At 67.5% G+C, this 53,259-nt stretch carries 66 protein-coding genes, 2 tRNA genes and 1 pseudogene (1 of these 69 only partly in view); 57 read left to right on the top strand and 12 right to left on the bottom strand.

Going from position 1 to position 53,259, the window contains the following annotated elements; translation table 11 throughout:
• The 41 genes and pseudogenes from IC63_RS04795 to IC63_RS04595 form a co-directional block, all read left to right on the top strand.
• A protein-coding gene (locus IC63_RS04795) for a hypothetical protein (protein ID WP_036717393.1) crosses the window boundary here: on the top strand, positions 1–259 show its 3' portion. It extends 617 nt beyond the left edge of the window; the window shows 259 of its 876 coding nt (coding positions 618–876); its start codon lies beyond the left edge, outside the window; the stop codon is at positions 257–259.
• Between the two features lie 55 nt (positions 260–314).
• A complete protein-coding gene (locus IC63_RS04790) occupies positions 315–743 on the top strand; it encodes an RrF2 family transcriptional regulator (RefSeq protein ID WP_036717390.1) in 429 nt (142 codons plus the stop codon).
• A gap of 111 nt (positions 744–854) precedes the next feature.
• Positions 855–1,631, top strand: coding sequence for a sulfite exporter TauE/SafE family protein (locus IC63_RS04785; protein ID WP_232222510.1), 777 nt, complete (start codon positions 855–857; stop codon positions 1,629–1,631).
• A gap of 80 nt (positions 1,632–1,711) precedes the next feature.
• The gene (gene secE / locus IC63_RS04780) at positions 1,712–1,903 is read left to right on the top strand and encodes a preprotein translocase subunit SecE (protein ID WP_036717389.1); all 192 of its coding nucleotides are present in this window, start codon (positions 1,712–1,714) and stop codon (positions 1,901–1,903) included.
• A gap of 214 nt (positions 1,904–2,117) precedes the next feature.
• Entirely contained in the window at positions 2,118–2,657 is a 540-nt protein-coding gene (nusG, locus tag IC63_RS04775) for a transcription termination/antitermination protein NusG (protein WP_036717386.1), read from the top strand.
• A gap of 74 nt (positions 2,658–2,731) precedes the next feature.
• Positions 2,732–3,184: a 50S ribosomal protein L11 gene (gene rplK, locus IC63_RS04770; RefSeq protein WP_036717384.1), complete on the top strand. Its 453-nt coding sequence runs from the start codon at positions 2,732–2,734 to the stop codon at positions 3,182–3,184.
• A gap of 5 nt (positions 3,185–3,189) precedes the next feature.
• Entirely contained in the window at positions 3,190–3,888 is a 699-nt protein-coding gene (rplA, locus tag IC63_RS04765; protein ID WP_036717383.1) for a 50S ribosomal protein L1, read from the top strand.
• A 292-nt stretch (positions 3,889–4,180) separates the two neighbouring features.
• A complete protein-coding gene (gene rplJ / locus IC63_RS04760; protein WP_036717382.1) occupies positions 4,181–4,696 on the top strand; it encodes a 50S ribosomal protein L10 in 516 nt (171 codons plus the stop codon).
• Positions 4,697–4,762: 66 nt separating this feature from the next.
• Positions 4,763–5,140 (top strand): 50S ribosomal protein L7/L12, encoded by a 378-nt coding sequence (gene rplL / locus IC63_RS04755; protein WP_036717380.1) that lies wholly within the window; start codon positions 4,763–4,765, stop codon positions 5,138–5,140.
• 270 nt (positions 5,141–5,410) lie between these two features.
• Complete coding sequence (rpoB, locus tag IC63_RS04750; RefSeq protein ID WP_036717378.1) at positions 5,411–9,565, top strand: DNA-directed RNA polymerase subunit beta; 4,155 nt, start codon at positions 5,411–5,413, stop codon at positions 9,563–9,565.
• Between the two features lie 74 nt (positions 9,566–9,639).
• Positions 9,640–13,893 (top strand): DNA-directed RNA polymerase subunit beta', encoded by a 4,254-nt coding sequence (rpoC, locus tag IC63_RS04745; protein ID WP_036717445.1) that lies wholly within the window; start codon positions 9,640–9,642, stop codon positions 13,891–13,893.
• Positions 13,894–14,037: 144 nt separating this feature from the next.
• Positions 14,038–14,979, top strand: a complete 942-nt coding sequence (locus IC63_RS04740) for a DMT family transporter (RefSeq protein ID WP_084115501.1) — start codon at positions 14,038–14,040, stop codon at positions 14,977–14,979.
• Positions 14,979–15,827 (top strand): putative rhamnosyl transferase, encoded by an 849-nt coding sequence (locus IC63_RS04735; protein ID WP_036717377.1) that lies wholly within the window; start codon positions 14,979–14,981, stop codon positions 15,825–15,827. The genes IC63_RS04740 and IC63_RS04735 overlap by 1 nt, the downstream gene beginning before the upstream one ends.
• Before the next feature lie 271 nt (positions 15,828–16,098).
• Entirely contained in the window at positions 16,099–16,470 is a 372-nt protein-coding gene (gene rpsL / locus IC63_RS04730; RefSeq protein ID WP_036707536.1) for a 30S ribosomal protein S12, read from the top strand.
• A gap of 11 nt (positions 16,471–16,481) precedes the next feature.
• The gene (rpsG, locus tag IC63_RS04725) at positions 16,482–16,952 is read left to right on the top strand and encodes a 30S ribosomal protein S7 (RefSeq protein WP_036717375.1); all 471 of its coding nucleotides are present in this window, start codon (positions 16,482–16,484) and stop codon (positions 16,950–16,952) included.
• Between the two features lie 9 nt (positions 16,953–16,961).
• Entirely contained in the window at positions 16,962–19,085 is a 2,124-nt protein-coding gene (fusA, locus tag IC63_RS04720) for an elongation factor G (protein ID WP_036717374.1), read from the top strand.
• A gap of 82 nt (positions 19,086–19,167) precedes the next feature.
• Positions 19,168–20,343 carry an elongation factor Tu gene (tuf, locus tag IC63_RS04715; protein WP_036717373.1) on the top strand — a complete coding sequence of 392 codons (1,176 nt, stop codon included), beginning with the start codon at positions 19,168–19,170 and terminating at the stop codon, positions 20,341–20,343.
• A gap of 140 nt (positions 20,344–20,483) precedes the next feature.
• On the top strand, positions 20,484–20,729 hold the full coding sequence (locus tag IC63_RS04710; protein ID WP_036717371.1) for an AbrB/MazE/SpoVT family DNA-binding domain-containing protein: 246 nt from the start codon (positions 20,484–20,486) through the stop codon (positions 20,727–20,729).
• Positions 20,716–21,051 (top strand): endoribonuclease MazF, encoded by a 336-nt coding sequence (gene mazF, locus IC63_RS04705; protein ID WP_036717368.1) that lies wholly within the window; start codon positions 20,716–20,718, stop codon positions 21,049–21,051. The genes IC63_RS04710 and mazF overlap by 14 nt, the downstream gene beginning before the upstream one ends.
• Before the next feature lie 181 nt (positions 21,052–21,232).
• Positions 21,233–21,541 carry a 30S ribosomal protein S10 gene (gene rpsJ, locus IC63_RS04700; protein WP_036717366.1) on the top strand — a complete coding sequence of 103 codons (309 nt, stop codon included), beginning with the start codon at positions 21,233–21,235 and terminating at the stop codon, positions 21,539–21,541.
• A gap of 10 nt (positions 21,542–21,551) precedes the next feature.
• Positions 21,552–22,439, top strand: coding sequence for a 50S ribosomal protein L3 (gene rplC / locus IC63_RS04695; protein ID WP_036717364.1), 888 nt, complete (start codon positions 21,552–21,554; stop codon positions 22,437–22,439).
• On the top strand, positions 22,436–23,065 hold the full coding sequence (gene rplD / locus IC63_RS04690; protein ID WP_036717362.1) for a 50S ribosomal protein L4: 630 nt from the start codon (positions 22,436–22,438) through the stop codon (positions 23,063–23,065). Before rplC ends, rplD begins: the two co-directional genes overlap by 4 nt.
• Position 23,066: 1 nt before the next feature.
• Positions 23,067–23,366, top strand: a complete 300-nt coding sequence (locus tag IC63_RS04685) for a 50S ribosomal protein L23 (RefSeq protein WP_036717360.1) — start codon at positions 23,067–23,069, stop codon at positions 23,364–23,366.
• A 91-nt stretch (positions 23,367–23,457) separates the two neighbouring features.
• Positions 23,458–24,297 (top strand): 50S ribosomal protein L2, encoded by an 840-nt coding sequence (rplB, locus tag IC63_RS04680; RefSeq protein WP_036717358.1) that lies wholly within the window; start codon positions 23,458–23,460, stop codon positions 24,295–24,297.
• A gap of 3 nt (positions 24,298–24,300) precedes the next feature.
• On the top strand, positions 24,301–24,579 hold the full coding sequence (gene rpsS / locus IC63_RS04675) for a 30S ribosomal protein S19 (protein WP_036717356.1): 279 nt from the start codon (positions 24,301–24,303) through the stop codon (positions 24,577–24,579).
• Between the two features lie 5 nt (positions 24,580–24,584).
• A pseudogene (gene rplV, locus IC63_RS04670) lies at positions 24,585–24,962 on the top strand (50S ribosomal protein L22); the annotation flags it as partial.
• 104 nt (positions 24,963–25,066) lie between these two features.
• Complete coding sequence (gene rpsC / locus IC63_RS04665) at positions 25,067–25,792, top strand: 30S ribosomal protein S3 (protein WP_036717349.1); 726 nt, start codon at positions 25,067–25,069, stop codon at positions 25,790–25,792.
• A gap of 13 nt (positions 25,793–25,805) precedes the next feature.
• Complete coding sequence (rplP, locus tag IC63_RS04660) at positions 25,806–26,219, top strand: 50S ribosomal protein L16 (RefSeq protein WP_036717346.1); 414 nt, start codon at positions 25,806–25,808, stop codon at positions 26,217–26,219.
• 134 nt (positions 26,220–26,353) lie between these two features.
• The gene (locus tag IC63_RS18440; RefSeq protein WP_198026252.1) at positions 26,354–26,572 is read left to right on the top strand and encodes a hypothetical protein; all 219 of its coding nucleotides are present in this window, start codon (positions 26,354–26,356) and stop codon (positions 26,570–26,572) included.
• Positions 26,573–26,768: 196 nt separating this feature from the next.
• Positions 26,769–26,975, top strand: coding sequence for a 50S ribosomal protein L29 (rpmC, locus tag IC63_RS04650; protein ID WP_036717342.1), 207 nt, complete (start codon positions 26,769–26,771; stop codon positions 26,973–26,975).
• 12 nt (positions 26,976–26,987) lie between these two features.
• Positions 26,988–27,233, top strand: a complete 246-nt coding sequence (gene rpsQ / locus IC63_RS04645) for a 30S ribosomal protein S17 (RefSeq protein WP_036717340.1) — start codon at positions 26,988–26,990, stop codon at positions 27,231–27,233.
• 87 nt (positions 27,234–27,320) lie between these two features.
• The gene (gene rplN, locus IC63_RS04640) at positions 27,321–27,689 is read left to right on the top strand and encodes a 50S ribosomal protein L14 (protein ID WP_036717337.1); all 369 of its coding nucleotides are present in this window, start codon (positions 27,321–27,323) and stop codon (positions 27,687–27,689) included.
• The gene (rplX, locus tag IC63_RS04635; RefSeq protein ID WP_036717334.1) at positions 27,689–27,994 is read left to right on the top strand and encodes a 50S ribosomal protein L24; all 306 of its coding nucleotides are present in this window, start codon (positions 27,689–27,691) and stop codon (positions 27,992–27,994) included. Before rplN ends, rplX begins: the two co-directional genes overlap by 1 nt.
• A complete protein-coding gene (gene rplE, locus IC63_RS04630; protein WP_036717331.1) occupies positions 27,994–28,554 on the top strand; it encodes a 50S ribosomal protein L5 in 561 nt (186 codons plus the stop codon). The genes rplX and rplE overlap by 1 nt, the downstream gene beginning before the upstream one ends.
• 19 nt (positions 28,555–28,573) lie before the next feature.
• Positions 28,574–28,879: a 30S ribosomal protein S14 gene (gene rpsN / locus IC63_RS04625; protein ID WP_036717328.1), complete on the top strand. Its 306-nt coding sequence runs from the start codon at positions 28,574–28,576 to the stop codon at positions 28,877–28,879.
• A 10-nt stretch (positions 28,880–28,889) separates the two neighbouring features.
• Entirely contained in the window at positions 28,890–29,288 is a 399-nt protein-coding gene (gene rpsH / locus IC63_RS04620) for a 30S ribosomal protein S8 (protein WP_036717326.1), read from the top strand.
• A gap of 10 nt (positions 29,289–29,298) precedes the next feature.
• Entirely contained in the window at positions 29,299–29,832 is a 534-nt protein-coding gene (gene rplF / locus IC63_RS04615) for a 50S ribosomal protein L6 (RefSeq protein WP_036717441.1), read from the top strand.
• An 11-nt stretch (positions 29,833–29,843) separates the two neighbouring features.
• Positions 29,844–30,203 (top strand): 50S ribosomal protein L18, encoded by a 360-nt coding sequence (rplR, locus tag IC63_RS04610; RefSeq protein ID WP_036717324.1) that lies wholly within the window; start codon positions 29,844–29,846, stop codon positions 30,201–30,203.
• A gap of 111 nt (positions 30,204–30,314) precedes the next feature.
• Positions 30,315–30,926, top strand: a complete 612-nt coding sequence (rpsE, locus tag IC63_RS04605) for a 30S ribosomal protein S5 (RefSeq protein ID WP_036703714.1) — start codon at positions 30,315–30,317, stop codon at positions 30,924–30,926.
• Between the two features lie 4 nt (positions 30,927–30,930).
• Positions 30,931–31,116 carry a 50S ribosomal protein L30 gene (gene rpmD / locus IC63_RS04600; protein ID WP_036703711.1) on the top strand — a complete coding sequence of 62 codons (186 nt, stop codon included), beginning with the start codon at positions 30,931–30,933 and terminating at the stop codon, positions 31,114–31,116.
• 222 nt (positions 31,117–31,338) lie between these two features.
• Positions 31,339–31,626 carry an I78 family peptidase inhibitor gene (locus IC63_RS04595; protein ID WP_036717321.1) on the top strand — a complete coding sequence of 96 codons (288 nt, stop codon included), beginning with the start codon at positions 31,339–31,341 and terminating at the stop codon, positions 31,624–31,626.
• Between the two features lie 71 nt (positions 31,627–31,697).
• Here the strand turns inward: IC63_RS04595 and IC63_RS04590 are convergent, their stop codons facing one another.
• The gene (locus IC63_RS04590) at positions 31,698–32,357 is read right to left on the bottom strand and encodes a peroxiredoxin (RefSeq protein ID WP_036717319.1); all 660 of its coding nucleotides are present in this window, start codon (positions 32,355–32,357) and stop codon (positions 31,698–31,700) included.
• A 206-nt stretch (positions 32,358–32,563) separates the two neighbouring features.
• On the opposite strand from IC63_RS04590, the gene IC63_RS04585 reads away from it, so the two are divergent.
• Positions 32,564–34,015 (top strand): aldehyde dehydrogenase family protein, encoded by a 1,452-nt coding sequence (locus tag IC63_RS04585; RefSeq protein WP_036717317.1) that lies wholly within the window; start codon positions 32,564–32,566, stop codon positions 34,013–34,015.
• Positions 34,016–34,073: 58 nt separating this feature from the next.
• On the opposite strand, the gene IC63_RS17900 is transcribed toward IC63_RS04585, so the two are convergent.
• A complete protein-coding gene (locus tag IC63_RS17900) occupies positions 34,074–34,235 on the bottom strand; it encodes a hypothetical protein (protein WP_156965354.1) in 162 nt (53 codons plus the stop codon).
• Positions 34,232–35,893 carry a long-chain fatty acid--CoA ligase gene (locus IC63_RS04580; RefSeq protein WP_232222514.1) on the bottom strand — a complete coding sequence of 554 codons (1,662 nt, stop codon included), beginning with the start codon at positions 35,891–35,893 and terminating at the stop codon, positions 34,232–34,234. The genes IC63_RS17900 and IC63_RS04580 overlap by 4 nt, the downstream gene beginning before the upstream one ends.
• Before the next feature lie 196 nt (positions 35,894–36,089).
• Between IC63_RS04580 and IC63_RS04575 the strand changes: the two genes are divergently transcribed.
• The 7 genes from IC63_RS04575 to IC63_RS04545 all read left to right on the top strand — a co-directional run bounded on the left by IC63_RS04575 (position 36,090) and on the right by IC63_RS04545 (position 41,939).
• Entirely contained in the window at positions 36,090–37,121 is a 1,032-nt protein-coding gene (locus IC63_RS04575; RefSeq protein WP_198026251.1) for a substrate-binding domain-containing protein, read from the top strand.
• A 60-nt stretch (positions 37,122–37,181) separates the two neighbouring features.
• A complete protein-coding gene (locus tag IC63_RS04570) occupies positions 37,182–38,210 on the top strand; it encodes an ABC transporter permease (RefSeq protein WP_036717314.1) in 1,029 nt (342 codons plus the stop codon).
• The gene (locus IC63_RS04565; RefSeq protein ID WP_036717312.1) at positions 38,207–38,980 is read left to right on the top strand and encodes an ATP-binding cassette domain-containing protein; all 774 of its coding nucleotides are present in this window, start codon (positions 38,207–38,209) and stop codon (positions 38,978–38,980) included. The genes IC63_RS04570 and IC63_RS04565 overlap by 4 nt, the downstream gene beginning before the upstream one ends.
• On the top strand, positions 38,977–39,597 hold the full coding sequence (locus IC63_RS04560; protein WP_232222509.1) for a nucleoside/nucleotide kinase family protein: 621 nt from the start codon (positions 38,977–38,979) through the stop codon (positions 39,595–39,597). The genes IC63_RS04565 and IC63_RS04560 overlap by 4 nt, the downstream gene beginning before the upstream one ends.
• Positions 39,598–39,676: 79 nt before the next feature.
• Positions 39,677–40,528 (top strand): ureidoglycolate lyase, encoded by an 852-nt coding sequence (locus IC63_RS04555; protein WP_036717310.1) that lies wholly within the window; start codon positions 39,677–39,679, stop codon positions 40,526–40,528.
• 11 nt (positions 40,529–40,539) lie between these two features.
• Positions 40,540–41,190 (top strand): 3-oxo-tetronate 4-phosphate decarboxylase, encoded by a 651-nt coding sequence (gene otnC, locus IC63_RS04550; RefSeq protein WP_156965356.1) that lies wholly within the window; start codon positions 40,540–40,542, stop codon positions 41,188–41,190.
• Positions 41,187–41,939, top strand: a complete 753-nt coding sequence (locus IC63_RS04545) for a hydroxypyruvate isomerase family protein (protein ID WP_036717307.1) — start codon at positions 41,187–41,189, stop codon at positions 41,937–41,939. The genes otnC and IC63_RS04545 overlap by 4 nt, the downstream gene beginning before the upstream one ends.
• Before the next feature lie 33 nt (positions 41,940–41,972).
• On the opposite strand, the gene IC63_RS04540 is transcribed toward IC63_RS04545, so the two are convergent.
• From IC63_RS04540 to IC63_RS04530, 3 genes are all read right to left on the bottom strand, one after another.
• Positions 41,973–42,048 (bottom strand) — tRNA-Ala (locus IC63_RS04540).
• 114 nt (positions 42,049–42,162) lie between these two features.
• Positions 42,163–42,239, bottom strand: a tRNA-Arg gene (locus tag IC63_RS04535).
• Between the two features lie 90 nt (positions 42,240–42,329).
• Positions 42,330–43,718, bottom strand: a complete 1,389-nt coding sequence (locus tag IC63_RS04530) for a sensor histidine kinase (RefSeq protein WP_036717305.1) — start codon at positions 43,716–43,718, stop codon at positions 42,330–42,332.
• A 244-nt stretch (positions 43,719–43,962) separates the two neighbouring features.
• Between IC63_RS04530 and rpmH the strand changes: the two genes are divergently transcribed.
• The 7 genes from rpmH to ttcA are packed head-to-tail and all read left to right on the top strand — an operon-like array spanning position 43,963 to position 46,572.
• The gene (gene rpmH, locus IC63_RS04525; RefSeq protein ID WP_036703770.1) at positions 43,963–44,097 is read left to right on the top strand and encodes a 50S ribosomal protein L34; all 135 of its coding nucleotides are present in this window, start codon (positions 43,963–43,965) and stop codon (positions 44,095–44,097) included.
• 25 nt (positions 44,098–44,122) lie between these two features.
• Positions 44,123–44,605: a ribonuclease P protein component gene (rnpA, locus tag IC63_RS04520; protein WP_156965355.1), complete on the top strand. Its 483-nt coding sequence runs from the start codon at positions 44,123–44,125 to the stop codon at positions 44,603–44,605.
• Positions 44,602–44,853: a membrane protein insertion efficiency factor YidD gene (yidD, locus tag IC63_RS17320; protein ID WP_084115487.1), complete on the top strand. Its 252-nt coding sequence runs from the start codon at positions 44,602–44,604 to the stop codon at positions 44,851–44,853. The genes rnpA and yidD overlap by 4 nt, the downstream gene beginning before the upstream one ends.
• A complete protein-coding gene (locus IC63_RS19050; RefSeq protein ID WP_269634676.1) occupies positions 44,850–44,978 on the top strand; it encodes a hypothetical protein in 129 nt (42 codons plus the stop codon). Before yidD ends, IC63_RS19050 begins: the two co-directional genes overlap by 4 nt.
• Positions 44,975–45,424, top strand: a complete 450-nt coding sequence (locus IC63_RS04515; protein ID WP_036717302.1) for a hypothetical protein — start codon at positions 44,975–44,977, stop codon at positions 45,422–45,424. The genes IC63_RS19050 and IC63_RS04515 overlap by 4 nt, the downstream gene beginning before the upstream one ends.
• Positions 45,425–45,622, top strand: a complete 198-nt coding sequence (locus IC63_RS04510; protein WP_036717300.1) for a hypothetical protein — start codon at positions 45,425–45,427, stop codon at positions 45,620–45,622.
• Positions 45,622–46,572 carry a tRNA 2-thiocytidine(32) synthetase TtcA gene (gene ttcA / locus IC63_RS04505; protein WP_232222513.1) on the top strand — a complete coding sequence of 317 codons (951 nt, stop codon included), beginning with the start codon at positions 45,622–45,624 and terminating at the stop codon, positions 46,570–46,572. The genes IC63_RS04510 and ttcA overlap by 1 nt, the downstream gene beginning before the upstream one ends.
• Positions 46,573–46,579: 7 nt before the next feature.
• Here the strand turns inward: ttcA and IC63_RS04500 are convergent, their stop codons facing one another.
• The 4 genes from IC63_RS04500 to IC63_RS04485 form a co-directional block, all read right to left on the bottom strand.
• Positions 46,580–47,827, bottom strand: coding sequence for an EAL domain-containing protein (locus IC63_RS04500; protein WP_156965353.1), 1,248 nt, complete (start codon positions 47,825–47,827; stop codon positions 46,580–46,582).
• Positions 47,828–47,903: 76 nt separating this feature from the next.
• On the bottom strand, positions 47,904–48,767 hold the full coding sequence (locus tag IC63_RS04495) for a carbon-nitrogen hydrolase family protein (RefSeq protein WP_036717298.1): 864 nt from the start codon (positions 48,765–48,767) through the stop codon (positions 47,904–47,906).
• An 89-nt stretch (positions 48,768–48,856) separates the two neighbouring features.
• Complete coding sequence (locus tag IC63_RS04490; RefSeq protein WP_036717296.1) at positions 48,857–49,438, bottom strand: GNAT family N-acetyltransferase; 582 nt, start codon at positions 49,436–49,438, stop codon at positions 48,857–48,859.
• Positions 49,435–49,848 (bottom strand): ketosteroid isomerase-related protein, encoded by a 414-nt coding sequence (locus tag IC63_RS04485; RefSeq protein ID WP_036717295.1) that lies wholly within the window; start codon positions 49,846–49,848, stop codon positions 49,435–49,437. The genes IC63_RS04490 and IC63_RS04485 overlap by 4 nt, the downstream gene beginning before the upstream one ends.
• Positions 49,849–49,982: 134 nt before the next feature.
• Between IC63_RS04485 and IC63_RS04480 the strand changes: the two genes are divergently transcribed.
• A complete protein-coding gene (locus tag IC63_RS04480; RefSeq protein WP_036717293.1) occupies positions 49,983–51,365 on the top strand; it encodes a phosphohexomutase domain-containing protein in 1,383 nt (460 codons plus the stop codon).
• Here the strand turns inward: IC63_RS04480 and IC63_RS04475 are convergent.
• Together IC63_RS04475 and IC63_RS18435 are read right to left on the bottom strand one after the other, a co-directional pair.
• Positions 51,362–52,036, bottom strand: a complete 675-nt coding sequence (locus tag IC63_RS04475; protein ID WP_036717291.1) for an ABC transporter ATP-binding protein — start codon at positions 52,034–52,036, stop codon at positions 51,362–51,364. The genes IC63_RS04480 and IC63_RS04475 overlap by 4 nt on opposite strands.
• 16 nt (positions 52,037–52,052) lie before the next feature.
• A partial coding sequence (locus tag IC63_RS18435; protein WP_052041880.1) for a capsule biosynthesis protein occupies positions 52,053–53,259 on the bottom strand: 1,207 nt, incomplete at its 5' end.

Genomic DNA, 53,259 nt, shown 5'->3' with positions numbered 1-53,259 from the left:
GTATGCGGACAATCCGCCGCCGGCGGTGGTGGGGCTGTCGCAGGCGGCCTATGACGAGATCCTGCGCCGCCTTGCGGCCGACGCGAACGGCGATCCGGTGACCATCGCGCGTGAAGCCAAGACGCGTTTCCCCCGCGGCGGCGATGCGCGGCCGCTGTCGGTGGCCGATGCGGCGACACGGGACCGCTGCCTCGAGAGCTATCGTCAGGACATCGACCGGCTGTCGCGGATCGACGGGGTGACCCTGCTGCGGCCCTGAGGCGCCGTGGGCCGCGACGCTTGCACGGGGGGCGCGCGCGGCTTACAGCCGGACCATGCTGTCCCAGAAGTCCCGCCACGCGCTGCACGCGATGCTGTATCTCGCCCGCCAGGACGGCAGCGTGACCGCCGCCGAGATCGCCGAGGCGGAACGGATTCCGCGCAAGTTCCTGGAACAGATCCTCGCCCAGCTGAAGGCCCGCGACCTGGTGATCGGCAAGCGCGGCCCGACCGGGGGCTATGTGCTGGCCCGCGGCCCGGCCGAGATCAGCTTTGCCGAGGTGCTGCGCGCCATCGACGGACCGCTGGCGCTGGCGCCCTGTGCCAGCCAGACCGCCTTCCGCCCCTGTCCCGACTGCCGTTCGATCGAGACCTGCGAGATCCGCCCGGTGCTGATCGCCGTGCGCGACGCCACCGCCGCCCGGCTCGAGGGCACATCGCTGGCGCAGGCCGTGGCGCAGCAATCCCCGGACTTGCCGGCGTAATTCCCTCTTGCGAGACGGCGAGGCCGCCGCCTGTCGCCGGCACGCATAATTATCCTATTACATAGTAGGAAATCGTGTTTAAATCCGCCCCGAATCACATCGGGAGCACTCATGATGGGTGACAGCTTCTTCTTGTTCGCTGCGGTCGGGTTTCTGGCGCAGCTCGTCGACGGGGCGCTGGGCATGGCCTACGGGGTCGTGTCGTCGTCGGTCCTGCTGAGCTTCGGCGTGGCGCCGGCGGTGGCCTCGGCCAGCGTCCACGCGGCAGAGGTCTTTACGACCGGGGCCAGCGCGTCCAGCCACATCGCGCATCGCAACGTCAACTGGCGGCTGTTCTGGGCGCTGATGCCCGCGGGCGTCGCCGGCGGGGTGCTGGGAACCTATATCCTCACGACGGTGGACGCATCGTTCATGCGGCCGGTGATGGCCGTCTATCTGGGCATCATGGGGCTGTACATCCTGTTCCGCGCCTGGCGGCAGCCGGGGCGGTACCACGAACATTCGCGGGGCTTCGCGGGCGGGCTGGGCCTCGTCGGGGGCTTCATGGACGCGGCCGGCGGGGGCGGCTGGGGGCCAACCGTCTCGACCGGGCTGATCGGGTCGGGCGGCGCCCCGCGCGAGGTGATCGGGACCGTGAACGCGGCCGAGTTCTTCCTGACCTCGGCGGTGTCGGCGGCGTTCCTCGCCGCCATCCTCAGCGGCCATTGGGGTGCGATCGACGAGCTGTCCGCCCACGGCGCGGCGGTGCTGGGGCTCATCGTTGGCGGGCTGCTGGCGGCGCCGCTTGCCGGTTACCTCGTCAAGCTGATCCCGCACCAAGTACTGATGGTGATGGTCGGCATCCTGATCTGCGCGCTGGCGATCTATCAGACCGCGCGGCTGATCTGACCGGGGCCATTCCCCGGCCGGCCTTGCCTTCGGCGGACTGGCGGCTTATCTCGCGCCAGCAATTCCGCCAAGGAGCCGACATGGCCAACCCCGCCCAGTTCATCAGCCAGGTCCGTGCCGAGGCCGCCAAGATCGTCTGGCCGACCCGGCGCGAGGTGGTGACCACCACGATCATGGTGTTCATCATGGCGGCGCTGTTCAGCGTGTTCTTCTTCCTGGTCGATCTGCTGATCCGCGGCGGGCTGTCGGTGGTGCTGCAGGCGGTCGGCTGACCCGAACGGGACGGACGCGGGGGCCGACGCAGGCGGGGGCGACCCCGCTTGCAATCGCGGCGGGTTGCAATCAGGGCGGGGGGCGGATATGTCCGCCCGACTTGCCCGGCTGTCGGCGTGCATCGATTCGGTATGCGCGCCGTTTCAGTTTTCGGGCTGCGCGCCCGGCACATGCGGGTGCGAAACCAAGGAATAGCAGGGGACGATTCAGGCGATGGCAAAGCGTTGGTATTCGGTCAGCGTCCTGTCCAATTTCGAAAAGAAGGTGGCCGAGGCGATCCGCCAGGCCGCCGCCGAAAAGGGCATGGAGGACGAGATCGACGACGTGGTCGTCCCGACCGAGGAAGTGATCGAGATCCGCCGCGGCAAGAAGGTGACGTCGGAACGTCGCTTCATGCCCGGCTATGTGCTGGTGCACATGGACCTGTCGGACAAGACCCACCACCTGGTGAACTCGATCAACCGGGTCACCGGGTTCCTGGGCGCGCAGGGCAAGCCGATGCCGATGCGCGACGACGAGGTGAACCAGATGCTGTCCCGGTCGGGCCAGGGCGGGGTCGAGGTGGCGCCACGCAACCTGATCCGCTTCGAGGTCGGCGAGAAGGTGAACGTGACCGACGGCCCGTTCGAGGGCTTCTCGGGCATGGTCGAGGAAGTCGACGACGCCGCCAGCCGGATCAAGGTCACGGTGTCGATCTTTGGCCGGCCGACGCCGGTCGAACTGGAATTCACGCAGGTCGCCAAGTCCGCGTGATGTCGCGGCGGGAGGCGTGAGCCGCACCGCTATATCGGCCCCCGAGGGGGGCGTGATGAAAAGGAGAAGGCCAGATGGCCAAGAAAGTCGTCGGCAGCCTCAAGCTGCAGATCAAGGCGGGTCAGGCGAACCCGTCCCCGCCCGTCGGCCCCGCACTGGGCCAGCGCGGCATCAACATCATGGAATTCTGCAAGGCGTTCAACGCCCGCACGCAGGAGATGGAGCCGGGCGCCCCGACGCCGGTCGTCATCACCTACTACGCGGACAAGTCGTTCACCTTCGAGACCAAGACGCCGCCCGCGTCGTTCCTGCTCAAGAAGGCTGCCGGGCTGAAGCCGGTCGGCAAGCGCAACCGCGCCAAGGGCTCGGAAAAGCCCGGCCGGGCGACCGCCGGCACCGTGACCGTCAAGCAGGTCCGCGAGATCGCCGAGGCCAAGATGAAGGACCTGTCGGCCAACGACATCGAGGCGGCGATGCAGATCGTGCTCGGGTCGGCCCGGTCCATCGGCATCGAAGTGAAGGGCTGATTGTCATGGCAAAGATCGCAAAGAAGAAGGCCGCCGCCCGCGCCGCGTTCGAGGGCAAGTCGTATCTGCCGGTCGAGGAGGCCGTCGCGCTGGTCAAGGCCAACGCTACCGCCAAATTCGACGAGACGGTCGAGATCGCGATGAACCTGGGCGTCGACCCGCGGCACGCCGACCAGATGGTCCGCGGCGTGGTCCAGCTGCCCAACGGCACCGGCAAGGACGTCCGCGTCGCCGTCTTCGCCCGCGGCCCCAAGGCCGAGGAAGCCAAGGCCGCCGGCGCCGAAGTCGTCGGTGCGGAAGACCTGGTCGAATCGATCCAGGGCGGCAACCTGGACTTTGACCGGGTGATCGCCACCCCGGACATGATGCCGTTGGTCGGCCGGCTGGGGAAGATCCTCGGGCCGCGCAACCTGATGCCGAACCCCAAGGTCGGCACCGTGACAATGGACGTCAAGACCGCCGTCGAGGCCGCCAAGGGCGGTGAGGTCCAGTTCAAGGCCGAAAAGGCGGGCGTCGTGCACGCCGGCGTCGGCAAGGCCTCGTTCGACGACGCCAAGCTGGCCGAGAACATCCGCGCCTTCGTGGACGCGGTGAACAAGGCCAAGCCGACCGGCGCCAAGGGCACGTATCTGAAAAAGGTCTCGATCAGCTCGACCATGGGTCCGGGCGTGTCGCTGGACCTGACCTCGGCCAGCCAGGCCTGATATCCTTGGCGGTCCCGGCCCCATCGGGGGGACCCGGGACCGCCCCTTGCCATCCGGCCTGCCGCTTTGTATCAGGCCGGCTTCACCCCGGGTCCCGTGATTCGGGGTGTCTGTCCGAGACGGAGGGCGGGCGTTCGCGCCGCTAAGTCCTTCCCGAGATGGAAGTTCGAGTTTTTCCGTGAGGTTCCACCTTTCGGGCGATCTCGGGTCCATCATGCGGACCCGCCCGTGCCGTCGCCCAAGGCGGCATGGACAAGAGAGCCGGGGGGAAACCCCCAACGTGGAGTGAACCGTGGATAGAGCCCAAAAAGAACAGGTGGTCGAGGAACTCGGCCAGATCTTTGAAAGCTCTGGCGTCGTGGTGGTTGCCCGCTACGAAGGGATGACGGTTGCCGAAATGCAGGCCCTGCGCGCGCAGATGCGCGATGCAGGCGGTGCTGTCCGCGTTGCCAAGAACAGGCTCGCCAAGATCGCCCTTGACGGTAAACCGGCGGCTTCGATCGCCGATTACCTGACGGGCATGACCGTTCTCGCCTTCTCCGACGACCCCGTGGCTGCGGCCAAGGTTGCGGATGCGTATGCCAAGACCAACGACAAGTTCGTGATCCTTGGCGGCGCGATGGGCGAGAACGCTCTGGACCCGGCCGGTGTGAAGGCCGTGGCACAGATGCCGTCGCGCGAGGAGCTCATCGCTTCGATCGTGGCGTGCCTGGGTGCCCCGGCGTCGAACATCGCGGGCGCGATCGGCGCTCCTGCCAGCAACATCGCGGGCATCCTGTCGACGCTCGAAGAGCGCGAGGCTGCGTAAGGCAATCCCGTCCCGTCGTGGGGTGTCATGCCCAGACGTTGGAACATCAGTTGAAAGAACGGAAAAATGGCTGATCTGAAGAAACTCGCCGAAGAAATCGTCGGTCTGACCCTGCTGGAAGCGCAGGAGCTGAAGACGATCCTGAAAGACGAATACGGCATCGAGCCGGCCGCCGGTGGCGCCGTCATGATGGCCGGCCCGGTCGGTGGCGCTGCCGCCCCCGTCGAGGAAGAAAAGACCGAATTCGACGTCGTCCTGACCGACGCCGGCGCCAACAAGATCAACGTGATCAAGGAAGTGCGCGGCATCACCGGCCTGGGCCTGAAAGAGGCCAAGGACCTGGTCGAAGCCGGCGGCAAGGTGAAAGAGGGTGCCTCGAAAGCCGACGCCGAAGAAATGAAGAAGAAGCTCGAAGCGGCTGGCGCCAAGGTCGAGCTGAAGTAATCCGTTCGCGGATTGCGTAGGACTGCAGGGCAGGGTCCGGGGATTTCCCGGTCCCTGCCGACGCCGTGTTGAAGCAGGCCCGTCTTGAAGGACGCTCGATTCGTGCCCATATCTGGGCGTCGAGGTTCCCTTTGGGCGAGTTTGCGGTTCGGGAGCCGGGCGGTGGGACGCCGGGCACGAATGGAACCGCGCCCACATAAGGTCGCAAGCACGCCGCGGATCGGGCCCCGACGATCCCCCGCGTGCGATGACGAAAGGCATTTGAACCCCATGACGCAGGCTTACGTCGGTCAGAAGCGCATCCGGCGCTATTACGGCAATATTCGCGAAGTTCTGGAGATGCCGAACCTCATCGAGGTTCAGAAGGCGTCCTACGACCTGTTCCTCAATTCCGGGGAAGGCGCCGGCCACAACGACGGCGAGGGCATCCAGGGGGTGTTCCAGTCGGTTTTCCCGATCAAGGATTTCAACGAGACCGCGACGCTCGAATTCGTGAAATACGAGCTGGAAAAGCCGAAATACGACGTCGACGAGTGCCAGCAGCGCGACATGACCTATGCCGCGCCGCTGAAGGTGACGCTGCGCCTGATCGTGTTCGATGTCGACGAGAACTCGGGCACCCGGGCGGTCAAGGACATCAAGGAACAGGACGTCTACATGGGCGACATGCCCCTGATGACGCAGAACGGCACGTTCATCGTGAACGGGACCGAGCGGGTAGTGGTCAGCCAGATGCACCGCAGCCCCGGCGTGTTCTTCGACCACGACCGCGGCAAGACGCACAGCTCGGGCAAGCTGCTGTTTGCCTGCCGGATCATCCCCTATCGCGGCTCGTGGCTGGACTTCGAATTCGACGCCAAGGACCTAGTGTTCGCGCGCATCGACCGCCGCCGCAAGCTGCCGGTGACGACGCTGCTGTATGCGCTGGGCATGGACCAGGACGCCATCATGTCGGCGTTCTATGAAACCGTCACCTACAAGCTGAAGACCGGCAAGAAGGGCGTGCAGGAAGGCTGGGTCACCCGTTTCTTCCCGGAACGCGTGCGCGGCACCCGCCCCAGCTATGACCTGGTCGACGCCGATTCCGGCGAGGTCATCACCAAGGCCGGCGACAAGGTCACCCCGCGCCTGGTCAAGAAGCTGATCGATTCGGGCGAGGTCACCAAGCTGCTGGTCCCGTTCGAACGGATCGTCGGCCGCTACATCGCCCGCGACATCATCAACGAAGAGACCGGCCTGATCTATGCCGAGGCCGGCGACGAGATCACCGCGGAATACAGCAAGGACGGCACCGAGCTGACCGGCGGCTTGCTGAAGGTCCTGCTGGACAACGACATCACCGACGTGCCGGTGCTGGACATCGACCATGTCAACGTCGGTCCCTACATCCGCAACACGATGGCGGCCGACAAGAACATGGGCCGCGAAGGCGCGCTGATGGACATCTACCGGGTGATGCGCCCGGGCGAGCCGCCTACTGTCGAGGCCGCCTCGACGCTGTTCAACTCGCTGTTCTTCGACAGCGAGCGCTATGACCTGTCCGCCGTCGGCCGGGTCAAGATGAACATGCGGCTGGACCTGGACGCCCCGGACACCCAGCGCACCCTGCGTCACGAAGACATCATCGCCTGCGTCCGCGGGCTGGTGGAACTGCGCGACGGCAAGGGCGAGATCGACGACATCGACCACCTCGGCAACCGCCGGGTGCGCTCGGTCGGCGAGCTGATGGAGAACCAGTACCGCATCGGCCTGCTGCGCATGGAGCGGGCGATCCGCGAGCGGATGAGCGGGGTCGAGATCGACACCGTGATGCCGCAGGACCTGATCAACGCCAAGCCGGCCGCGGCCGCGGTGCGCGAGTTCTTCGGCTCGTCGCAGCTGTCGCAGTTCATGGACCAGACCAATCCGCTGTCCGAGGTGACCCACAAGCGCCGCCTGTCCGCGCTCGGGCCGGGCGGTCTGACCCGCGAACGCGCGGGCTTCGAGGTGCGCGACGTGCACCCGACCCATTATGGCCGGATGTGCCCGATCGAGACGCCGGAAGGCCAGAACATCGGTCTGATCAACTCGCTGGCGACCTTCGCCCGCGTGAACAAGTACGGCTTCATCGAGACCCCGTATCGCAAGGTCGAGAACGGCAAGGTCACCGATGACGTGGTCTACATGTCCGCGACCGAGGAGATGCGTCACACCGTGGCGCAGGCCAACGCCGAGCTGGACGAGGAAGGCCGCTTCACGCAGGAGCTGATCTCGACCCGCCAGGCCGGGGACTTCACGCTGAACCCGGTTGATTCCATCGACCTGATCGACGTGTCGCCCAAGCAGCTGGTCTCGGTCGCCGCGGCACTGATCCCGTTCCTGGAGAACGACGACGCCAACCGCGCCCTGATGGGGTCGAACATGCAGCGTCAGGCCGTGCCGCTGCTGCGCGCCGAGGCGCCCTTCGTCGGCACCGGCATGGAAGCGACCGTCGCCCGCGACTCGGGTGCCGCCATCATGGCGCGCCGGGGCGGGGTGATCGACCAGGTCGACGCCAGCCGGATCGTGGTCCGGGCGACCGAGGACCTGGGCGCGGGTGACGCGGGCGTGGACATCTATCGCCTGCGCAAGTTCAAGCGCTCGAACCAGTCCTCGACCATCAACCAGCGGCCGCTGATCAAGGTGGGCGACAAGGTGGCCAAGGGCCAGGTGATCGCCGACGGTCCGTCGACCGACCAGGGCGAACTGGCCATTGGCCGCAACGTGGTCGTCGCGTTCATGCCGTGGAACGGCTACAACTACGAGGACTCGATCCTCATCAGCGAGCGGATCCACCGCGACGACGTGTTCACGTCGATCCACATCGACGAATACGAGGTGGCGGCGCGCGACACCAAGCTGGGGCCGGAAGAGATCACCCGCGACATCCCGAACGTGGGTGAAGAAGCCCTGCGGAATCTGGATGAAGCCGGTATCGTCTATATCGGCGCCGAGGTCGGCCCGGGCGACATCCTGGTGGGCAAGATCACCCCCAAGGGCGAAAGCCCGATGACGCCCGAGGAAAAGCTGCTGCGCGCCATCTTCGGCGAAAAGGCGTCGGACGTGCGCGACACCTCGCTGCGGCTGCCGCCGGGGGCGTATGGCACCATCGTCGAGGTCCGGGTCTTCAACCGCCACGGCGTCGACAAGGACGAACGCGCCCTGCAGATCGAGCGCGAGGAGGTCGAGCGCCTGGCGCGCGACCGTGACGACGAGATGGCGATCCTGGAGCGCAACATCTATGCGCGCCTCAAGTCGCTGATCTCGGGTCAGACCGCGGTCAAGGGGCCCAAGGGCGTCAAGGCCAACAGCAAGATCGACGACGATCTGCTGGGCACGCTGAGCCGCGGCCAGTGGTTCCAGCTGGCGGTTGCCGACGAGGACACCGCCCGCGAGGTCGAGGCGCTGCAGGACCAGTTCAACGTCCAGAAGAAGGCGCTGGAAGCCCGCTTCGAGGACAAGGTCGAAAAGGTCCGCCAGGGCGACGACCTGCCCCCCGGCGTGATGAAGATGGTCAAGGTGTTCGTCGCCGTGAAGCGCAAGCTGCAGGCCGGCGACAAGATGGCGGGCCGCCACGGCAACAAGGGCGTCGTGTCCAAGGTCGTCCCGATGGAGGACATGCCCTTCCTCGCCGACGGCACCCCTGTCGATCTGGTGCTGAACCCGCTGGGCGTGCCGTCGCGGATGAACGTGGGCCAGATCCTGGAAACCCACATGGGCTGGGCCGCGCGCGGCCTGGGCATCAAGATCGACGAGGCGCTGGAGGAGTTCCGCCGCAAGGGCGACCTGACCACGGTCAGGGAGGCGCTGCGGATCGGCTATGGCGACGAGACCTACGAGGCCGAGTTCGGCGACATGCGCGACGAGGACGTGGTCGAACATGCCGAGGCCGTGCGCCACGGCGTGCCGATCGCGACCCCGGTGTTCGACGGCGCCAAGGAGGCCGACGTCAACGACGCGCTGACCCGCGCGGGCTTTGACACCTCGGGGCAGTCGATCGTCTTCGACGGCCGCACCGGCGAGCAGTTCGCCCGCCCGGTCACCGTCGGGGTCAAGTATGTCCTGAAGCTGCATCACCTCGTTGACGACAAGATGCACGCGCGCTCGACCGGGCCTTACAGCCTCGTCACCCAGCAGCCGCTGGGCGGCAAGGCGCAGTTCGGCGGTCAGCGCCTGGGCGAGATGGAGGTCTGGGCGCTGGAAGCCTATGGCGCCGCCTACACCCTGCAGGAGATGCTGACGGTCAAGTCGGACGACGTCGCCGGCCGGACAAAGGTCTACGAGTCGATCGTCAAGGGCGAGGACAACTTCGAGGCCGGCGTGCCGGAATCGTTCAACGTGCTGGTCAAGGAGGTCCGGGGTCTGGGCCTCAACATGGAACTGCTGGACGCGGAGGAGGGCGAGTAACGGCCGCCGCCGTGGGGTGCGCGCCCGTCCCGCACCCGCCGCCCCCCTCAACGCTCCGCCATTAGGAAATGCAGATGAACCAGGAACTCTCCACGAACCCGTTCGCGCCCGTCGCCGCGCCGCGTCAGTTCGACGAAATCAAGATCTCGCTGGCCAGCCCCGAGGAAATCCTCGCCTGGTCGTTCGGCGAGGTGAAGAAGCCCGAGACGATCAACTACCGCACCTTCAAGCCCGAGCGCGACGGCCTGTTCTGCGCCCGCATCTTCGGGCCGATCAAGGACTACGAGTGCCTGTGCGGCAAGTACAAGCGGATGAAATATCGCGGCCTCGTCTGCGAGAAATGCGGCGTTGAGGTGACGCTGCAGAAGGTCCGGCGCGAGCGCATGGGCCATATCGAGCTGGCCGCCCCGGTCGCGCACATCTGGTTCCTGAAATCGCTGCCCAGCCGCATCGGACTGATGCTGGACATGACGCTGCGCGATCTGGAACGCATCCTGTATTTTGAAAACTACGTCGTCATCGAGCCGGGTCTGACGGACCTGTCCTATGGTCAGCTGCTGACCGAGGAAGAGTTCATGGACGCGCAGGACCAGTACGGGGTGGACGCCTTCACCGCCAATATCGGCGCCGAAGCGATCCGCGAGATGCTGGCCGCCATCGACCTGCAAGCCACCGCCGACCAGCTGCGCGAAGAGCTGAAGGAGGCGACCGGCGAGCTGAAGCCGAAGAAGATCATCAAGCGGCTGAAGATCGTCGAATCGTTCCTCGAGTCGGGCAACCGGCCCGAGTGGATGGTGCTGACCGTGATCCCGGTCATCCCGCCGGAACTGCGCCCGCTGGTGCCGCTGGATGGCGGCCGGTTCGCGACCTCGGACCTCAACGACCTGTATCGCCGGGTCATCAACCGCAACAACCGCCTCAAGCGGCTGATCGAGCTGCGCGCGCCCGACATCATCGTACGCAACGAAAAGCGGATGCTGCAGGAATCGGTCGACGCGCTGTTCGACAACGGCCGCCGCGGCCGGGTCATCACCGGCAACAACAAGCGGCCGCTGAAATCGCTGTCGGACATGCTGAAGGGCAAGCAGGGCCGGTTCCGGCAGAACCTGCTGGGCAAGCGCGTGGACTTTTCGGGCCGCTCGGTCATCGTCACCGGGCCGGAGCTCAAGCTGCACCAGTGCGGGCTGCCGAAGAAGATGGCGCTCGAGCTGTTCAAGCCGTTCATCTATTCGCGGCTAGAGGCCAAGGGCTATTCGTCCACCGTCAAGCAGGCCAAGAAGCTGGTCGAGAAAGAGCGTCCCGAGGTCTGGGATATCCTCGACGAGGTGATCCGCGAGCACCCGGTGCTGCTGAACCGCGCGCCGACGCTGCACCGCTTGGGCATCCAGGCGTTCGAGCCGATCCTGATCGAAGGCAAGGCGATCCAGCTGCACCCGCTCGTCTGTTCGGCCTTCAACGCCGACTTCGACGGCGACCAGATGGCCGTGCACGTGCCGCTGAGCCTCGAGGCTCAGCTGGAAGCGCGCGTCCTGATGATGTCCACGAACAACGTGCTGTCGCCCGCCAACGGCGCGCCGATCATCGTGCCGTCGCAGGACATGGTGCTGGGGCTCTACTACACCACCATGCAGCGCGACGGCATGCAGGGCGAAGGCATGGTCTTCGGGTCGGTCGAAGAGGTCGAACACGCGCTGGCCGCCGGCGCGGTGCATCTGCACGCCAGGATCACCGCCCGCATCCCCCAGATCGACGAGGACGGCAACGAGGTCATCAAGCGGTTCGAGACGACGCCCGGCCGGGTCCGTCTGGGCGCGCTGCTGCCCAAGAACGCCAAGGCCCCGTTCGAGTTGGTCAACCGCCTGCTGCGCAAGAAGGACGTCCAGAATGTCATCGACACCGTCTACCGCTACTGCGGGCAGAAGGAATCGGTGATCTTCTGCGACCAGATCATGTCGATGGGCTTCCGCGAGGCGTTCCGCGCCGGCATCTCGTTCGGCAAGGACGACATGGTGGTCCCGGACAACAAATGGACCATCGTCGAGGAGGTCCAAGATCAGGTGAAGGAGTTCGAGCAGCAGTATCTCGACGGCCTGATCACCCAGGGCGAGAAATACAACAAGGTCGTGGACGCCTGGTCCAAGTGCAACGACCGCGTGACCGAATCGATGATGGCCACGATCTCGTCCAGCAAGAAGGACAAGAACGGGGCCGAGGCGGAACCGAACAGCGTCTACATGATGGCGCATTCGGGGGCGCGGGGCTCGGTCAGCCAGATGAAGCAGCTGGGCGGGATGCGCGGCCTGATGGCCAAGCCGTCGGGCGAGATCATCGAGACGCCGATCATCTCGAACTTCAAGGAAGGCCTGACCGTTCTTGAATACTTCAACTCGACCCACGGCGCCCGGAAGGGTCTGTCGGACACCGCCCTGAAGACGGCGAACTCGGGCTATCTGACGCGCCGTCTGGTCGACGTGGCCCAGGACTGCATCATCCGCGAACATGACTGCGGCACCGACCGGGCGATCACCGCGCAAGCGGCGATCAACGACGGCGAGGTCATCGCCCCGCTGTCCGAGCGCGTGCTGGGCCGTGTCGCGGCCGAGGACGTGGTCGTGCCGGGCACCGACGACGTGGTGGTGCGCCAGAACGAGCTGATTGACGAACGCAAGGCCGACGCCATCGAGGCGGCGGGCATCCTGTCGGTCCGCATCCGCTCGGCCCTGACCTGCGAGGCCGAGGACGGCGTCTGCGCGCTGTGCTATGGTCGCGACCTGGCCCGCGGCACGCTGGTCAACATCGGCGAGGCGGTGGGGATCATCGCCGCGCAGTCGATCGGCGAGCCGGGGACCCAGCTGACGATGCGGACCTTCCACATCGGCGGCATCGCCCAGGGCGGCCAGCAGTCGTTCATCGCCGCCAACCAGGACGGCACCGTCAAGTTCGAGAACGAGGCGGTCCTGGAAAACGCCGCGGGCGAGCTGATCGTCATGAGCCGCTCGATGCAACTGCATGTGATGAACGACCAGGGCACCGCGCTGGCCAGCCACAAGCTGTTCTACGGGTCCAAGCTGATGGTCCGTGACGGCGACAAGGTGACCCGTGGCCAGAAGCTGTTCGAATGGGACCCCTACACCCTGCCGATCATCGCCGAGCAGGGCGGCGCGGCGCGGTTCGTCGACCTTCTCTCGGGCCTGTCGGTCCGCGACGAGACCGACGAGGCGACCGGCATGACCCAGAAGATCGTCACCGACTGGCGGTCGGCGCCGAAAGGCAACGACCTCAAGCCCGAGATCATCATCATGGACGCCAACGGCGAGCCGGTCCGCAACGATGCCGGCAACCCGATCAGCTATCCCATGTCGGTGGACGCGATCCTGTCGATCGAGGACGGGCAGGAGGTCAAGGCCGGCGACGTCATCGCGCGGATCCCGCGCGAGGGGGCCCGCACCAAGGACATCACCGGGGGTCTGCCCCGCGTGGCGGAACTGTTCGAGGCGCGCCGTCCCAAGGACCACGCGATCATCGCCGAGATCGACGGCACGGTGAAGTTCGGCAAGGACTACAAGAACAAGCGCCGTATCATCGTGCAGCCCAGCGAGGAGGGGCTGGAGCCGGTTGAGTACATGGTGCCGAAAGGCAAGCACATCCCGGTGCAGGAAGGCGACTTCGTGCAGAAGGGTGACTACATCATGGACGGCAACCCCGCCCCGCACGACATCCTGCGGATCATGGGGATCGAGGCGCTGGCCGACTATCTGATCGACGAGGTGCAGGACGTCTATCGGCTGCAGGGCGTGAAGATCAACGACAAGCACATCGAGGTGATCGTCCGCCAGATGCTGCAGAAGATCGAGATCCTCGATTCGGGCGACACGACGCTGCTTAAGGGCGAGCACGTGGACCGCGACGAGTTCGACGAGGAGAACGCCAAGATCGAGGCCCGCGGCGGGCGTCCGGCGACCGGGGAACCGGTGCTGCTGGGCATCACCAAGGCTTCGCTGCAGACCCGCAGCTTCATCTCGGCCGCGTCGTTCCAGGAAACGACCCGCGTGCTGACCGAGGCCGCGGTGCAGGGCAAGCGCGACAAGCTGGTCGGGCTCAAGGAAAACGTCATCGTCGGCCGGCTGATCCCGGCCGGCACTGGCGGGGCCACCGCGCGGATCAAGCGCATCGCCGAGGACCGCGACAACGAGGTGATCGAGATGCGCCGCGCCGAGGCCGAGGCCGCGGCGGCGCTGGCCGCCCCGGAGCCCGAGGCCGAGACGATGGCTGCCCCGGTGAACGCGGACGTGGCCGAGGCGGACATCCTCACCTCGCCCGAGGAGTGATCCTGATACCCTGACGACCAAAGGGCCCGGCAGCGATGCCGGGCCCTTTTTCATGGCCGGCGGGGGCCGCCGCGCGCCGCGCGGGCTTTCAAAGCCGGCGCGTCCGGGCTAGGGCGGCAGCAGCCCCCTTTGCCCCGAAATGCCATGCGCACGCCCCTTCTGTCCGTCAACCGCCGCGCCAAGCCGCGATCCGAGCCTCCGGCCCGGACCCGAGAGGGCGACAACCTGCGCGGTGCGGCGCTGATGGTGCTGTCCATGGCGGCGTTCGTCTGCAACGACGCGGCGATCAAGTTCGTGACCCAGACCCTGCCGCTGCCGCAGGCCGTGCTGCTGCGTGGGCTGGCGGTCACGGCGATGCTGTGGGTGCTGGCGCAGCGCGACGGCGGCGTGGACTGGTGGCCTCGCGATCCGCGCGACCGCCGGCTGCTGGCCTGGCGCGGGGTGGCCGAGGTCGCCTCGACCTTCCTCTATCTCATCGCGCTGCAGCACCTGGCGCTGGGGGACCTGTCGGCGATCATGCAGTCGCTGCCCCTGCTGGTGATGCTGGCCGCCGCGGTGGTGTTCCGCGAACGGCTGGGCTGGCGGCGGCTGACCGCCGTGGGGGTCGGCATGATCGGTGTACTGCTGATCCTGCGTCCCGGCAGCAGCGCCTTTTCGGTCTGGTCGCTGGTCGCCCTCGCCTCGGTCCTGCTGATCGTGGTGCGCGAGATTACCACGCGGGGCGTCTCGGTCGGGATGCGGTCCAGCACCATCGCCTTTTCGGCGGCGCTGTTCGTGACCGTGGCCGCCCCCTTCCTGCCCGCCGAGGGCGCCTGGCGCTGGCCGACCCGGGCCGAGTGGACCGGCCTTGCCATCGCGACGGGCTTCCTCGCCATCGGCTATCAGACGGCCGTCGCGGTGATGCGGGTGGGCGAGGTCGGGTTTGTCTCGCCCTTCCGCTATACCTCGCTGCTGTTCGCGATCGTGGTCGGGATGCTGGTGTTCGGCGAATGGCCCGACGCGTGGACCTGGGCCGGATCGGCGCTGGTCGTGGCGGCGGGGCTGTATTCGATCTGGCGCGAGACCCAGCTGCGGCAGGGGGCGTGATGCGCGCGCAGCTGCTAGGCCTCTGCCGGTTTTCCTATCTGGGCGGGCGCGGCTTTCAGGTCGAACACCAAAGCCTCGCCGAGCGCCGGGCGTTCCTTTATGACCCGGCGCGGCTGAAACGCCGCTGGGACTGGTTCCAGGCCGTGACGCTGCCCGGCCTGACGGCGCAGACCGACCCGGACTTTACGATGGTGGTGATGACCGGCCCGGACCTGCCGTCCCCCTGGCTGGACCGGCTGCACGCCCTGTCGGCCGCGCACCCCCAGATCCGCGTCGAACTGGTGCCGCCGATGGAGCACCACCGCGCCGCCTGCGCGGCCGCGATCCGGCCCCATATCGATCCCGGCGCGGCCTGGGTCGGGCAGTTCAAGCATGATGACGACGACGGGCTGGCCGTCGATTTCGTCCAGCGCGCCCGGCGCGACCTGCGGCTGGCGATGCCGATGCTGCGCCGCGACGGCCGCTCCTATTGCGACTACATGAAGGGCATCATCCTGAGGGCGACCGAAACCGGGGTCGAGGCCCTGCCGCGGCATGTCTATGTGACCGGCGTGGCGCTGGTCGTCTGGCAGCCGCCCGAGGCGCCGGAAACCTGCATCGACTTCGAACACTGGCGCATCGGCAGCCACATGAACGGGATCGCCGTGAACGACCGCCCGATGTTCGTCCGCGCGGTCCATCACGACAACGACTCCGGCGCGCTGGGGCCGAATTACCCGTGGACCGATCCGCCGGCAGACCTCGCCCCGATCCTCAAACGGCGCTTCGGCATCGACCTCGCGGCACTGGACGCCGCCGCGCGGACGGCGGCGCTGCCGGGGGCGGACCGGCCCAAGTGGGGGCGTTGAGCGCGACGCCGGGCCGGCCCCCTGCTGCCGTTGACTCGGGGGACGATTCTCCGTATAGGCCGCGGACCTGACGCGAAAGCGCCGGGGACCAGAACCTCTTTGATGGTCACGATCCGGGCCGAACCAGCCCCGATCCTCTGGAAATCCACCCGTCCATCCTCTGCCAAGGGGGTCGGATGGGTTTGGCGTTTCGCGATGGGCGCGAACCGCTGTCGAGAAGTGGCGCGCCATGCCCGGGCGCGAGTATCGCAAACGCAGGACGGGGAACCGAATGCCGACGATCCAGCAGCTGATCCGCAATCCGCGGCAGCCGAAGGTGCAGCGCTCCAAGTCGCAGCACCTGCAAGGAAACCCTCAGAAGCGCGGCGTCTGCACGCGCGTCTATACCACCACCCCGAAGAAGCCGAACTCGGCCATGCGGAAGGTCGCCAAGGTGCGCCTGACCAACGGTTTCGAGGTCATCAGCTATATTCCGGGTGAAAAGCACAACCTCCAGGAACACAGCGTCGTGCTGATCCGTGGCGGCCGGGTGAAGGACCTTCCGGGTGTGCGTTACCACATCCTGCGCGGCGTCCTGGACACCCAGGGTGTCAAAGACCGTCGTCAGCGTCGTTCGAAATACGGCGCCAAGCGTCCGAAGTGAGGGTTTGAGAGATGTCCCGTCGTCACGCCGCTGAAAAGCGCGAAGTCCTGCCCGACGCCAAGTATGGCGATCGCGTGCTGACCAAATTCATGAACAACCTGATGGTGGACGGCAAGAAATCCGTCGCCGAAAAGATCGTCTACAACGCGCTCGACCGCGTGCAGACCCGCCTCAAGCGCGAGCCGATCGAGGTCTTCCACGAAGCCCTCGACAACGTGAAGCCCTCGGTCGAGGTCCGCTCGCGCCGGGTCGGCGGCGCCACCTACCAGGTGCCGGTCGAAGTCCGCCCGATCCGTCGCGAGGCGCTGGGCATCCGCTGGCTGATCGACGCCGCCAAGAAGCGCAACGAGCACACCATGGAAGAGCGGCTCGCGGGCGAGCTGGCCGACGCGGTCAACAACCGCGGCACCGCGGTGAAGAAGCGCGAAGACACCCACAAGATGGCCGACGCCAACAAGGCGTTCAGCCACTATCGCTGGTAAGGAGCCATCATGGCACGCGAATACCCGCTGGAGCGGTACCGCAACTTCGGCATCATGGCCCACATCGATGCCGGCAAGACCACCACCACCGAACGGATCCTGTTCTACACCGGCAAGTCCCACAAGATCGGCGAAGTCCATGACGGCGCCGCGACGATGGACTGGATGGAACAGGAGGCAGAGCGCGGCATCACCATCACCTCGGCCGCGACCACGACCTTCTGGCAGCGCCACGTCGACCCGACCTTCGACGAGGATGTCGCGGCGCGTCACCGCTTCAACATCATCGACACCCCGGGCCACGTCGACTTCACCATCGAGGTCGAGCGGTCGCTGGCGGTGCTGGACGGCGCGATCTGCCTGCTGGACGCCAACGCCGGCGTCGAGCCGCAGACCGAGACCGTCTGGCGCCAGGCCGACCGCTACAAGGTCCCGCGGATCGTGTTCGTCAACAAGATGGACAAGATCGGCGCCGACTATTTCAAGTGCGTCGAGATGATCAAGTCCCGCACCGGCGGCACCCCCTGCCCGATCGTTCTGCCGATCGGCGCCGAGGACAAGCTGGAAGGCATCATCGACCTCGTGACCATGGAAGAATGGGTCTGGAAGGGCGAGGATCTGGGCGCCTCCTGGGTGCGCCAGCCGATCCGTGACGAGCTGAAGGATCTGGCCGACGAATGGCGCGGCAAGATGATCGAACTGGCCGTCGAGATGGACGACGACGCGATGGAGCAGTATCTCGAGGGCAACGAGCCCGACGAGGCGACCCTGCGGCAGCTGCTGCGCAAGGGCACGCTGTCGATGTCGTTCTTCCCGGTCCTGGCGGGTTCGGCCTTCAAGAACAAGGGTGTGCAGCCGCTGCTGAACGCGGTCATCGACTATCTGCCGGCGCCGACCGACGTGCCGACGCTGATGGGCTTCTCGCCCGACGACGAGACCGAAGAGCGCAACATCGCCCGCGAGGCCGATGATGCGGCGCCGTTCTCGGCGCTGGCGTTCAAGATCATGAACGACCCCTTCGTCGGCTCGCTTACCTTCACGCGGATCTATTCTGGCCAGCTCAAGAAGGGCGACCAGATGCTGAACTCGACCAAGGGCAAGCGCGAGCGCGTCGGCCGGATGATGGTGATGCACGCCATCAACCGCGAGGAGATCGAGGAAGCCTTTGCCGGCGACATCATCGCGCTGGCCGGTCTCAAGGAAACCACCACGGGTGACACGCTGTGCGACCCGGCCAAGCCGGTGGTCCTGGAAACCATGACCTTCCCCGAGCCGGTCATCGAGATCGCCGTCGAGCCCAAGTCCAAGGCCGACCAGGAAAAGATGGGCCTCGCCCTGCAGCGCCTGGCAGCCGAAGATCCGTCCTTCCGCGTCGAAACCGACATCGAGTCGGGCCAGACGATCATGAAGGGCATGGGCGAACTTCACCTCGACATTCTGGTCGACCGCATGAAGCGCGAGTTCAAGGTCGAGGCCAATATCGGCGCGCCGCAGGTGGCGTACCGCGAGACCATCTCGAACCCGGCCGAGATCGACTATACCCACAAGAAGCAGACCGGCGGCACGGGCCAGTTCGCCCGCGTCAAGCTGCAGATCGACCCGACCGAGCCGGGCGAGGGCTACTCGTTCGAATCCAAGATCGTCGGCGGCGCGGTGCCCAAGGAATACATCCCGGGCGTCGAAAAGGGCATCAAGTCGGTCATGGACTCGGGCCCGCTGGCGGGCTTCCCGGTGATCGACTTCAAGGTGGCGCTGATCGACGGTGCCTTCCATGATGTGGACTCCTCGGTGCTGGCGTTCGAGATCGCGTCCCGTGCGGCGATGCGCGAAGGTCTGAAGAAGGCCGGCGCCAAGCTGCTGGAACCGATCATGAAGGTCGAGGTCGTGACGCCGGAAGAATACACCGGCTCGATCATCGGCGACCTGACCTCGCGGCGCGGGATGGTGCGCGGCCAGGACAGCCGCGGCAACGCCAACGTCATCGACGCGATGGTGCCGCTGGCCAACATGTTCGGCTACATCAACAACCTGCGTTCGATGTCCTCGGGCCGCGCGGTGTTCACGATGCAGTTCGACCATTACGACGCCGTGCCGCAGAACATCTCGGACGAGATCCAGAAGAAATACGCCTGAGGCGGTGCGGGGCCAGCCCCGCACCCTGCCCTCCCCGTAGGGTGCGTGATCTCACGCACCGTCACTGAAAAGGAGCTTTGCAATGGCAAAGGCAAAATTCGAACGGACGAAACCGCACGTCAACATCGGGACGATCGGTCACGTTGACCACGGCAAGACGACGCTGACGGCTGCGATCACCAAGTATTTCGGTGAATTCAAGGCCTACGACCAGATCGACGGCGCGCCCGAGGAAAAGGCCCGCGGGATCACCATCTCGACGGCGCACGTGGAATACGAATCGGACAAGCGCCACTATGCGCATGTCGACTGCCCCGGCCACGCCGACTACGTGAAGAACATGATCACCGGCGCGGCGCAGATGGACGGCGCGATCCTCGTGGTGAACGCCGCCGACGGCCCGATGCCGCAGACCCGCGAACACATCCTGCTGGGCCGCCAGGTCGGCATCCCCTACATGGTCGTCTACCTGAACAAGGTCGACCAGGTGGATGACGAGGAGCTGCTGGAACTGGTCGAGATGGAAGTGCGCGAGCTTCTGTCGTCCTACGACTATCCCGGCGACGACATCCCGATCATCAAGGGCTCGGCCCTGGCTGCCATGGAGGGCCGCGATCCCGAGATCGGCGAGAACTCGATCCGCGCCCTGATCGCCGCGGTCGACGAGTACATCCCGACGCCCGAGCGGGCCATCGACCAGCCGTTCCTGATGCCGATCGAGGACGTGTTCTCGATCTCGGGCCGTGGCACGGTTGTGACGGGCCGGATCGAGCGTGGCGCGGTGAACGTGGGCGACGAGCTTGAGATCGTGGGCATCCGCGACACCAAGAAGACGACCTGCACGGGCGTCGAGATGTTCCGCAAGCTGCTGGACCGCGGCGAGGCGGGCGACAACATCGGCGCGCTGCTGCGCGGCGTGGACCGTGACGGTGTCGAGCGTGGCCAGGTGCTGTGCAAGCCCGGCTCGGTGAAGCCGCACACCAAGTTCGAGGCCGAGGCCTATATCCTGACCAAGGAAGAGGGCGGCCGCCACACGCCGTTCTTCGCGAACTACCGCCCGCAGTTCTACTTCCGGACCACGGACGTGACCGGGACCGTCAAGCTGCCGGAAGGCACCGAGATGGTGATGCCGGGCGACAACCTGAAGTTCGAGGTCGAGCTGATCGCGCCGATCGCGATGGAAGAGAAGCTGCGCTTCGCCATTCGCGAAGGCGGCCGCACCGTCGGCGCCGGCGTGGTGTCGAAGATCCTGGCTTGAGGTGAGCGGGCGGGGGGCGACCCTCGCCAGCGCATTAGGCTGAAGGCCCGTCCCGGAAGGGGCGGGCTTTTTTCTTGGTGCCAAAGGGATTGCAATCGTGCGGCGTTGGGTGTATCTACATTGTAGAAACGGAGCCGCGCATGCAGATCATGGTCAAGAAATGGGGGAACAGCGCCGCGGTGCGGATTCCCGCCGCCCTGATGGATGCCGCCGGGCTGATGGTCGATCAGCCTGTGCAACTGCGCGAAGAAGCAGGCCGACTGATTATCGAGCCGGTGGTCCGGTCAGCCGAATATGACCTGTCCGAACTGCTCGGCCAGATCACCGAACATAATCGCCACGACGCCGTGGACCTGGGCGAGGCGGTCGGTCTTGAAACCTTCTGACCCGGTCCTCGACGCCGGGGATATCGTCTGGCTTCAGTTCTCGCCGCAAGCGGGGCATGAGCAGGCCGGCCATCGGCCTGCCGTCGTCCTTACCCCGGCCAGTTATAACCGCCACGGCCTGATGCTGTGCTGTCCGCTGACGACGCGTGCCAAGGGCTATCCCTTCGAGGTCGCGCTGGGGGATGATCGCGGCAGCGTCGCCCTGGCCGATCAGGTCAAGTCCGTCGATTGGAAGGCCCGTGCGGCTGAGCGGAAGGGCAGGGTGACGGGCACGGCTCTGGCCGAAATCAGGGCAAAGGCTCGCGCCCTGATCGGTGGTTGACACCCCGCCGCCCGCCCGCCATAAGCCCCCATCGCCGTCGCTGATACCGAATCGACAGCGCCCGCCAAGGCCGCCCGCCAAGGGGGCGGCCTTGCGGTTTTTATACTGCCAGGTCCGATGCTGGCCCCGCGTGGTGCGTGGTCAGCCTCTCGACTGAAATCCCCGAAAGAGGGATGCTTTGATGCAAAGCCAGACCATCCGTATCCGGCTCAAGGCGTTCGACTATCGCGTGCTGGACGCCAGCACCGCCGAGATCGTCAACACCGCCAAGCGCACCGGCGCTCAGGTCCGCGGCCCGATCCCGCTGCCGAACAAGATCGAGAAATTCACCGTTCTGCGCGGCCCGCACATCGACAAGAAATCCCGCGACCAGTGGGAGATCCGGACCCACAAGCGCCTGCTGGACATCGTCGATCCGACCCCGCAGACCGTGGACGCCCTGATGAAGCTCGACCTCGCCGCCGGCGTGGACGTCGAGATCAAGGTCTGAGGGGGCGACCATGCTGCGTACTGGTGTTATCGCCAAGAAACTGGGCATGACCCGTCTGTTCCTCGAGGACGGACGGCAGGTGCCGGTGACCGTGCTGCAACTCGACAACCTCCAGGTCGTCGCGCAGCGCACCAATGAGACCGACGGCTACGTCGCCGTCCAACTGGGCGCGGGCGAGGCCAAGGCCAAGCGCGTGTCGGCGCCGATGCGTGGCCATTTCGCCAAGGCGAACGTGGCCCCGAAGAAGAAGATCGTCGAGTTCCGCGTCGCCGAGGAAAACCTCATCCCGGTCGGCGAAGAAATCATCGCCGCCCATTACTTTGCCGGTCAGTTCGTGGACATCGCGGGCACCTCGATCGGTAAGGGCTTCGCGGGTGCGATGAAGCGGCACAACTTCGGCGGTCTGCGCGCCTCGCACGGCGTGTCGATCAGCCACCGCTCGCACGGCTCGACCGGCCAGTGCCAGGACCCCGGCAAGGTGTTCAAGGGCAAGAAGATGGCCGGCCACATGGGTGCGGTGCGCGTCACCACCCAGAACCTGCAGATCGTCAAGACCGACGCCGACCGTGGCCTGATCATGGTCAAGGGTTCGGTGCCGGGCTCGAAGGGCGGCTGGGTCACGATCAAGGACGCGGTGAAGAAGCCGATGTCCGACGCGACCATTTATCCGGCCGCGCTGCGCTCGGCCGAGCGTGAAGCCAAGCGCCTGGCCGAGGAAGCCGCCGCCGCGGCCGCCGCCGAGGAAGAAGCCGCGCGTCTCGCCGCGGCCGAAGCCGAAGCCGCCGCGCAGGAAGCCGCGCTGGCCGAGGCTGCCGCGTCGATCGAGGCCGACAAGGCCGCGGCCGATCCGAACGCCGACGCCGCCCCCGAAGCCCCCGAAGGAGACGAGAGCAAATGAAACTCGACGTGATCTCGCTCGCCTCCGGCAAGGCCGGGGACATCGAGCTGGCCGACGACATCTTCGGCCTCGAGCCGCGGGCGGACATCCTGCACCGCGTGGTCCGCTGGCAGCGCGCCAAGGCGCAACAGGGCACCCACGCGACGCTGGGCAAGTCCGACGTCAGCTATTCGACCAAGAAGATCTATCGTCAGAAGGGCACCGGCGGCGCACGCCACGGGTCCCGCAAGGCGCCGATCTTCCGCAAGGGCGGCGTCTACAAGGGCCCGACCCCGCGGTCGCACGCCTTCGATCTGCCCAAGAAGGTCCGCGCTCTGGGCCTGCGCCACGCCCTGTCGGCGAAAGCCTCGCGCGGCAAGCTGGTGATCCTGGACAGCCTGGACCTGGCCGAAGCCAAGACCTCGGCGGTCGCCAAGGCGGTCAAGGAAAACGGCTGGAAGCGGGTGCTGGTGATCGACGGGGCCGAGGTGAACGAGAACTTCGCCCGTGCCGCCCGCAACCTGGACGGCGTGGATGTCCTGCCCTCGATGGGCGCCAACGTCTATGACATCCTCAAGCGCGACACCCTGGTGATCACGCGCGCTGGTGTCGAGGCTCTGGAAGCCCGCCTGGGCAAAGGTGCATGAGATGAGCGCGAAACCTGAACATTACGACGTGATCCGCAAGCCGATCATCACCGAAAAGGCCACGATGGCGGGCGAACTGTCCAATGCCGTGACCTTCGAGGTGGCGAAGTCGGCCAGCAAGCCGGAAATCAAGGCGGCTGTCGAGGCGCTGTTCAACGTCAAGGTCAAGGCGGTGAACACCGTCGTGACCAAGGGCAAGGTCAAGCGTTTCCGCGGCCGCCCCGGCCTCCGCTCGGACGTCAAGAAGGCCTATGTGATGCTCGAGGCTGGCAACAGCATCGACGTCAACACCGGCCTCTGATCCCAAGGGGGGCGGTCCCGGCGACGGGCCCGCCCTTCGGCAATTCGACTGAAACGGACCTTTGGTCCAAGGCAAACGGAAGACAGAAACCATGGCACTCAAGTCGTACAAACCGACGACGCCTGGCCAGCGCGGGCTGGTACTGATCGACCGTTCGGAGCTTTGGAAAGGCCGCCCCGTCAAGACCCTCACCGTGGGTCTGACCAAGACGGGCGGACGGAACAACACCGGACGGATCACGATGTGGCACAAGGGCGGCGGAGCCAAGCGGCTTTACCGCATCGTCGATTTCCGCCGCACCAAGTTCGACGTGCCGGCGACGGTCGAGCGGATCGAATACGATCCCAACCGCACCGCCTTCATCGCGCTGGTGAAATACGAGGACGGCGAGCAGGCCTATATCCTGGCGCCGCAGCGTCTGGCGGTCGGCGACAAGGTCGTCGCCTCGCAGAAGGCCGACATCAAGCCGGGCAACGCGATGCCGTTCTCGGGCATGCCGATCGGCACGATTGTCCACAACGTCGAGCTGAAGCCCGGCAAGGGCGGCCAGCTGGCCCGTTCGGCCGGCACCTACGCGCAGTTCGTCGGCCGTGACGGCGGCTACGCGCAGATCCGCCTGTCCTCGGGCGAGCTGCGTCTGGTCCGCCAGGAATGCATGGCGACCATCGGCGCGGTGTCGAACCCCGACCACTCGAACCAGAACCTCGGCAAGGCCGGGCGCAAGCGGCACATGGGCGTCCGCCCGACCGTCCGCGGCGTCGCGATGAACCCGATCGACCACCCGCATGGCGGTGGCGAGGGCCGGACCTCGGGCGGCCGTCACCCGGTGACGCCGTGGGGCAAGCCGACCAAGGGCAAGCGCACCCGTTCCAACAAGTCGACCGACAAGTACATCCTGCGGTCGCGCCACGCCAAGAAAAAGGGGCGTTAATCCATGGCACGTTCTATCTGGAAGGGCCCCTTCGTCGACGCCTACGTCCTGAAAAAGGCCGAAAAGGCACGCGACTCGGGTCGCTCGGACGTCATCAAGATCTGGTCGCGCCGCTCGACCATCCTGCCGCAGTTCGTCGGCCTGACCTTCGGCGTCTATAACGGGCAGAAGCACATTCCGGTCAACGTGACCGAGGAAATGATCGGCCAGAAGTTCGGTGAGTACTCGCCGACCCGGACCTATTACGGTCACGCGGCCGACAAGAAAGCGAAAAGGAAGTAATCGTCATGGGTAAGGAACAAAATCCGCGCCGCGTGGCGGACAACGAGGCGATGGCGAAGACCAAGATGCTTCGCACGTCGCCGCAGAAGCTGAACCTGGTGGCCGCGATGATCCGCGGCAAGAAGGTGGACAAGGCCCTGGCCGACCTGACTTTCTCCAAGCGCCGCATCGCCGGCGACGTCAAGAAATGCCTGCAGTCCGCGATCGCCAACGCTGAAAACAACCACAACCTGGACGTGGACAGCCTGATCGTGGCCGAAGCCTGGGTCGGCAAGAACATGGTGTTGAAGCGCGGCCGGCCGCGGGCGCGTGGCCGGTTCGGCAAGATCATGAAGCCGTTCTCGGAAATCACCATCACGGTGCGCGAGATCGACGTCGCTGCCGCCGAGGCTGCCAAGAAGGCGGCCCGGACGCAGAAGCGCACGGCCTCGAACCGTCAGGCGGAAGCCACCACCACCCCCGAAGCCGCTGCCGAGGAGCTCGCGTAATGGGTCAGAAGGTCAACCCCATCGGGATGCGCCTGCAGGTCAACCGGACCTGGGACAGCCGCTGGTTCGCCGACAGCAAGGACTACGGCAACCTGCTGCTCGAGGATCTCAAGATCCGCGAGTTCATCCACGAGGAAGCCAAGCAGGCCGGCGTCAGCCGCGTCATCATCGAGCGTCCGCACAAGAAGTGCCGGGTGACGATCCATGCCGCCCGCCCGGGCGTCATCATCGGCCGCAAGGGCGCCGACATCGAGACGCTGCGCAAGAAGCTGGCAAACTTCACCGACTCGGAACTGCACCTCAACATCGTCGAGGTCCGCAAGCCCGAGCTGGACGCCCAGCTGGTCGCTGAATCCATCGCCCAGCAGCTGGAACGCCGGGTCTCGTTCCGCCGCGCCATGAAGCGCGCGGTGCAGAACGCGATGCGGATGGGTGCGCTGGGGATCCGCGTGAACGTCGCCGGCCGCCTGGGCGGCGCCGAGATCGCCCGGACCGAATGGTACCGCGAGGGCCGGGTGCCGCTGCACACCCTGCGCGCCGACATCGACTATGCGCTGTCGGAGGCCTCGACCCCGTATGGGATCATCGGCGTCAAGGTGTGGATCTTCAAGGGCGAGATCATGGAACACGACCCGCAGGCGCGGGACCGCAAGGCCGTCGAGGCCCAGGAAGGTCCGTCGCCTCGCGGTCCGCGCCGCGATCGCGACGATCGCCACGCGCGCTGAGGAGTAAGGAAGAATGCTGCAACCAAAACGGACCAAGTTCCGCAAACAGCACAAGGGCCGCATCCACGGCGAGGCGAAGGGCGGGTTCAACCTGAACTTCGGCTCGTACGCCCTGAAGGCGACCGAACCCGAGCGCGTCACCGCGCGCCAGATCGAGGCGGCCCGCCGCGCGATCACCCGCCACATGAAGCGTCAGGGCCGGGTCTGGATCCGGATTTTCCCGGACGTTCCGGTCTCGTCCAAGCCTACCGAAGTGCGGATGGGTAAAGGCAAGGGCTCGGTCGATTTCTGGGCCGCCCGCGTCCATCCCGGCCGGATCATGTTCGAGATCGACGGCGTCGAGGACGACATTGCCCGCGAGGCCCTTCGCCTTGGCGCGCAGAAGCTGCCGGTGCTGACCCGGATCGTGCATCGCGAAGATTGGTAAATCTCGCGCCGCCTGCCACAATGACCCCGCCGGAAACGGCGGGGTCATTTCGTTAGAGGGGGCGGATGGTCGAGGCACCGAGGCAGCTGAGCGGCGGTAAGCCGCGGATTCCCAAGGGCTAGGGCTTGGGCCCCGTGCAGGCCTGGATCGCCGTCGCGCCTGGCTGGAAATCGGCGCTAGCGGCGCGGATCGACGCCGTGATCGCGGCTGCGGTGCCGGGGGTTGAGCGGGCGGTCAAGTGGAACTCGCGCTGGCCGGCGGATAACCGAAACACGATCTTCCCCTTCAAGGTCAGCCGGTCCCGTGCGCAGATCGCATCGACTGAACCGAGACATAACATTCCGCAACTCTGACCCTGCGTCAGCTTCGGCTGGCTATGGCCGGGACGGGTCTCGGCGGGTCGAAACCGGACCCGCTAAGGGCTACGGCACAAAGGGGTTGCCTTGGGCGGGGTTTCGGCCTATGAAGCTGCCTTCATCTCGAACTCCACCGGGAATCAGGGTCTCCCTGCGCGTCAGGGGCCTTCCGGTGATGTTGAAAGGAAACGGCATGAAAGCCGCTGAACTGAAAGACAAGTCGCCCGAACAGCTGCGCGAGCAGCTGGTCGCGCTGAAGAAAGAGGCGTTCAACCTGCGCTTTCAGCAGGCCACGGGCCAGATCGAATCGACCGCCCGCATGCGCGCCGTTCGCAAGGATGTCGCCCGCGTGCTGACCGTGATGAACCAGAAAGCCGCCGACGCGGCCGCGTCGAACTAAAGGGGCTTTCAGATGCCGAAGCGTATCCTTCAGGGTAAAGTGACCAGCGACAAGAACGAGCAGACCATCACGGTCCTCGTCGAACGCCGCTTCAAGCACCCGCTGCTGCACAAGACCGTGCGGTCGTCCAAGAAATACCGGGCGCACGATGCGGACAACCAGTTCAAGGTCGGCGACACCGTGCGCATCATCGAATGCGCGCCGATCTCGAAAACCAAGCGCTGGACCGTCCTGACGGACGAGACCGCGCAAGCGTGACGGCCTGCGGGCCGCAGGACGGCCCGCTGACATATCGAAACCCTGGGGCCGGGCCTGCATCCGGTCCCCAAAGGTCGGGAGCATATCATGATCCAGATGCAGACCAACCTGGATGTGGCTGACAACTCCGGCGCGCGCCGGGTGCAGTGCATCAAGGTTCTGGGCGGATCGCACCGTCGCTATGCGTCGGTCGGCGACATCATCGTCGTCTCCGTCAAGGAAGCCATTCCGCGTGGCCGCGTGAAGAAGGGCGACGTCCGCAAGGCCGTCGTCGTGCGCACCGCGAAGGAAGTGAAGCGCGAGGACGGCACCTCGATCCGCTTTGACGCCAACGCCGCCGTCATCCTGAACAACCAGGGCGAGCCGGTCGGGACCCGTATCTTCGGGCCGGTCGTGCGCGAGCTGCGCGCCAAGAACTTCATGAAGATCATCTCGCTTGCGCCGGAGGTGCTGTGATGGCCGCCAAGCTGAAAAAGGGTGACACCGTCGTCGTGCTGACCGGCAAGGACAAGGGCAAGACGGGCGAAATCACGGCCGTCTTCCCCAAGGACAACAAGGCCACCGTGGACGGCGTGAACATCGCGCTGCGCCACACCCGCCAGTCGCAGACCTCGCAGGGCGGCCGGGTTCCCAAGACCATGCCGATCGACCTGTCGAACCTGGCACTGACCGACAAGAACGGCAAACCGACCCGCGTCGGCTTCCGCATGGAAGACGGCAAGAAGGTCCGTTTCGCCAAGACCACGGGGGACGTGATCTGATGCTGGACGACGCGAAATACACGCCCCGGCTCAAGTCGGTCTATCAGGACCAGATCCGCGCGGCGCTCAGGGAAGAATTCGGCTACAAGAACGACATGCAGATCCCGCGTCTGGACAAGATCGTCCTGAACATGGGCGTCGGCGAAGCCGTCAAGGACACCAAGAAGGTCAAGCAGGCGTCGGAAGAGCTGTCCCAGATCGCCGGCCAGAGGGCCGTCATCACCCACGCCAAGAAGTCGATCGCCGGCTTCCGCGTGCGTGAGGAGATGCCGCTGGGCACCAAGGTGACCCTGCGCGGCGACCGGATGTACGAATTCCTGGACCGCCTGATCAACATCGCGCTGCCCCGCGTCCGCGACTTCCGCGGCGTCAAGGGCACCTCGTTCGATGGCCGCGGCAACTATGCCATGGGCCTGAAAGAGCACATCGTGTTCCCGGAGATCAACTTCGACAAGGTCGACGAAGTTCTGGGCATGGACATCATCATCGCGACCACGGCGAAGACCGACGCCGAAGCCAAGGCGCTGTTGAAGCACTTCAACATGCCCTTCAACAGCTGATCGCGCGAGGAAAACCGATATGGCCAAGAAATCCATGATCGAACGTCAGAAGAAGCGCGAGCGGATGGTGGCGAAATACGCCGCCAAGCGCGCTGCGCTGAACGACGTCATCAACGACCAGTCCAAGCCGATGGAAGAGCGGTTCAAGGCGACGCTGAAGCTCGCCGAACTGCCGCGCAACTCGTCGGCCACCCGCCTGCGCAACCGCTGCGAGCTGACCGGGCGCCCGCGCGCCTATTACCGCAAGCTGAAACTGTCGCGGATCATGCTGCGCGAGCTGGGCTCGTTCGGCCAGATCCCCGGCATGGTGAAATCGAGCTGGTAAGGGGGCACAGATGTCGATGAACGATCCGCTCGGCGATATGCTGACCCGCATCCGCAACGCGCAGATGCGCGGGAAATCCACCGTCCGCACGCCGGCCAGCAAGCTGCGCGCCTGGGTCCTGGACGTGCTCAAGGCCGAGGGCTACATCCGCGGCTATGAGCAGGTGACGACCGACGCCGGTCACACCGAGCTGGAAATCTCGCTGAAATACTTTGAAGGTGCTCCGGTCATCCGCGAGCTGGCCCGGGTGTCCAAACCCGGCCGCCGCGTCTATGCCGGCGCCAAGGAACTGCCCTCGGTCCGCAACGGCCTGGGCGTGTCCATCGTCTCGACGCCGAAAGGCGTGATGTCGGACGCAGCGGCTCGCAACGCCAATGTCGGCGGCGAAGTCCTCTGCACCGTGTTCTAAGGGGGGCATGATGTCTCGTATTGGCAAGAAGCCGGTCGAACTGCCCTCGGGCGTCACGGCCGAAATCAAGGGCCAGACCATCTCGGTCAAGGGTCCGAAAGGCACCCGGTCGTTCACCGCGACCGACGACGTGGACCTGGTCCTGGACGGCACCACCGTCACGGTCAAGCCGCGCGGCCTCAGCAAGCGCGCCCGCCAGCAATGGGGGATGTCGCGGTCGATGGTGGCGAACCTCGTCACCGGCGTGACCGAGGGGTTCAAGCGCGAGCTGGAAATCCAGGGTGTCGGCTACCGGGCGAACATGCAGGGCAAGACCCTGAAGCTGTCGCTCGGCTATTCGCACGACGTGAACTTCGAGGCTCCGGAAGGCGTCACGGTCAATGCGCCCAAGCAGACCGAGATCGTCGTCGAGGGCATCGACCAGCAAGCCGTCGGCCAGACCGCCGCGAACATCCGCGAGTGGAAGAAGCCCGAGCCCTACAAGGGCAAAGGCATCCGCTACAAGGGTGAGCAGGTCTTCCGCAAGGAAGGCAAGAAGAAGTAAGGATCACGCACATGGCACTGAACAAACGAGAGCTGTTCCAGAAGCGCCGTCTGCGCGTCCGGAACAAACTGCGCGAGATGGCGAACGGCCGTCCGCGCCTGTCCGTCCACCGTTCGTCCAAGAACATCAGCGTCCAGCTGATCGACGACGCGAACGGGGTGACGCTGGCCTCTGCCTCGACCCTGGAAAAGGATCTGGGCGTCGTCGGCAAGAACAACGTCGAGGCGGCCGCCAAGATCGGCGCCGCGATCGCGGAACGCGCCAAGGCCAAGGGCGTCGAAGAGGTCGTGTTCGACCGCGGCGGCTTCCTGTTCCACGGGAAGATCAAGGCGTTGGCCGACGCGGCCCGCGAAGCTGGTCTGCGGTTCTGATGCTGCGGGCGGCGGTCACGCCGCCCCGATGATCCGGGGGCTGCCGGTCGCGGCGGTCCACCTGGATCGGTTTTAACGGGCGCGGACGCGCCGGATGAAAAGGAATGCCGCATGGCAGAACGTGAACAGCGCCGGGATCGTCGCGACGACCGCCGCCGCGAGGAAGAAACCCCCGAATTTGCCGACCGCCTGGTCGCGATCAACCGCGTGTCCAAGACCGTCAAGGGCGGCAAGCGCTTCGGCTTTGCCGCGCTCGTGGTGGTCGGCGACCAGCGCGGCCGCGTCGGCTTCGGCAAGGGCAAGGCCAAGGAAGTGCCCGAGGCGATCCGCAAGGCCACCGAACAGGCCAAGCGCAGCCTGATCCGCGTGCCGCTGCGCGATGGCCGCACGCTGCACCACGACGTCGAGGGCCGCCACGGCGCCGGAAAGGTCGTGATGCGCACCGCCGTTCCCGGGACCGGCATCATCGCCGGCGGTCCGATGCGCGCCGTGTTCGAGATGCTGGGCGTGCAGGACGTCGTGGCCAAGTCGCTGGGGTCGCAGAACCCCTACAACATGATCCGCGCCACGATCGACGGTCTCAAGGCCGAGGCGTCGCCCCGGTCCGTGGCCAGCCGCCGCGGCAAGAAGGTCGCCGAGATCCTGCCGTCGCAGGACCGCGCGCCGGAAACCCAGCAGGGCACGGACGCGACCGTGACCTCGGCGCAACTGCAGGAGGCCTGATCCGATGGCAACCATCGTCGTCAAGCAGATCGGCTCGCCGATCCGCCGCCCCAAGGAACAGCGCGCGACGCTGAAGGGCCTGGGGCTGAACAAGATGCACCGCACCCGCGAGCTTGAGGATACTCCCTCGATCCGCGGCATGGTGAACGCGATCCCGCACCTAGTGCAGATCGTCGAAGAAAAGGCCTGATCCCCTCGGGATCGATGAACAGAGGGCCGGGGCAACCCGGCCCTTTTTCATGTCGCGCTCGGGTGAGGGCATAGGGGCGGAGAGGTGGCCGCCCTCGCACGCATTACCGATGGCGACATCCGACGCTCGCGGCCATGTGTCTGGCCGGCAAGGGGAAAGGCGGAACTGGGGGCGGGCAATCGTGGTTGCCGCGGCATAATCCCAGCGACCAAGGAGCCTGCCATGCGCCTTCCCCTGATCCTTGCCGCTGTCGGTGGCGCGACGCTGCTCGCCGCCTGCCAGCCGATCCCGCCCTCGACCACCGTCGTCGTCACCCCGCCGGCCAGCGAATGCATCGCCTACCGCTTCCAACAGTTCGTCGGCCAGAAGTCGCCCGCCATCACCGTCCCGGCCGGCACCGAGGTGCGCCACTACCGCACCGGCGACTCCGTCACGATGGACCTGAACCCGTCGCGGCTGAACTTCGAATACGACCGCACCGGCAAGCTGGTGAAGGTCTCCTGCGGCTGACGCGCGCCAGGGTCTGAAACGGAAAACGCCCCGGATCGCTCCGGGGCGTTCGCATTTCGGTCGTCCGTCAGTCAGGCGCGTTCGGGCTGCTTGACGAAACGCAGATAGGGCAGCTTCTTGTCGACCTTGCCGAACTTGGCCTCGGCCTGTTCGTCCGACAGCGACAGCGCCGCGATCACGTCCTGGCCGGGGACCCAGTTGGCGGGGGTCGCGATCGGCACCCCGTCGGTCGCCTGCACCGCGTCCAGCGCCCGCAGGATCTCGGCGAAGTTGCGGCCCACCGACATCGGATAGGTCATCATCAGCCGCACCTTCTTGTCCGGCCCGATGATATAGACCGTCCGCACCGTGGCGCTGTCATTGGCGGTGCGGCCGTCGGGCATATAGGCGTCGGCGGGCAGCATGTCATACAGCTTGGCGACCTTCAGGTCGGTGTCGTCGACGATGGCGAAATTGGCCGGGGTGCCGGCGAACGCCTCGATGTCCCGCTTCCACTTGCGGTGCTCGTCGGCGCTGTCCACCGACACGCCCAGCACCTTGGTCTTGCGCTTTTCCCATTCCGGCGCCAGCTGCGCCACTGCCCCGAACTCGGTCGTGCAGACCGGGGTGAAGTCCTTGGGGTGGCTGAAGATGATGCCGTAACTGTCGCCCAGCCAGTCGTGAAAACGGATTTCCCCGTCAGAGGTGTCGGCGGTGAAGTCGGGCGCGGTGTCGTTGATCCGCAGGGCCATGTGGCAGCTCCTTCGCAGCGTTGACGTTGCAGGGAACATAAGGGTGCGCACGCCGATTGCCAGCCCCCGCCAGCCTGCGCGCGAAAGCCGCGGGTGCCGTCAGAACGTCGGCCGCGCCGGTCGGATCGCCCGGTTCTCCGGCCTTGCGTCGGCGCAGGGGCGGTGAAACTCTGTTCACCAAATCCAACCTGATTGGGGGAGCGGCCATGGCCGATCTGGCAGACAAGCGGAAACTTTATATCGACGGCGCCTGGGTCGATCCGGCCCAGCCGAACGATCTCGAGGTGATCGACCCCACGACCGAGGAACCCGTCGCGGTGATCTCGATCGGCGGCCAGGCCGACACCGACCGCGCTGTGGCCGCGGCCAAGGCGGCGTTCCCGGCCTGGTCGGCGACGCCCTCGGCCGAGCGGCTGAAGCATGTCGAGCGCATTTTGGAAATCTACAAGCGCCGCAACGACGACATCGCCGCCGCGATGACGACCGAGATGGGCGCGCCCACTGACATGTCGCGCGAGGACCAGGCCGGGTCGGGGTCGTTCCACATCGAGACCTTCATCGACAGCTTCAAGGACTTCGAGTTCATCCGCCCGCTGGGCGACCATGCGCCCACCAGCATGGTGGCGTGGGAACCGATCGGTGTCGTGGGTCTCGTCACGCCGTGGAACTGGCCCATGAACCAGGTCACGCTCAAGGTCATTCCGGCGATCCTGGCCGGCAACACCGTCGTGCTGAAGCCGTCCGAGATCGCGCCGCTGTCCTCGATGGTCTTTGCCGAGGTGCTGGACGAGGCCGGGCTGCCCAAGGGCGTCTTCAACCTGGTGAACGGCGACGGGCCGGGCGTCGGGACGCAGCTGTCCACCCACCCGGACGTCGAGATGATCAGCTTCACCGGCTCGACCCGGGCCGGGATCGCGATCACCAAGGCCGCCGCCGACACGGTCAAGAAGGTCGCGCTGGAGCTGGGCGGCAAGGGCGCCAACATCGTCTTTGCCGATGCCGACGAGAAGGCGGTGGAACGGGGCACGCGGCACGTGTTCTACAACTCGGGCCAGTCCTGCAACGCGCCGACCCGGATGCTGGTCGAGCGCGGCGCCTATGACAAGGCGATCGAGGCCGCCCGCAAGGTGGCCGAGGAAACCCGCGTCGGCAGCGCGCACGAGGCCGGCAAGCATATCGGCCCGGTGGTCAGCAAGCAGCAGTGGGACAAGATCCAGGACCTGATCCAGCAGGGCATCGACGAGGGCGCGCGCCTGGTGGCCGGCGGCCCCGGCCTGCCCGAGGGCGTCAACCGCGGCTATTTCGTCCGGCCCACGGTCTTTGCCGACGTGACCAACGACATGACCATCGCCCGGCAGGAAATCTTTGGCCCGGTGCTGTCGATCATCCCCTTCGACACCGAGGAGGAGGCGGTCCGGATCGCCAACGACACGATCTATGGCCTGACCAACTATGTCCAGACGCAGGACGGGGCGCGCCGCAACCGGCTGGCCCGGCAGCTGCGCTCGGGCATGGTCGAGATGAACGGCGTCAGCCGTGGCCGCGGCTCGGCCTTTGGCGGCGTCAAGGCCTCGGGGCGGGCCCGCGAGGGCGGCGTCTGGGGTCTCGAGGAGTTCATGGATTCCAAGCAGATCTCGGGCTGGGACCAGGACGCCTGAGACTCCGTCCCGGGAACGGAAAAGGGGGCGGTCGCCAGCGCGGCCGCCCCCTTTTTCGTCAGATCATCAGGATCGCCAGCACCGCCACCGACAGCATCCCCACCGTCAGCAGCCGGAACACGGTCGGGTTCGCCGTCACCTCGGCCCGGCGCAGGTTCCACAAGGCCGCCACGGTGGCGATCAGCAGCGCCGCCGCCTTGACCAGCCCGGCCTCGGTCACGCCTCGGAGGTCCCGGCGGCGGCCTTTTCGGCCTCGATCTCGGCCATGGCGTCGTCCCACAGCACGTTGCCGTGCGCCGCGCGCAACGTCGCCTTGACGACCTTGCCGGTGGCGCCCAGCGGCAGCGTGTCGACAAAGACCACCCGGTCGGGCTTTTGCCAGCGCGGCACCTTGCCGTCATAGAAGGCCAGCAGCTCCTCCTCGGTCAGGTCGGATTGCGGGCGTTTCTGGCAGCAGATCACCGGGCGTTCGTCCCATTTCGGGTGCCGCGCGGCGATGGCGGCGGCATTGGCGACCTTGGGATGCGACACTGCGATGTTTTCCAGATCGACGGTCGAGATCCACTCGCCGCCCGACTTGATGATGTCCTTGGAGCGGTCGCGGATCACCATGTAGCCGTCCGGGTCGATGGTTGAGATGTCGCCGGTGTCGAACCATCCGTCATAGGTCAGCGCGGGCTTTTCCTGGCCGAAATAGGTGTGGACGATCCAGTGGCCGCGGACCTGCAATTCGCCCTCGGTCACGCCGTCTTCGGGCAGGACGCGGCCTTCCGAATCGACGATGCGCAGTTCCACGCCGAAGACGGGCCGGCCCTGGCCGTTGGCGATCCGGTCCTGCTCCTCGAAGGGCAGTGCGCGGTGCTTGGCCAGCGGCGCGTTCATCGTCGCCAGCGGGCTGGTCTCGGTCATCCCCCACGCCTGCACCAGTTCCACCCCGTGCCGGTCGCGGAACGCCGCCCGCATCGAGGGCGGCATCGCCGACCCGCCGACGATGGTGCGGCGCAGGCTTTCGGGTTTCAGCCCGGTGGTTTCCAGCGCGTTCAGCAGCCCCAGCCAGATCGTCGGCACCCCGGCCGCCACGGTGACCTTTTCGTCCACGATCAGATGCGCGAGGCTTTCGCCGTCCAGCCGCGGGCCCGGCAGGATCAGCCGCGACCCCACGGCGGCGGCGGCATAGGGGATGCCCCAAGCGTTGACGTGGAACATCGGCACCACCGGCATCACCGAATCCGCCCCGCTGATCGCCAGCCCGTCCGGGTTGTTGGCGAACACCGCGTGAAAGATCGTCGAGCGGTGGGAATACAGCACCCCCTTGGGGTCCCCGGTCGTCCCCGAGGTATAGCACAGCGACGAGGGCGCGTTCTCGTCCAGCGCCTCCCACGGCGCGGCCGGGTCGCCCTCGGCCAGCAGCTCGTCGTGGAACAGCAGGCCCGGGATCGCCGCGGCGGCCTCGTCGTCCCGGGCGCCCAGCATGACGATGCCGCGGATACTGGGCATCTGGTCGCGCAGCCCGGCGATGACCGGCACGAAGGTCTTTTCGATGAACAGCATCCGGTCCGAGGCGTGGTTCACGATATAGACCAGCTGGTCCGGGGCGAGCCGGGGGTTCAGCGTGTGGCATACCATGCCCATACCGGGGACGCCGAAATACAGTTCCAGATGCCGGCGGTTGTTCCAGGCAAGCGTCCCGATGCGGTCGCCCGGCTCCATCCCGCGCGCGCGCAGGGCCGATCCGACGCGGTGAGCGTTGGCGCCGACCTGGCCCCAGCTGGTGCGTTCGAACCCGCCCTCGGTCAGCGCCGACACGATCTCGGTATCGGCATGATAGCGCGCGGCATGGTCGATCAGCGCCCCGATCGACAGCGGCTGATGCATCATCTGGCCAAGAAGCACGGTCTGTTCCCTTTCGCTTGCGTCTTGCATTGCATGTTCGCTGGTGGCGGGTGCTGCTGCAAGTGCGCTCGCGCACGCGGGACGCCCCCGGGGGGGCGCCCGCGACATCGTTGACAAGCCCCGGCGCCTGGCATTTCTTTGCCGCAGTCAAGGCGCGCCACATGACGCGCGAACAGGGGGAATGAGACACATGAAACGTGCAAGGCTCGGCGGGCTGGCGGCGATGGCGCTGACCGCCTCGACGCTGGCGGCGGCGGCGCAGGACCCGGTAAAGGCCTGCGTCATCACCAAGACCGACATCAACCCGTTCTTCGTCAAGGTGAAGGAAGGGGCCGAGGCCAAGGGCAAGGAGCTTGGCGTCGAGATCATGGCCTATGCCGGCAAGATCGACGGCGACCACGAAACCCAGCAGCAGGCGATGGAAAGCTGCATCGCGGCGGGGGTCAAGGGCATCCTGCTGATCGCCTCGGACCCCAAGGCGATCGTGTCGTCGGTCGAACAGGCCAAGGCGCAGGGCATCCTGGTGATTGCGCTGGACACGCCGCTGGAACCGGCGAACGCCGCCGACGCGACCTTTGCCACCGACAACTACGAGGCCGGCCGCCTGATCGGCGCCTGGGCCAAGGGCACGCTGGGCGACGCGGCCAAGGACGCCCACATCGCCATGCTGAACATCAACGCGACCCAGCCCTCGGTCGACGTGCTGCGCAACCAGGGCTTCGTCGAGGGCTTCGGCATGGACCCCAAGGACAAGTCCAAATACGGCGACGAGGATGATCCCCGCATCGTCGGGCAGGAATACACAGACGGCAACGAGGAAGGCGGCCGCCGCGCGATGGAGGCGATCTTCCAGCGCGACCCGGCGATCAACGTCGTCCACACGATCAACGAACCCGCCGCCGCAGGCGCCTACGAGGCGCTCAAGTCGTTCGGCAAGCAGGACGGCGTGACCATCGTGTCCGTCGATGGCGGCTGCCCGGGCGTCCAGAATGTCAAGGAGGGCGTGATCGGCGCCACCGCCCAGCAATACCCCAAGAAGATGGCCGAGATGGGCATCGAGGCGATCGCCGCCTTCGCCAAGGACGGCACCAAGCCCGCCGCCACCGAGGGCAAGGACTTCGTCGATACCGGCGTTCAGCTGGTCACCGACAAGCCGGTCGAGGGCGTGCCGTCGATCACCTCGGACGAAGGGCTGAAGCTCTGCTGGGGCTGATCCCCTGACGACGCCGGGCGGACCCCGCGGGGTCCGCCCCCCAACCCCCGGGGGGCCCCCATGACCCAGACCACGCCCGACGCGGTCGCGCAGTTCGAACATCGCCGGACGGCGCTGGAATCGCTGCAGCATTTCCTGCACCGCTTTCCGACGATGGTCCCGATCCTGGTGCTGATCGTGTCGGTGATCGGCTTTGGCCTGATCGCGAACAACTTCCTGTCGCCCTTCAACCTGTCGCTGATCCTGCAGCAGGTCGCGGTCGTGGGCACGCTTGCCGCCGCGCAAAGCCTGGTCATCCTGACCGCCGGCATCGACCTGTCGGTGGGCGCTGTGATGGTGCTGTCCACCGTGGTCATGGGCAAGCTGGCCGTGGACATGGGGGTGCCCGCACCGCTGGCCATCATCGCCGGCTTCCTGTGCGGGGTAGCGACCGGCTGGGTCAACGGCACGCTGGTCACCCGGCTGCGGCTGCCGCCCTTCATCACCACGCTGGGGACGTGGAACATCTTCATCGCGCTGGTCTATAACCTGTCCGGGCGCAACACGATCCGCAGCCAGGACATCGACGCCAACGCGCCGCTGCTCAAGCTGTTCGGCAACAACTTCCAGCTTGGCGGCTTCGTCATCACCTGGGGCGTGCTGCTGATGTTGGCGGTGTTCGCCGTCCTGTACGTGGCGCTGAACATGACCGCCTGGGGCAAGCGCGTCTACGCGGTGGGCGACGACGCCGAGGCCGCAGCGCTGGCCGGCATCCGGGTCAACCGCATCCTGCTGTCGGTCTACATGGTGGCGGGGCTGATCTGCGGGCTGGCGGCCTGGTCGGCGATCGGCCGGGTCGGCTCGGTCAGCCCGACCTCGTTCGCGGAATCGAACCTCGAATCGATCACCGCGGTGGTGATCGGCGGCATCTCGCTGTTCGGCGGGCGCGGCTCGATCATGGGGCCGCTGATCGGGGCGATCATCGTCGGCGTGTTCAATTCGGGCCTGCGGCTGATGGGCGTGGATGTGCTGTGGCAGCTGTTCGCGACCGGCTGGCTCATCATCCTGGCCGTCGCCGTGGACCAGTGGATCAGGAAGATCTCCTCATGACCCAGATTGTGCTGGAAGGCCGCGGCCTGACCAAACGCTATGGCCGCGTGACCGCGCTGAACGGCGCAGATTTCGACCTGCGCGCGGGCGAAATCTTGGCGGTGATCGGCGACAACGGCGCCGGCAAGTCGACGCTCATCAAGGCGCTGTCCGGCGCCATCCAGCCCGACGAGGGCGAGATGCTGCTGGACGGCAAGCCGGTGCGCTTCGCCAACCCGCTCGAGGCGCGGCAGGCGGGGATCGAGACGGTCTATCAGACGCTCGCCCTGTCGCCGGCGCTGTCGATTTCCGACAACATGTTCATGGGGCGCGAGATCCGCCGCGATGACCTGCTGGGGCGCTGGTTCGGGATCCTCGACCGCGCCAGGATGGACCGGATCGCCCGCGAAAAGCTGACCGAGCTGGGGCTGATGACGATCCAGAACATCGGCCAGCAGGTCGAGACCCTCTCCGGCGGCCAGCGGCAGGGGATCGCGGTCGCGCGCGCCGCGGCCTTCGGGTCCAAGGTGGTGATTCTGGACGAACCGACCGCCGCGCTGGGGGTCAAGGAAAGCGGCCGGGTGCTGGACCTGGTCCTGGACGTGCGTTCGCGCGGGCTGCCCATCGTGCTGATTTCCCACAACATGCCGCATGTGTTCGAGATCGCCGACCGCATCCACATCCACCGGCTGGGCCGCCGGCTGGCGGTGATCGATCCCAAGGCGCATTCGATGTCGGACGCAGTGGCCTACATGACCGGCGCCAAGCTGCCTGAAGGCATCGCCGCGTGACCCCCGGCCCCTGGGCCGCGGCGATCGCCGGCCCCTTGGGCGCAGCCATCGCCGCGCTGCCCGCCGGGCGGCGGCATCTGGTCGCGCTCGCCGGGCCGCCGGGCGCAGGCAAGTCGACGCTGGCCGAACAGGCCGCGGGGCATTTCCCCGGCGCCACGGTGCTGCCGATGGACGGCTATCACCTCGACAACCGCCTGCTGGCCGAACGCGGGCTGCTGGACCGCAAGGGCAGCCCGCCCAGCTTTGACGCGGCCGGCTTCCTGTCGCTGCTGCGCCGGCTGAGCACCGAGCCCGAGGTGATTCACCCGCTGTTCGACCGTGACCGCGACCTGTCGATTGCCGGGGCCGGCCGGGTCGGACCCGAGCACCGGCTGGTGCTGGTCGAGGGCAACTATCTGCTGCTCGACCAGCCGGTCTGGCGCGACCTGCGCCCGCTGTTCAGCCTGACCGTCATGGTCAGCGCCCCGCGCGATGTACTGGCTGACCGGCTGCGCGACCGTTGGCAGGTGCTGGGCCGGGACGAGGCCGCCATCGCCCGACACCTGGACAACGACCTGGCCAATCTGGACCTGGTGCTGAGCGACTCGGTGCCGGCGGACCTGACTCTGAGCAGCTGAATCTGGTATGCCAGATTGCGCGCGGCGCGGCGCTGGCCTAACCTCGCGGGCGACCCACCCGAACCGACAAGGACCGACGATGAAGCTGTTGCGCTATGGCCCTGCGGGGCAGGAAAAGCCGGGGATGCTGGACGATCAGGGCCGCGTGCGCGACCTGTCGGGCCACGTCGCCGACATCGCCGACGACGTGCTGCTGCCCGAGGGGCTGGCCATGCTCGCCGCGCTGGACCCTGCGTCCCTGCCGCTGGTCGAGGGCACGCCGCAGGACGGGCTGCGGCTGGGTGCCTGCGTCGGCCATGTCCGCAAGTTCATCGCCATCGGCCTGAACTACGCCGACCACGCCGCCGAATCGGGCATGGCGGTGCCCTCGGAACCGGTGGTCTTCAACAAGTGGACCAGCTGCATCGTGGGCCCCGACGATGACATCCGCATCCCCAGAGGCTCGACCAAGACCGACTGGGAGGTCGAACTGGGCGTCGTCATCGGCAAGCCCGCCGCCGGCGTGGACAAGGCCGCCGCGATGGACCACGTCGCCGGCTATTGCGTCGTCAACGACGTCAGCGAACGCGAATGGCAGCTGGAACGCACTGCGACCTGGGACAAGGGCAAGGGCTTTGACACCTTCGGCCCGATCGGCCCGTGGCTGGTCACCGCCGACGAGATCGCGGACCCGCAGAACCTGTCGATGTGGCTCGAGGTGGACGGCAAGCGCTATCAGGACGGCTCGACCAAGACGATGGTCTTCGGCGTGGCCGAACTGGTCGCCTATTGCTCGACCTTCATGACCCTGATGCCCGGCGACGTCATCACCACCGGCACGCCCCCCGGCGTCGGCATGGGCCAGAACCCCAAGGTGTTCCTGAAGGGCGGCGAGGTCATGCGGCTGGGGATCGAGGGGCTTGGCGAACAGACCCAGAAGGTCGTCGCCTGACCATGCCCGCCCTGCCGGTCGAAGCCCGCCTGCGCGAGCAGCTCTGCGATCTGGCCGCGTCGCTGTATGCGCGCGGGCTGACGCATGGCTCGACCGGCAACATCTCGGCCCGGACCGCGGATGGCGGCCTGCTCGTGTCGCCCACGGGGTCAAGCTTCGGCCGGCTGGACCCGGCCCGGCTGGCGCGCTTCGACGCCACGGGGCGGCAGGTGGAGGGCGATCGGCCGACCAAGGAGATGCCCTTGCACCGCGCCTTCTACGACACCCGCGACGGGACCGGCGCGGTGGTGCATCTGCATTCCTGCCACTCTGTCGCGCTGTCCACGCTGCCCACGGACACGCCTCAGGACTGGCTGCCCCCCGTCACCCCCTATGCGCTGATGCAGCTGGGACAGGTGACGCTGCTGCCCTATTTCCGCCCCGGCGACGAGGCGATGGGCGATGCCGTGCGCGGCCTGAACGGCACCCGCGCGGCGGTGATGCTGGCCAATCACGGCCCCGTCGTCGCCGGCCGCACGCCCGATGCCGCCTGCAACGCCGTCGAGGAACTCGAGGCGACGGCGAGGCTCGCCCTCATGCTGCGCGGCCTGCCGGCGCGGATGATCCCGGAAACCGAGATCCCCGCCCTGACCCGCGTCCACCGCATCGCGTGGGAGACATGAGACGGTTTTCCGCCAATCTGGGTTTCCTGTGGGCCGACCGCCCGCTGCCCGACGCCATCCGCGCCGCCCATGCCGCCGGCTTCGACGCGGTGGAGTGCCACTGGCCTTATGACCACGACCCGGCCGCCGTCCGTGACGCGCTGGACGAAACCGGGCTGCCCGCGCTGGGCCTGAACACCCTGCGCGGCCGCCCCGGCGAAAACGGCCTGTCGGCGCTGCCCGGCCGCGAGGCCGAGGCGCGGGACGAGATCGACCGTGCGCTCGATTACGCTGCCGCGATCGACTGCGGCGCCGTGCACGTCATGGCCGGCGCCGCGCAGGGCGACGCCGCCGCCGCGGCGTTCCGCGCCAATCTCGACTATGCCTGCGACCGGGCCGGCGATGTGACGATCCTGATCGAGCCCCTGAACCACCACGATGCGCCGGGCTACTTCATGTCCCGCGCCGAGGAGGCCGCCGCGATCATCGAGCGTCTGGCCCGCCCCAACCTGCGGCTGATGTTCGACTGCTATCACCAGCAGGTCATGGGCGGCGACGTCACCCGGCGGCTGGAGCGGTTCCTGCCGATCACCGGCCACGTCCAGATCGCCGCCGTTCCGGATCGCGGAACCCCCGACCACGGAGAGCTCGACTACCGCCACATCCTGACAGTTCTTGACAGCATGGGCTGGGACCGCCCCATCGGCGCGGAATACCGCGACGCGAGGCCGACCGACGAGACGCTGGGCTGGCTGACGGCGCTGCGGTAACCGTGTGGTCTGTGTCAGCGTGACGATGAGGATTGGTGGAGCCGAGGGGAATCGAACCCCTGGCCTCATCATTGCGAACGATGCGCTCTACCAACTGAGCTACGGCCCCACAGGCGCGCTATGTCGCGCGGCGGCCGGCGGTTGTCAAGCGGGGGCATGTGCGCGCGGCGGGACAAGATCGCTGCGCGGACGGCAACCAACAGACACGGAAGGGGATAGGAAATGGCGGACCCGGAGCGATTCGAACGCCCGACCCCCAGATTCGTAGTCTGGTGCTCTATCCAGCTGAGCTACGGGTCCGTCGTAGGGCGGCTACCTAGGCTGGCGGGCGGGGCGATGCAAGGGAAAAACGTCGCACGGCTTTGAAAAAGCGCCGGCCATCCCCGCCGCTCAGATTTCGCGGGGCAGGCGCAGCAGGAACTCGGACCCGTCCGCGTCGCTGCGGACCAGTTCCAGCGTGCCGCCGTGGCCGCGGACCAGGTCGGCCGCGATGGCGAGGCCGAGGCCGGTGCCGCCCTTGCGGATGCCGCCGGTGAAGGCCTGGAACAGGTTGTCGCGCGCCTTCTGGGGCAGGCCGGGGCCAGTGTCGCCGACGCGGATGCACCAGTGGGTCTCGTCCTCGGCGCCGGAGATCTCGATGGTGCCCGGGCGGCGCGTCGCCTCGATCGCCTGCCGGGCGTTGCGGGCGAGGTTCGACAGCACACGATGCAGCTGCTCGCGGTCGGCGCGGATGCGCAGTCCGGCCGGCACGTCGGTCACGAAATCCACGGTGCCGCTGTCGGCCTCGGCGGCCAGCGTCTCGGCCTCGACCACGTCGGCCACCAGCGGCGCGAGGTTGAAGATCGACATCGTCGGCTGCGGCTCTTCGGCCTTGCCGAAGGCCAGCGTCGTCTCGCACAGGTTCACCGCGCGGCTGATCGAATTGACCAGCTTGGGCGCGGCGCGGCGGACGGCGGGATCGTCGCTGTCCTCCATCCGGTCGGCGAGGATCTGGCTTGTGGACAGCACGTTGCGCAGGTCGTGGCTGATCTTGGCGACGGCCTGGCCCAGCTGCGCCAGCCGCTCGCGCTGCTTCAGCGAGGCGGTGACGGCGCGCTGCATCGTGGCCAGCGCGGTTTCGGCGGCCCGGACCTCGGCCATCCGGGCCGAGGGGGTGATGATGGTGCGGCTGTCCTCGGGCGAGGCCGAATAGGCGGTCATGTGGCCGATCACGCGGCGGATCGGTCCCACGATCAGCCGCTGCGCCGCAAGGTTCAGCAAGAGCGCGGTCAGGACCGAAAACGCCGCCGAGACCGCCAGCAGCCGCACCGCGAAGTCAATCATCGCGGTGCGCATCGGCGCGGTGTCCATGGTGATCTCGATCAGCTGCCCCGCCTCCCGAACCGGCTGGCCGATGACGCGGATGATCTCGGGTTTCGTGCTGAGCATCCGGTGGACGGTGTCGCGGACGCTGCGCCAATAGCTGCGGTCACGCAGGTCGAAGGTGGCCGAGATCGGCCGCGGCAGCGGCGAGGACAGGACCAGCTGGCGCACGTCGTCGCGCCGCAGCACCACGTTGAAGACGCCGGCGTTCTCCAGCAGCTCGCTTTCCAGGTCAGCGGCGATGGATTCGTCCGTCGCGAGCAACGCGAGGCTGGCGATCTGGGCCCGCTCGAGCCGCGTCTCCAGGTAGGCGCGGCGGAAATTGGTGACGCTGGGCACCAGGATCAACAGCTCGGCCAGCACGACGAAGACGATCGTCAGCAGGGCAAAACGGCCGGAAATACTGTTGAAGGTCATGTCGTCCCGTATCGTCGCGCCGGCAGGACAGGCAATGCGGCCCGGTTTCGTGGCGTCGCTGTTCAAACAAACGTGAAATTGCCCCGGTTCCCTGTCGCGCGCCTTGCAGCGCAGGAATGGCGGCTGTGCGCCGAAACGGTTGACTCGCCCGCACGCGGCCCGTATCAGGCGGGCTTCGCATGACCGGCGCGTTCCGCGCGGGGGTTTCCCCGTGCGTCCGCGCCTTATCCGTTGGAGCAAGTCGATGAAACGCACCTTCCAGCCGTCGAACCTGGTTCGCGCGCGCCGGCACGGGTTCCGCGCCCGCATGGCCACCAAGGGCGGCCGCAAGGTTCTGGCAGCCCGCCGCGCCAAGGGCCGCAAGGTCCTGTCGGCCTGATCCGGCCGCGGATGTGGCCGAGGCGCTGACCACAGCCGCCCCGCCGCGTCCCGCTGACCGGGACGGGGGCGGGTTCGGCCATGCGCCGGACAGCGCCGCCTCTCGGCTGACCACCCTGCAACGCCGCGCCGATTTCCTGCGTGCGGCTTCGGCCCGCCGCCAGGGGACGGCGGGTTTTCTGCTACAAGCCCGCCCCCGACGCGCGGATGAAGCTGTGCCGGCTCAGGCGATTCGCGTCGGCTTCACCTGTTCGCGCAAGGTCGGGAATGCGGTGGTACGCAACCGCGCCAAGCGCCGGCTGCGCGCCCTCGCGCGCGCGGTGCTGCCGACCGCGGCCCAGCCCGGCTGGGACTATGTGCTGGTGGGCCGCCCCGAGGCGACCGTGACCCGAGATTATGTCGCGATGCTGGGCGACCTGGCCCATGCGCTGGCCCGCGTCCACGCGGCCCCCGACCCCCGCGATCCCGCCGATCCGGGCCGCGCGCCCCGGCGCAGGGGCGGGCGATGACGCCGGCCGCGCGTCTCGTGGCGGTGCCGGTCCGGGCCTATCGCCTGTTGTTGAGCCCGTGGATCGGGCATGGCTGCCGCTTTCAGCCGACCTGTTCGGTCTACGCGCTCGAGGCACTGGAGCGGCATGGCGCGATCCGCGGGACTGCGCTGATGCTGCGCCGGATCGGGCGCTGCCACCCGTGGGGCGGGTCGGGGTATGACCCGGTGCCGCCGGTTCCGCGCCCTTGTCATGAGGATCACCGATGACCCCTCCGCAGCCTCCGCGCCGCCCGCGCCGCATCCTGCCCGGCCTGCTGCTGGTGGTCGTGGCCGCTCTGGCGCTGGCCGCGCTGCTGGCCTGGGTGTTGGGCAACTGGGGCGTCAGAGGATGAACCGGCTGACCCATACCCTCGTCGCGCTGGCGGCGCTGATGGTGCTGGCGGTCGGCGCGGCGGTCCTGCTGATGGCCTTCGGCAACCCGTTCCACCGCGTCACCGACAGCGCCATGCCGATCGAGTCCGGCCAGGCCGCGGCGCGGCGCGAGATGCGGTTGGGCTTGTTTTCCGATCTGGGCGGCGGGTTGGCGCGGGCGCCGCTGCTGGTCGATTGGCAGGGCGCGGATAGCTATCGCTACAAGGAGGTTTCGGGCGCCACGGTGAACCTGCTCTACAGCGGGCCGCAGGGCGACCGCTGGCTTTATCCGACCAACGGGCAGGTGCTGGTCGCCGTCGACGACATCGGCCCGCCCGATGGGCCGGTGACCGGGACGCTGATCCAGCTGGCCGACAGCGATCGGGACGGCAACGGCACCCTCTCCGCCGGCGACGGGCTGCGGTAGTTGCTGACCGCGGCGGACGGCACCGCGCCCCGGCTGGTGGCCGAGGGGCTGGCAGCGCCCGCCACCGTCTCTCCCGGCGCCGGACGCTGGCTGGTCAGCTGGATCGCTGACGGCACCGCGCATCTGGCCGAGATCGACCCCGCCACCGGCACCCTTGGCGGTGCCCCCCGCAGGCTTCCCTATCCCGAGTTCGAATGATGCTGGACGACCTGACCCCCGACGACGCCGACGCTGGCCCCGAGACTGGCCCCGACGGCGCCGAGATCCACCCGCTGTTCCGCGGCGCGCCGTCGTCGACCGAGTTCCGCAAGCTGCGCAAGCGGCTGGTGCGCGAGGTGCGGGCGGCGATCGAGACCTATCACATGGTCACCCCCGGCGACCGCTGGCTGGTCTGCCTGTCGGGCGGCAAGGACAGCTATACGCTGCTCGCCGTCCTGCACGAACTGAAATGGCGCGGCCTGCTGCCGGTCGACCTGCTGGCCTGCAATCTCGACCAGGGCCAGCCCGGCTTTCCGGAGACGGTGCTGCCCGCGTTCCTGACCGACCGCGCGGTGCCGCACCGGATCGAGTATCAGGACACCTATTCGGTGGTGAAGGCCAAGGTCCCCGAGGGGCGCACCTATTGCAGCCTGTGTTCGCGGCTGCGGCGCGGCAACCTGTACCGGATCGCGCGCGAGGAAGGCTGCAGCGCCGTGGTGCTGGGGCACCACCGCGACGACATCCTGGAAACCTTCTTCATGAACCTGTTCCACGGCGGCCGGCTGGCCTCGATGCCGCCGAAGCTGCTGAACGAGGAGGGCGACCTGAACGTCCTGCGCCCGCTGGCCTTCGTGGCCGAGGCGGATTGCGACCGCTTTGCGCGCGCGATGAACTATCCGGTGATCCCCTGCGATCTGTGCGGCAGCCAGGAGGGCCTGCAGCGGATGCAGGTCAAGAAGCTGCTGGACGAGTGGGAGGCGCGCAGCCCCGGCCGCCGCCAGGTGATGTTCCGGGCCCTGACCAACGTCCGCCCCTCGCATCTGCCCGACCCGGCGCTGTTCGATTTCTCGGCGCTGCAGCCGCTGGCCGCGACCGAAGGCGCGCCTGGGGGCGAAGCGGCCACAGCGGATCCGGCCGTCCCCGTCCTGCGTCCACCGTACGGCGACTGAAAACCGCTTAGCCGGCACGACGGCTGAGGACCGGCAGTTCCCGCGCTGTGGCTGCCCGGCCGGCCAGAAACCCGAACGTCTCCGCCAGGGGCATCGGCCGCGCGATCGCGTAGCCCTGCGCGTGGCTGCAGCCTATCTGCGCGACGAAGGCGTGTTCGGCGGCGGTTTCGACCCCCTCGGCCACCGTCTCGAGTCCCATCCGGTCGGCGAGCGCCAGGATGGCGAGGATCAGCCGCTGCTGGTTTTCGTCCCGGTCGCAACCGGTCACGAAGCTGCGGTCGATCTTGACCCGATGGGCGGGCAGGCGGCGCAGCGCCTCGAAGCTGGCATAGCCGGTCCCGAAATCGTCCAGGTCGATGCGGCAGCCCAGACCGGAAAGCCGGACCAGATTGGCGCGGACCGTGTCGGGCATGTCCAGCGGCGAGACATCCTCCATCACCTCGATTACCAGTCGGGTGGGAGGCACGTCCTGCCGGTCAAGTTCCCACAGCACGAAATCGGCGAAGTCCGGCTCTACCAGGTCGGCCGCCGCCACGTTCAGCGAGACGGTGGCGACATCGAACCCCTCGGCCCGCCAGCGGATCAGCGCCGCGATCCCCTGCGACAGCATCGCGCGGGTCAGCGTGCGCTGGCGGTGGACTGGCAGCAGCGGCAGGAATGCGGCCGGCCCCAGCAGGCCGCGCAGCGGGTGGCGGGCGCGGGCGAGGATCTCGAACCCGGTAACGGTGCCGCTGTGACAGCAGAGCTGCGGCTGGAAAAACGGCTCGAACAGGTCGGGCTCGATCAGCGCCGGTTCCGGCGCCACGGCCGCGCCATCGGCAGGCTGCCCCGACACCGAGATCATCGACACCGCGCCAAACCCCGGCCCGAGGCGCGCGAGATGCAGCCGGCCCTGCTCTACCAGCCGGTCGTCGCTGACGGCCCCTTCGCCCCGGACCAGCACCGCGCTGATCCCCGGCCCCGGTGCGTGGTGGGGCAGATCAAAGCCCGCCTGCGCGACCGACTGCACCTGCAGCGCCTTGCGCAAGGCCGCAGTCTGGCCCGAGACGTCCAACAGGACGGCGATCTGGCCCCGTGGACCGAGGGCCGCCGGCGTCGGGACGTCCAGCACAACCCCGATGCGGGCGCAGAGCGCCGACAGCAGCGCCGCGGTTTGCGACAGGCCGATGCACCGGGTCAGCAGCGCGAGGTTGTCCACCTGAACGACCACCGCGACCCGCTGCGACCGCCTGAAAGCCGAGATTACCCTGCGCATCGTTCCGTCCCGATTCGTTCCCGAGTCGGGTCTAGCAGGATTCTCTTTTCGTTCTCTTAACGCGCCCCGGCGGCGTTCACCCCACCCGCGGTCCGGCGCTTTCCGGCCAGTGTGCAAAGGGCAGCACGCGCCCGTCGCGCCGGCTTTCGGCGACCAGGTCCAGATCGACGGTCGCCCTGACCCAGCCGGGCGCGTCCATCTCGCCCTCGGCCACGATGCCGGTTTCAGGCCATAGCCCGTCGGGGGGCGCATAGATCGCCGCCCGGCCGCGGTTCTCGTCGATCGCGGGGTTCCAGTCGCAGCTGCCCACGGTCGGGGCGTGGACGACGACGCACTGGTTTTCCAACGCCCGCGCCATGCTGCCGATCCGCACCCGGTTGAAGCCCGCCACGCTGTCGGTGCAGCTGGGGGTCAGCAGGATCTCGGCCCCCGACTCGGCCAAGGCCCGCGCGAGAAGCGGAAATTCGCTGTCATAACAGATCGTTATCCCCACGCGTCCGGCCGCCGTGTCGAACAGCCGCAGGCCGGGGGCCGGGGCGACGTCCCATTCGTCGCGTTCGAACCGGGTCATGATCTGCTTGTCCTGGTGGCCGATGCGGCCGTCCGGGCCGAACAGCACAGCGCGGTTGAACGGCCGCGCGCCCGCGAACGCCGGTCCCGAGGCGGCGAGGATATGCACCCCGTGCTGCGCCGCGAGCCGCACATGCAGCGCGTCGCGGGCATCCTCGTGGCGGGCGACCTCGTGCAGGCTGCGCTCGAGATCGCCGGCGATCTCGCGCCCGCCGAGGCTCGCCAGCTCCATGGCGCCGTATTCGGGGAACACCAGCAAGTCGCAATCGGCGGCATCGGCCACCCAGGCGGACAGCTTGGCCTCGTAGGCGGCGAAGTCATCGAGCCAGTCGAAGGGATAGGCGGCGGCGGCGATACGGACGGGGCGCATGGGAAACTCCGTAAAGGAGGGTCAAGCTGGGGATGCGGAGGGCAGGGAAAGTCTCCACCCGGTGCCATTGGGACGGCCCGCAGAGGCCGTCACAGCGGCTTTATCCAGAATTGCAGCGGCTTGTCGGTCTCGGTCGTCTCGCCCACGTCCTTCCACGCGAACCGCGACACGACGCCGGGCAGCGGCTGATAGCCGCGCTTGCGCCAGAACCCGTCCAGCGGGCGATAATCCGCGGGCCGGGCGGGGTGGTCAGCGGGGCGGATGACCGAACAGAAGGCCGACCAGCGGCGGCCGATGGCGCGGGCGTGGGCCTCGCGCCCGTCGAAGAAGGCGTGGCCCAGGCCGTGGCCGCGATAGGCGGGCAGCAGAACCGACTCGGCGCAATAGAAGATGTCGCTCAGCGGCTCGGGCCGGTCGGCGAAGGCGGCGGCAAAATCCTCGGCGTGGTGCTCCATCGGCGCGCCGGTGGCGGCGCCGATCATGCGCGGGCCGTGCCAGGCCGCAACCACGACGGCGCCGGGGCGGGTATAGGCGCGCAGATAGTCGCGCTCATAGGCCGGATCGCCGTCATACAGATAGGGCCAGTCGCGAAACACCGCGATGCGCAGGCGCGCGAGGTCGTCCAGCGCGGCGGCCACCGCGTCTCCGGTCAGGGTCTCGGTCCGGATCACCCCTGCGACACCTGCCGGGTCCAGTCGGACAGGTTGTAATAGGTGGTCACCCGCGCGATCCGCCCGTCGCGGACGGCGAAGAAGGCGCCGGCCGGCAGGACATAGCGCTGGCCGTTCGCCTCGGGCAGGCCGGGGTCGGTCTTCAGATACTCGCCGTTCACGACGAATTCGGCGGCGGCGCGGGCGCCGTCCTCCGAGGCCATCACCACCATGTCGGTCAGCCGCTCGGCATAGCTGTCGGTCATGTGACGGTTGAACTCGGCAAAGGCGGCCTTGCCGCGGCGGATGTCGCCTTCGTTGACGTGGTGTTCGAAATCGTCGGCCAGCAACGCCTCCATCGCGGCGGTGTCGCCGCGGTTGAAGGCGTCGTAATAGGCGGCGATCAGGTCGAGTGTGGCTTGGCGCGACATGCTGGCTCCTTTCCGGGTTTGCCGGGCAGGCTAGCGGCGCCCGCAGGCGGGGTCAGCCCCCTGCGAAGGTATGAGCCTTGCGAAGCGCCCCCCGCCGGGGCATCCGGGACCGGAACCACCGGGAGAAGCCTGCAATGACCGCGCGGACGATCACCTGCTTCAAGGCCTATGACCTCCGCGGCCGCCTGGGGGCCGAGCTGGACGAGGACGTCGCCTGGCGCGTCGGCCGCGCCTTTGCCGCCCGTCCGGGCGCGCGGCGGGTGGTGGTCGGGCGCGACGGGCGCGACAGCAGCCCGGCGCTGGCCGCGGCGCTGATGCGCGGGCTGGTCGAAGGGGGCGTCGAGGTGCTGGACCTGGGCGTCGCCGGAACCGAGGAGATGTATTTCGCCACCGACCACCTGGGCGCCGATGGCGGGATCGAGGTCACCGCCTCGCACAACCCCATCGACTATAACGGCATGAAGCTGGTCGGCCCCGGCGCCGCGCCCTTGGACCCGGCGACCGAGCTGGCGCAGCTGGCCGCGCTGGCACAGTCGGGCGATTTCCCCAAGGCCGCCCCGGGCCGCATCACCGACGCCTCGGCCGTGCGGGCGGATTACGCGCGCAAGGTCTGCGACTTCGTCGATGCCGGGGCGCTGGCCGGGCTGCGGGTGCTGGTCAATGCCGGCAACGGCGTGGCGGGACCGGCCTTCGACGCCATCGCTGCGGAACTCGCGCGGCGCGGCGCGTCGCTGGAGGTCATCCGGATCAACCACGACGCCGACAGCGGCTTTCCGAACGGCATCCCCAACCCGCTCCTGCCGGAAAACCAGCCGATGACGGCCGAGGCGGTGATGGCCCACAAAGCCGATCTGGGCGTCGCCTGGGACGGCGATTTCGACCGCTGCTTCCTTTTTGACGAAACCGGGCGCTTCATTCCCGGCGAATATGTCGTGGGGCTGCTGGCCGCGGCCTTCCTGGACCGCGACCCGGGCGCGCGCATCGTCCACGACCCGCGGGTCGTCCTGAACACCCGCGAGGTGATCGCGAAGGCCGGCGGCGAGGCGGTGCAGTCCAGAACCGGCCATGCCTTCGTCAAGCAGCAGATGCGGCGGTCGGGGGCGATCTATGGCGGCGAGATGTCGGCGCATCACTATTTCCGCGACTTCGCCTTTGCCGATAGCGGGATGATCCCGTGGCTGCTGGTGGCCGAGATGATGGCCCGCAGCGGCCGGCCGCTGTCGCAGCTGGTCGGCGACCGGATGGCGGCGTTCCCGTCCTCGGGCGAAGTCAATTTCCGCCTGGTCGACCCCGATGCGGCCATCGCGCGGGTGCTGGTGGCGGTAGGTGGGGGCGCGGTGGCGCGCGACGACACCGACGGGATCAGCCTGGAATACCCCGACTGGCGGTTCAACCTGCGGCGGTCGAACACCGAACCCGTGGTGCGTCTGAACGTCGAAAGCCGCGGCGATGCCGGGCTGGTCGCGGACCGGCTGGCGCAGATCAGCGCGCTGCTGACCGGCGAGGCGGGCGCCTAGTCCCCGATCGTGTCCGGGACGCCCATGAGGTATTCGTGATAGGCGATGGCGTCCTCGATATCGTCGAAGACGGTCAGGTCGCCACGGTCCAGCACCGCGCCCATGTTGCACAGCCGCCGGATCATCGGCATCGCGTGGCTGACGACGATGGCCGAGCTGTTGCTGAGCCGGTCGGTAAAGACGCGCTGCGATTTCTCGCGGAACTCGGCGTCGCCGACGCTGGTGACCTCGTCCACCAGGTAGGTGTCGAAATGGATGCCCATGCTGCATCCCATCGCCAGACGCGACCGCATCCCGGACGAATAGGTGCCGAAGGGCAGGTGGTATTTCTGCCCCAGCGCGGCGAAATCGTCCACGTAATCGACCAGCTCGTCGGTATCGACGCCATAGATGCGGGCCACGAAGCGGACGTTCTGCGCGCCGGTCAGGTCGGGGTGAAAGCTGCCTGCGAAACCCACCGGCCACGAGATCGTGCCGTCCGACACCACCCGGCCCGAGGTCGGCAGCGCGGTGCCGGCGATCATCCGCAGCAGCGTCGATTTGCCCGCCCCGTTGCGCCCCAGCAGCCCGACCGAGGCGCCGGTCGGGAATTCCGCGTTCAGCCGGTCGGCGACGAGGTTCCGCCGGCCGTTGGTGTAGTAGACCTTGCTGAGAGCTTCGAGCCGGATCATCGCCCTGTCCGCCGTCTCAGCGCCGGTCCCGCACGCTGTAATAGACCAGGATCATGATCGACCACAGCACGAAGGCGAGCCCCGCGCCCATCGCCAGCAGCCACGGGCGGTCGGGTTCCAGCGACCGCTGAGCCTCGGTCGGCGCGATATGGGCGGCCAGATAGCGGGTCTGGCGCTGCGCCGTCGCCAGCGCCGATTCGTAGCCGACGCGGGCGGTCTGGTGCGCACCCTCGGCGAATTCCAGGTCGACCTTGAGCCGCTCGTAATCAGCCATCAGCTGGGCGTAGTTCTCGCCCTCGGGCGAATCCTCGCCGCCGAACTTGTCGCGCTCGGCCTCGATCTGGCCCTCCAGCGCGGCGACGCGCTTTTCGGCCTGGATCACCCGCTGGTCCTTGGCCCGGGCGTTCTGGCGCAGCGTGTCCAGCGCGACCTGCGCCTCGGCCAGCTGGCCCTGAAGCGCGGTCATCACCGTCATCTGCGCGCCCAGATCGACGGTCGGGTCGACGATGCGGGTGCGGACCCGGAACGCGGTCATCGCCTGGCGCGCCTCGGTCAGCACGCCGCGGGCCTTTTCCAGCTCGGCCGCGGCCTGCTTGGTGGCATCGACGCGGGCCTGTTCGGACAGCCCGTTCACGACCTTTTCGCTTTCGGCAAAGATCGTGTCGGCGATGGCCTTGGCGTCGGCTGGCGAAAACGCCGAGACGCGGACGGTGATGATGCCCGACGAATCGTCGTAATAGATCTTGACCTGCCGGTGCCAGTAATCGGTCAGATCCTCGATCGTGCCCGACGGGTCGAAGGCAAAGACGAAATCGCGCGGCCAGCCGGCCGAGAATTTCCCGCGCAGGTCCAGCGCCTTGTCGGTCCGCGCCACCAGATCGGGCGAGCGGATGAATTCGTAAAGGATATCGGTGTCCGACGCGGTGCTGGAGGCGGTGCCGCCGAAGATGCCGCCGAACATGTCGATGGGTGCGGCGCCTTCCTCGCGCCGGACCGAGAAGCCCACCGTCGAGGTGTACTGGTCGGCGGCCCGGTTCCACAGATACCAGCCCCAGACCGCGCTGGGCAGCAGCACCAGCAGCAGGAAGGACAGGACCAGCATCCAGTGCCGGCGCCGCGGCGTGGCGGCCGGGGCGGGCGGCCGCGGCGGGGCCAGCGCGGCGGCGTTCGGCGGCAGGGCGGGCGGGCCACCGGCCGGGCGCGTCGCAGGGGCCGGCGCCTGG

Source organism: Paracoccus sphaerophysae (assembly GCF_000763805.1).
GTDB lineage: Bacteria > Pseudomonadota > Alphaproteobacteria > Rhodobacterales > Rhodobacteraceae > Paracoccus > Paracoccus sphaerophysae.
This window is presented reverse-complemented; position numbering and strand designations above follow the sequence as displayed.

What these genes read in the sequence shown, in the direction of transcription:
- IC63_RS04790 (WP_036717390.1), top strand. Translation starts at nt 315, where the DNA reads ATGCTGTCCCAGAAGTCCCGCCACGCGCTGCACGCGATGCTGTATCTC.
- IC63_RS04785 (WP_232222510.1), top strand. Translation starts at nt 855, where the DNA reads ATGATGGGTGACAGCTTCTTCTTGTTCGCTGCGGTCGGGTTTCTGGCG.
- secE (WP_036717389.1), top strand. Translation starts at nt 1,712, where the DNA reads ATGGCCAACCCCGCCCAGTTCATCAGCCAGGTCCGTGCCGAGGCCGCC.
- nusG (WP_036717386.1), top strand. Translation starts at nt 2,118, where the DNA reads ATGGCAAAGCGTTGGTATTCGGTCAGCGTCCTGTCCAATTTCGAAAAG.
- rplK (WP_036717384.1), top strand. Translation starts at nt 2,732, where the DNA reads ATGGCCAAGAAAGTCGTCGGCAGCCTCAAGCTGCAGATCAAGGCGGGT.
- rplA (WP_036717383.1), top strand. Translation starts at nt 3,190, where the DNA reads ATGGCAAAGATCGCAAAGAAGAAGGCCGCCGCCCGCGCCGCGTTCGAG.
- rplL (WP_036717380.1), top strand. Translation starts at nt 4,763, where the DNA reads ATGGCTGATCTGAAGAAACTCGCCGAAGAAATCGTCGGTCTGACCCTG.
- rpoB (WP_036717378.1), top strand. Translation starts at nt 5,411, where the DNA reads ATGACGCAGGCTTACGTCGGTCAGAAGCGCATCCGGCGCTATTACGGC.
- rpoC (WP_036717445.1), top strand. Translation starts at nt 9,640, where the DNA reads ATGAACCAGGAACTCTCCACGAACCCGTTCGCGCCCGTCGCCGCGCCG.
- IC63_RS04740 (WP_084115501.1), top strand. Translation starts at nt 14,038, where the DNA reads ATGCGCACGCCCCTTCTGTCCGTCAACCGCCGCGCCAAGCCGCGATCC.
- IC63_RS04735 (WP_036717377.1), top strand. Translation starts at nt 14,979, where the DNA reads ATGCGCGCGCAGCTGCTAGGCCTCTGCCGGTTTTCCTATCTGGGCGGG.
- rpsL (WP_036707536.1), top strand. Translation starts at nt 16,099, where the DNA reads ATGCCGACGATCCAGCAGCTGATCCGCAATCCGCGGCAGCCGAAGGTG.
- rpsG (WP_036717375.1), top strand. Translation starts at nt 16,482, where the DNA reads ATGTCCCGTCGTCACGCCGCTGAAAAGCGCGAAGTCCTGCCCGACGCC.
- fusA (WP_036717374.1), top strand. Translation starts at nt 16,962, where the DNA reads ATGGCACGCGAATACCCGCTGGAGCGGTACCGCAACTTCGGCATCATG.
- tuf (WP_036717373.1), top strand. Translation starts at nt 19,168, where the DNA reads ATGGCAAAGGCAAAATTCGAACGGACGAAACCGCACGTCAACATCGGG.
- IC63_RS04710 (WP_036717371.1), top strand. Translation starts at nt 20,484, where the DNA reads ATGCAGATCATGGTCAAGAAATGGGGGAACAGCGCCGCGGTGCGGATT.
- rpsJ (WP_036717366.1), top strand. Translation starts at nt 21,233, where the DNA reads ATGCAAAGCCAGACCATCCGTATCCGGCTCAAGGCGTTCGACTATCGC.
- rplC (WP_036717364.1), top strand. Translation starts at nt 21,552, where the DNA reads ATGCTGCGTACTGGTGTTATCGCCAAGAAACTGGGCATGACCCGTCTG.
- rplD (WP_036717362.1), top strand. Translation starts at nt 22,436, where the DNA reads ATGAAACTCGACGTGATCTCGCTCGCCTCCGGCAAGGCCGGGGACATC.
- IC63_RS04685 (WP_036717360.1), top strand. Translation starts at nt 23,067, where the DNA reads ATGAGCGCGAAACCTGAACATTACGACGTGATCCGCAAGCCGATCATC.
- rplB (WP_036717358.1), top strand. Translation starts at nt 23,458, where the DNA reads ATGGCACTCAAGTCGTACAAACCGACGACGCCTGGCCAGCGCGGGCTG.
- rpsS (WP_036717356.1), top strand. Translation starts at nt 24,301, where the DNA reads ATGGCACGTTCTATCTGGAAGGGCCCCTTCGTCGACGCCTACGTCCTG.
- rpsC (WP_036717349.1), top strand. Translation starts at nt 25,067, where the DNA reads ATGGGTCAGAAGGTCAACCCCATCGGGATGCGCCTGCAGGTCAACCGG.
- rplP (WP_036717346.1), top strand. Translation starts at nt 25,806, where the DNA reads ATGCTGCAACCAAAACGGACCAAGTTCCGCAAACAGCACAAGGGCCGC.
- rpmC (WP_036717342.1), top strand. Translation starts at nt 26,769, where the DNA reads ATGAAAGCCGCTGAACTGAAAGACAAGTCGCCCGAACAGCTGCGCGAG.
- rpsQ (WP_036717340.1), top strand. Translation starts at nt 26,988, where the DNA reads ATGCCGAAGCGTATCCTTCAGGGTAAAGTGACCAGCGACAAGAACGAG.
- rplN (WP_036717337.1), top strand. Translation starts at nt 27,321, where the DNA reads ATGATCCAGATGCAGACCAACCTGGATGTGGCTGACAACTCCGGCGCG.
- rplX (WP_036717334.1), top strand. Translation starts at nt 27,689, where the DNA reads ATGGCCGCCAAGCTGAAAAAGGGTGACACCGTCGTCGTGCTGACCGGC.
- rplE (WP_036717331.1), top strand. Translation starts at nt 27,994, where the DNA reads ATGCTGGACGACGCGAAATACACGCCCCGGCTCAAGTCGGTCTATCAG.
- rpsN (WP_036717328.1), top strand. Translation starts at nt 28,574, where the DNA reads ATGGCCAAGAAATCCATGATCGAACGTCAGAAGAAGCGCGAGCGGATG.
- rpsH (WP_036717326.1), top strand. Translation starts at nt 28,890, where the DNA reads ATGTCGATGAACGATCCGCTCGGCGATATGCTGACCCGCATCCGCAAC.
- rplF (WP_036717441.1), top strand. Translation starts at nt 29,299, where the DNA reads ATGTCTCGTATTGGCAAGAAGCCGGTCGAACTGCCCTCGGGCGTCACG.
- rplR (WP_036717324.1), top strand. Translation starts at nt 29,844, where the DNA reads ATGGCACTGAACAAACGAGAGCTGTTCCAGAAGCGCCGTCTGCGCGTC.
- rpsE (WP_036703714.1), top strand. Translation starts at nt 30,315, where the DNA reads ATGGCAGAACGTGAACAGCGCCGGGATCGTCGCGACGACCGCCGCCGC.
- rpmD (WP_036703711.1), top strand. Translation starts at nt 30,931, where the DNA reads ATGGCAACCATCGTCGTCAAGCAGATCGGCTCGCCGATCCGCCGCCCC.
- IC63_RS04595 (WP_036717321.1), top strand. Translation starts at nt 31,339, where the DNA reads ATGCGCCTTCCCCTGATCCTTGCCGCTGTCGGTGGCGCGACGCTGCTC.
- IC63_RS04590 (WP_036717319.1), bottom strand. Translation starts at nt 32,357, where the DNA reads ATGGCCCTGCGGATCAACGACACCGCGCCCGACTTCACCGCCGACACC.
- IC63_RS04585 (WP_036717317.1), top strand. Translation starts at nt 32,564, where the DNA reads ATGGCCGATCTGGCAGACAAGCGGAAACTTTATATCGACGGCGCCTGG.
- IC63_RS04580 (WP_232222514.1), bottom strand. Translation starts at nt 35,893, where the DNA reads ATGATGCATCAGCCGCTGTCGATCGGGGCGCTGATCGACCATGCCGCG.
- IC63_RS04575 (WP_198026251.1), top strand. Translation starts at nt 36,090, where the DNA reads ATGAGACACATGAAACGTGCAAGGCTCGGCGGGCTGGCGGCGATGGCG.
- IC63_RS04570 (WP_036717314.1), top strand. Translation starts at nt 37,182, where the DNA reads ATGACCCAGACCACGCCCGACGCGGTCGCGCAGTTCGAACATCGCCGG.
- IC63_RS04565 (WP_036717312.1), top strand. Translation starts at nt 38,207, where the DNA reads ATGACCCAGATTGTGCTGGAAGGCCGCGGCCTGACCAAACGCTATGGC.
- IC63_RS04555 (WP_036717310.1), top strand. Translation starts at nt 39,677, where the DNA reads ATGAAGCTGTTGCGCTATGGCCCTGCGGGGCAGGAAAAGCCGGGGATG.
- IC63_RS04545 (WP_036717307.1), top strand. Translation starts at nt 41,187, where the DNA reads ATGAGACGGTTTTCCGCCAATCTGGGTTTCCTGTGGGCCGACCGCCCG.
- IC63_RS04530 (WP_036717305.1), bottom strand. Translation starts at nt 43,718, where the DNA reads ATGACCTTCAACAGTATTTCCGGCCGTTTTGCCCTGCTGACGATCGTC.
- rpmH (WP_036703770.1), top strand. Translation starts at nt 43,963, where the DNA reads ATGAAACGCACCTTCCAGCCGTCGAACCTGGTTCGCGCGCGCCGGCAC.
- yidD (WP_084115487.1), top strand. Translation starts at nt 44,602, where the DNA reads ATGACGCCGGCCGCGCGTCTCGTGGCGGTGCCGGTCCGGGCCTATCGC.
- IC63_RS19050 (WP_269634676.1), top strand. Translation starts at nt 44,850, where the DNA reads ATGACCCCTCCGCAGCCTCCGCGCCGCCCGCGCCGCATCCTGCCCGGC.
- IC63_RS04515 (WP_036717302.1), top strand. Translation starts at nt 44,975, where the DNA reads ATGAACCGGCTGACCCATACCCTCGTCGCGCTGGCGGCGCTGATGGTG.
- ttcA (WP_232222513.1), top strand. Translation starts at nt 45,622, where the DNA reads ATGCTGGACGACCTGACCCCCGACGACGCCGACGCTGGCCCCGAGACT.
- IC63_RS04500 (WP_156965353.1), bottom strand. Translation starts at nt 47,827, where the DNA reads ATGCGCAGGGTAATCTCGGCTTTCAGGCGGTCGCAGCGGGTCGCGGTG.
- IC63_RS04495 (WP_036717298.1), bottom strand. Translation starts at nt 48,767, where the DNA reads ATGCGCCCCGTCCGTATCGCCGCCGCCGCCTATCCCTTCGACTGGCTC.
- IC63_RS04485 (WP_036717295.1), bottom strand. Translation starts at nt 49,848, where the DNA reads ATGTCGCGCCAAGCCACACTCGACCTGATCGCCGCCTATTACGACGCC.
- IC63_RS04480 (WP_036717293.1), top strand. Translation starts at nt 49,983, where the DNA reads ATGACCGCGCGGACGATCACCTGCTTCAAGGCCTATGACCTCCGCGGC.
- IC63_RS04475 (WP_036717291.1), bottom strand. Translation starts at nt 52,036, where the DNA reads ATGATCCGGCTCGAAGCTCTCAGCAAGGTCTACTACACCAACGGCCGG.